Genomic DNA, 45,483 nt, shown 5'->3' with positions numbered 1-45,483 from the left:
GCTTTGCCCTCAGCCATTGCGGTGTTGCGATCACCCCAATGACAAACGAGGCCGGAGCATCATAACAGACGCTCCGGCCTCTCAATGTATAAGGCCGGCACTGAGGCCGGCCAGGGCGGAGATCGACTTGGGGGAGCAGCCATGCCTCCGAAATGAGCTCTCTTACTGAAAATCAGAAGCAATGCGGCAAGCGAAAAGCAATGATCTGAAACATGTAGGTCATGACGGTCACGCAAGGGATGGGTGCGGCGGGGAAGCGGGACCGTTGCTTGCCTGACCGGGACAATGCTGCAGGAACGTCACGGGAAAATGACAGTCTCGGCAAGCGCCGCTTCCGATGGCCACTGTCTTTGCCGGCGATCGTGGGTCCGGCCGATTGGTCAAGAAAAGCGAACGCAATATTCGTTCAGGGAGGGATGGTTTCAAGGAAAGGGCTGCCTATATTGGCGGCACTTCTCGCAAATCCAATCCGCAAAGACCCGTTCGCATGGCTCCCGTTGTTTCCATCCAGAATCTGACCAAAACCTACGGCAACGGTTTTGAAGCGCTGAAAGGCATCGACCTCGAGATCGAGGAGGGCGAGATTCTTGCGCTGCTCGGGCCGAACGGCGCCGGCAAGACGACACTGATCTCGATCGTCTGCGGGCTGGTCAATCCATCGGGCGGCAAGGTGCTGGTCGGCGGCTATGACGTGGTACGGGATTTCCGCCAGACCCGGGCGATGATCGGACTGGTGCCGCAGGAACTGACGACCGATATGTTCGAGACGGTGTGGAACACCGTCAGTTTTTCCCGCGGGGTGCACGGCAAGAAGCCGAACCCTGAATTGGTCGAAAGCGTCCTCAAGGACCTGTCGCTCTGGGACAAGAAGGACAATATGCTGCGCGAACTTTCCGGCGGCATGAAGCGGCGCGTCCTGATCGCCAAGGCGTTGGCGCATGAACCGAAGATATTGTTCCTCGACGAGCCGACCGCTGGCGTCGACGTCAACCTGCGCCGCGAAATGTGGCAGGTGGTCGAAAGGCTCAGGGAAAATGGCGTCACCATCATCCTCACCACCCATTACATCGAAGAGGCGGAGGAGATCGCCGACCGGGTCGGCGTCATCAACGGCGGCAAGCTGCTGCTGATCGAGGAGAAAACGGCGCTGATGAAGAAGCTCGGACGCAAGCAGCTCCGGCTGGAGCTTGCCGAACCGCTGAAGAACCTGCCGGTCAGCCTTTCACCTTACAATCTGACGCTCTCGGAAGACGGTGCGGCACTGCTTCACGAATACCAGGGCGAGGAGGGGGACGGCAGTATCGCCTCGCTGCTCTCCATGTTGCAGGCAGAAAACATTCATTTCCGCGATCTTTCGACGCGGCAGAGTTCGCTGGAGGACATTTTTGTCGCACTGGTGGGAGAACAGGCATGAACGTCGAGGCAATCAAGTCGATCTATTTCTTCGAGATGGCCCGGATGCGGCGGACTCTGCTGCAGAGCGTCATATCGCCGGTCATCACCACCTCCCTCTATTTCATCGTCTTCGGCACGGCGATCGGCTCCCGCATGCAGGCGATCGAGGGCGTTTCCTACGGTTCCTTCATCACGCCCGGGCTGATCATGCTGACGCTGCTCACGCAATGTATCGGCAACGGCTCGATCGGCATCTATTTCCCGAAATTCACCGGCACGATCTATGAAATCCTGTCGGCGCCCGTCGCCATGACGGAGATCCTGATCGGTTACGTGGGGGCGGCGGCGAGCAAGGGGCTGATCATCGGCCTGATCATTCTGGCGACGGCGTCCTTCTTCGTCGACATCTCGATCGCCCACCCCTTCGTGATGCTGACCTTCCTGGTGCTGACGGCGGTGACCTTCAGCCTGTTCGGCTTCATCATCGGCATCTGGGCCAAGAATTTCGAGCAGCTCAACATCGTGCCGATGCTGGTCGTGCCGCCGTTAACCTTCCTCGGGGGCAGCTTCTATTCGATCGACATGCTGCCGCCCTTCTGGCAGGCGGTCAGCCATTTCAATCCGGTGCTCTATCTGGTCAGCGGCTTCCGCTGGAGCTTTTACGAAATCGCCGACGTCAATCCGCTACTCAGCCTCGGCATGGTCGGCCTGTTCCTGGCCATTTGCCTTTCCATTCTCGGCTGGATCTTCCACACCGGGTACCGGCTGCGGAGCTGACCGCAGCCGGTAGTTCGATCCGGTTCAGCCCTCGCTGAGCTGGAGCTGGCGCCCGCCGCGCAGGACCATCACCGACGCGCCCAGGATGGATGCGATGCCGAGGAAGGTCATGACGCCGAGCGGGCCCTCTGCATCGACCAGCAGCCCGCCGAGCACGGCGCCGCTGGAAATGGCGATCTGGAAGGTCGTCAGCAGCAGGGCGCCGGCACTTTCCGCCTCGTCGGATGCCGCCCGCGTGATGTAGCTCTGGATGCTGACCGGCAGCGCCCCGAAGGCAAAGCCCCACAAAGTGACCGCGACGGCGGAAGCCGCGAAGGAAACCCCGGTTGAAATGAGGATGACGGCGGTGAGCGCGAGAAGCCCGGCGCCGAAGATAACGCCGAGGGTAGCGCTGCGTTCGGTGATCATGCCCCCGACGATATTGCCGAAGAAGCCGCTGATGCCGAAGGCGAGCAGGACGAGCGAGATCATCTCGACGTCAAGCCGCGGAATCTCCTCGAGATACGGACGGATGTAGGTGAAGCCCGCGAAATGCCCGGCGACGATGAGAAGCGTCGCAAGAAGCCCGATGCGGATCTTCGGCCGCTTCAGGACGCTCACAAGCGTGCCGAGTCCGGCATGTCCGGCAGGCGGCAGCGAGGGCATGGTGATGGCCTGGGCAAGCAGCGCCAGCACGCCGACCGCGCCGGCCAGCATGAAAGCCGCCCGCCAGCCGAGAGTGGAGCCGATATAGGCGCCGAGCGGTGCGGCGGCGACCGTCGCCACCGAGACGCCGGTGAAGATCATCGCCATGGCCCGCGGCAGATGGTCCAGCGGCACGAGCCGCATGGCAAGCGCCCCCGACATGGCCCAGAAACCGCCAAGCCCGATGCCGAGCAGCACGCGCGAGACGAGAAGCAGGGGCAGGCCGTTGGCAACAGCGGCCAATGCGCAGGAGAGGATAAGCAGGGCGGTCAGACCGAACAGCGTCCAGCGCCGGTCGAGGCTGCGGGTGCCGATGACGACGCCGGGGCCGGCGAATGCTGCGACGACGGCCGTCACGGTCACCGTCTGGCCGGCGGTGCCGGAACTGATGCCGAGATCGGCGGAGATGGGGGTGAGCAGGCTCGCCGGCAGGAATTCCGCCGTCACGAGACCGAATACGCCGAGCGTCAGAGAGACGACCGCGTCCCACCGGGCCTTGCTGCCGGAAACGGACGTATCGCGCAGGCGACCGTCCTCTTCGAAAGTGCTGTCTGTCATGGTTCATGTTCCTGTGTTGGGAGGTGGCACAGTTTCCCTATCGGGGTTGACCAGACGTAGGCGTGACAGCCTGTAGTTTCCATGCTAGAAAATCCGACATGCTTGACCGTTCGTCCAAAATTGAACCCGCTGATGTGGCCGATCCTTTGACCGAGATGTTGCGCGGGCTGCGGCTCGACGGCGTCGAATACGGCCGCTGCAGATTGGCCGAACCCTGGGCGACCTCCTTTCCCGCGCAGGAAGCGGCACGGCTCCATTTCATCTCCTCGGGTTCCGCCTGGCTGCAGACGCCGTGCGGGGAATGGCTGGCTTTGCGGCCGGGCGATGCGGCACTTCTGCCGCGCGGCGATGCGCATGTGCTGGCGAGCGCACCCGGTATTCCGGCGCTGCCGTTCGATCATTTCGGCCGCAAGGAAGTCTGCCAGGGGGTGTTCGACGTAAAATGTGCCGAAGTCTGCGGCGGTACGGTGGCGCTCACGGCTTCGATGCGTTTCAATATCGACAAGCTTCATCCGCTTTTGCAGCTCATGCCGCAGGTGATGCTGACCAGCGATCTGGCGAAGAACGAGCCGTCGATCCCGCATCTTCTCGATGCCATGGCGCGGGAGGTGGAATTGGACCGGGTGGGCGCCGGGGGAATTCTGGCGCGCCTTGCCGACGTTCTGACGGCCACCCTCATCCGCACCTGGGTAGAGCACGGTTGCGGCGACACGACGGGCTGGATCGCGGCCGTCCGCAATCCCGAAGTCGGCCGGGTGCTGGCAGCCATCCATCTGCAGCCGGAACGGGACTGGAGCGTGGCGGCCTTGGCGCGGATCATGGGCGTGTCCCGCTCCGGATTTGCAGAGCGGTTTCTTCGGGTGGTGGGCGAAACGCCGGCGCGGTATGTAGCGCGGGTGCGCATGCACCAGGCGCGCCAATGGTTGGGCAACGGCATGCGCGTGTCGGTCGTCGCGCAGCGTCTGGGCTACGATGCGGAAGCCTCGTTCAGCCGCGCCTTCAAGCGCATCATCGGAGCACCCCCGAGCCAATTCAGGAAAAAGGGCGACGGCGATGAAGCGGTTCGAGGTTTGGTTGACATTGGCCCGATGAGCAGACCGAACTGAACTGTCTACCGCAGTCCGACCTCCTTCAGAACGGCGCAGGCGTCCCCGAACCATTGCGCGGCGCGGTCCAGATGATTGCCGTGGCTGCGCAGGTGCCAGGCATTGGCGTCGGTTTCATACAGTCCGCCGGCGTTGAAGGCAGCCGCAACGAGAATCGGATCCGTGCCCGTCAAGCCGAACCGCTGCTTGATCTCGGCGATGCCGATCTCGATATTGGTCGTCGCATCGTAGAGGGGATGGATCGCCGGCGGAGGCGAAGGCCGCAAAGGATAGACGGGCGCCACCTGAAACTTGTGGTAGGGAAGCGACTGCGCGTCGATCACCCATCGCGCCGTGGTGGCGAGTGTCTGCATCGGGCCGGCGCTGTAGTCTCCCTGCACCGGTGGGTTGACGTCCTTGTTCCAGACATGCGCCTCCCAGCGGAATGTCGAAGGGCCGGTGAAACCCTGCGCGCGATAGGCAGCAGCTTCGGCAGCAATCGTCGTGATGATGATTTCAGGGGGTATGGCGAAGCGGCGGGCCATCAGATCGATCTGCACGCTGAAAGCATCCCAGATGGCGCGACAGGTCAACGGAGCGCCCGAACTGCGCAACGGTTTCTGGCCTCCGGCATAGCTGCGAATATAGATGCCATCCTCGTCAAAGCGCCATTCGATGCCGTTGAACTTGCGATGCCAGCTTTGCTGGCCGACTGCAGGCAGCGGATTGGACTGCGTAAAGGTTTCGGTCGCGACGAGGGCTTCCATCGGCAAAGGAGGGCGGGTCGGTATCTCTTCCGGTACCGGTGGTGCGGCGGGCGTGCCGGACCAGCCGGCAATCGCGGCTTCCAGATTTTCGGCCCAGCTCTCATCGCCACCGGAGGGGTATTTGCCGTTCGCAAGATCGCCGCTGTCCAGTCCGGCCATCTGCAGATGCGGCAGCTCCCAGGACAATGCTTCGAGCCCGTGGCTCTCGCCGATCTGGTGCACCCTTTTCCACGCGTCACGATATTCGCCGCTGGTCTTCTAGCTCCACTGCCCATTCACGAACAGGACCAGATCGATCGCCAGTCCATACTGGTGGTAGGACCTCCACGGTCTCGCCTTCGTCACGATCGGACCCGGACGCGTCCGACCCTGCGCATATAGAAATTCCTGCCGCTGGGGAGAGCGAAAAGCCTCGAATATCCGGAAGGGAAAGCCTTCGGTGTTGAGCTCTTCGACGATCAACCGCGCCGCCTTCCGAACGGCTGGATGAAGATGAGCAGTATCCACGTCTCGCTGGTGCGGCGACGACATAGGTTGTCCTCCCACTTTTAAAGGAACGATGAGAAAATACAGGTGATGGATTCAGTGATGCTTGCGGAATGCTTGCGCGCGAGAAGGTGAACTATAATTGCCGCGAGTGGAGCGGCAGTCAACCGACAGATAGTATTATATACTAACAACACGTTTTGATTGCGTTTGGGGCAAAAGCGTCCATCGAGCCGTCCACGACCCGCCGGGTAGCTGTCAGTCTCTCAACCGGAGCTCGTCGGTCTGCATCTGCAGCGAACCGAGCGTGGAGAGGAAGCTCATGCCGAGAAGGCTTTCGTCAAGCCGTCCTTCCTCTGCCACCAGGGCGCGGATGTTTTTTCGGACGATAGGTCCTATGGCGATCTCGTCGAGACGCACGGGTGCGGCCATGGCGCGGCCGTTGGCCGTCATGACGCTGACTGAAAAGTCGAGAGCTCCAGGATCGAGGCCGATCGCCCGCGCATGTTCATAGGAAAGCACCACGGTGCTGGCGCCGGTATCGACGAGCATCGGCAGCACCTTGCCGTCGACACGGACATTGGTCTGGAAATGGTTGCCGCGCGTCTTGTGGATGATCACCTCGTTGCCACCCTCGCTGGTCGTCACGGACACCGCGGTGCCGGGCAGCAAGCCCGCGGTCATACGGGCGCCGAAACTGCGGGCGTCGTCCCGGTAGAGATAGGCGGCGACCAGCCCAAGCACGATCAGTAGCCAGATGGCGATGTTCCTCAGCACTTCGCCGGATCTGCCGCGGCGGCCGGAGAGGATGCCGACCGACAACAGGCCGGCGATCGGAAGCAGATAGATGATCTGCCCGAAATCGTCATTGGCGATGCCGAAGGTCTGGCCTGCGTCGTGATTGAATATCAGCAGCGCAAGTCCCGCGCCGAGGACGAGGAGAATGAGCGTTAGGGCGTTCATGCGTCGTAGCGCTCCCTGGCCAAACGCTGCCGTTTCGTTTCCCGGCGAGGCTTCCGCTCGACGGTCTCGAGCCGTGCGGGCAGTGTTTCCATCAGTGCGAGCCGTTCGGCATCCGTGTAGTCTATCCAGGCGGCGATTTCCTCGCGCGTGCGCCCGCAGCCGAAGCAGTAGCCGGTCTTGGTGTCGATGGAGCAGACGAGAATGCAGGGCGAAATCATGCAACCTATATCGTGGGTTCAGATGGCGAGAGCAAGAGTGGCAAGCATGCCGATCTCTGAGAGTTGTTGGCTGGCGCCGATCGTATCGCCCGTATGGCCTTCGATCTTGCCGCGCACATAACGGGTAAAACCGAAGCAGAGCGCGCCTGCGACAATCAGCGACAGCAGCACTTTGGGCAACCCAAGAACGAGGACCAGGAGGACCAGGGCCAAAGCGACGCCCATGAAGAGGGCGACATTGCGTGCCGTAGTTTCAGGCAGGCCGGCGCTGGCCGCCACCCCGGTTTCCCTTGCGGATGGCAGTGCGTGCCAGTGCCAGACCATCAGGGCACGGCTTACAGCTGCAGCGCCAAGGAGCGCGAGCGCGGCTGCCGCCGGCTCGTGGCGCGCAAGAGCGGCAAGCGCGCTCGCGCGCAATCCGAACGAAAGGATAAGCGCGATCACGCCGTAGCTGCCGATGCGGCTATCCTTCATGATGACAAGCGCATGTTCCCTGTCGCGCCCGCCGCCGAGACCATCGGCCGCATCCGCAAGACCGTCTTCGTGGAGCGCTCCCGTCAGAAGCGCCAGAAGCGTGAGCGCGATCAGACCTGCGGTCAGGGCATCGCCAGGTGCAAGGAGAAAAAGGGCGATGGCAGGAAGGGTCGCGATCACGAGCCCGGCCGCCGGAAAGGCTTGGACGGCGCGCGAGATCGAGCCGGACTGGCCCTTGAAAAAACGGTCCGGCACCGGCAGACGGCTCAGGAAACCGATCGAGCGTGCAAGGTCTGCGACGAATTCGCTTGTGTTTGGCAGTTGTCCCACCGTGAGTCCCCGACTATGAGAAACGCAAAGAAGCGCGATTTGCCGGGAAAAGACAAGCCGACCCCCGGACGACCAGAGCAAGAGAGATCTCCATGAGCGTGAGTGGCCTGCCTTTCGACGATTTCCGCACCCTGCTTGCCAATCTTCCGGGACCGGATTCTCGCGCGCTTGTCGCGGCGCGCGAACGGGACTCCCAGCTCACCAAGCCGCCGGGCGCGCTCGGCCGGCTGGAAGAGATCGCCTTCTGGCTTGCCGCCTGGACCGGCAGGGCTCCGGCAGTCAACCGCCCTCTGGTGGCGATCTTCGCCGGCAACCACGGGGTCACGAAGCACGGCATCACGCCCTATCCCTCCTCGGTGACACAGCAGATGGTCGAGAATTTCGCGGCCGGCGGTGCCGCGATCAACCAGATCTGCGTGACCCACGATCTCGGCCTCAAGATTTTCGATCTCGCACTTGATTACCCGACCGGTGACATCGCGACCGAAGCCGCGCTTTCCGAGCGAGATTGCGCCGCGACCATGGCCTTCGGCATGGAAGCGATTGCAGGCGGCACCGACCTCCTGTGCATCGGCGAAATGGGGATCGGCAATACGACGGTCGCCGCGGCGATCAATCTGGCGCTTTACGGCGGCACGGCCGATGACTGGGTTGGCCCCGGCACCGGCTCGCATGGCGAACTGCTGGAGCGCAAGATCGCGGTGGTGAAGCAGGCGGTGGAATTCCACAAGGATCATCTCTCCGATCCGCTGGAAGTGCTGCGCCGGTTGGGCGGACGTGAGATCGCGGCAATCGCCGGCGCCATCCTGGCTGCCCGCGTCGAGAAAATTCCCGTGCTGCTCGACGGTTATGTGGTGACGGCCGCGGCGTCCATCCTGAAGGCCGCCAACCCGTCCGCGCTCGACCACTGCCTGGTCGGCCATGTCTCCGGGGAACCTGGCCATCTGCGCGCCATCGAGAAGCTCGGCAAGACGCCTTTGCTGGCGCTCGGCATGCGCCTCGGCGAGGGGACGGGTGCTGCACTCGCGGCCGGCATCGTCAAGGCCGCCGCCGCCTGCCATTCCGGCATGGCGACGTTCGACCAGGCAGGTGTCAGCAACAAGAGCAACTGATCCGGATGGAAAAGACGCCGCTCGACAGCAATATCGCAAAGGCGAGCGGCATCCGCCGGGTCATCGCTGCGACGCGCTATTCCATGCAGGGATTGGTCCGGCTCTGGAAAGAGGAGGCGTTTCGCCACGAGGTCGTCGCCTTTGCCGCTGGCCTCGTGCTCTTCGCGCTGGTCGGTGCGTCGGCGCTCGATTATTTCGTCTTTCTCATCCTGATGCTGGTGCTGTTCTCGGTCGAATCGCTGAATACGGCAATCGAGGAGCTGGTGGATCGCATTTCCCCGGAAATCTCGACAGTCGGCCGGCATGCCAAAGATCTCGGCTCGTTTGCGGTGTTTTTGCCTGCTCTGCGCCAACGGGCTCTTCGTGCTTTACGTGGTGGTCAAGAATCTAGCCTTCTAAGGCGGGCATAGAACCATGCTTGGTCAGGATGGCCAGAACTTCCTGCCTCTCCGGTTCAGGCAGGGTTTTGTAAAAATCTCATTTCCCGAAGGCACGAGACCGGCTAATTCGTGCTGATATCGGGTGATAGCGACCGCTAACCGATCCTGTTTATGGTCGGGCAGGCCTTTTGCAACTTCGCTTGCGTAGTCGAGAAGCGCGGCCATACTGTCAGTCTGCACTGGAACCTGTCATTGTAAAAGAGCCTGCATTACGCAAAGCTCTTGCGGCGGCGTTCGATGGCTGGCGCGTCGGCCACGGCGGGGACGCTCTGCAGCACGCGGGTTGCGGGCAGGATGGCGATCGCCTCGGTGCCTTCGCGCAGCTTGGAGCGCAGGATGAACTGGCCGTCGTGCTTGGCAAGGATCGCCTGTACGATCGGCAGGCCGAGGCCGGTACCCTGTTCGGCGCTCTTGATCGCGATCGATCCCTGGCCGAAGGCCGAGAGGACGACGGGTATTTCCTCTTCCGGAATGCCGGGGCCGTTGTCCTTGATGGCCACATACTGGCCGCCGCCGGCCGTCCACCCGACCTTGACCATGACCTCGCCGCCTTGGGGGGTGAATTTCACCGCATTCGACAGGAGGTTCAGCAATACCTGCCGCATGGCCTTTTCATCGGCCCAGACCTGCGGCAGATCTGGCTCGAACTGCTCGCGGATCGAGATGTTCTTGGCTCGGGCCCGCAGCTGGACCATGCCGATGCAATCCTCGGCGATTTCGAGGAGCGAAAGCGCCTCTTCGCTGAGATCGTAGCGGCCCGCCTCGATGCGCGACAGGTCGAGGATTTCGTTGATGAGGTTGAGGAGGTGATGGCCCGAACGGTGGATATCCCCTGCATATTCCCGATAGGTGGGATTGGCGAGCGGGCCGAGGACCTCCGAACTCATCACCTCGGAAAAGCCGAGGATGGCGTTGAGCGGTGTGCGCAATTCGTGCGACATGGAGGCGAGAAAGCGCGATTTCGCCAGATTGGCTTCCTCGGCTCGCCGGCGGGCCTCGTCCGACATGGATTTGGCCACTTCCAGTTCCGCAATCAGGTCGTCCTTTTCCGACTGGTAGGACATCAAGGTGAGATTGGAGCGGTAGAGCCGGTCGGCGATATAGTGGAAAAAGACGACCGCGATGGCGCACATCGCCGTCATGCCGATATCGAGCACCTGCCGCGAGAAGAACGACATCGCGAGCAAGACTGCGACCGCCGGCAGGAAGCCGAAAAGCACTCCGAGCCTCAGCATGAAGGTGCTCATTGCCATGATGGAGATAGCAAAGAGCAGAACCGCGCCCTTATAGAAATAGTAGCCCTCGCCGGAGCAGGCGCTGCAGTCCTGGAGCGCGAAGAGAGCCCAACCGACGCCGAGCAACACCTGTGCCGCGAGCAGCCTGTTTCGCCATTTGCGGGTCTCGATCGCGGCGATTTCCTTCCGGCTTGCCCGCCGTGCGAGCAGCACGTTGATAGCATGCAGGCTGAGCATCAAAAGAGCCCAGCCGAACAGATTGGCGCTCGGGTTGATATAGATGCCGATCGCCGTCACAACGATCACGAACAGCGGCATGATCGACGCGCCCTGCAGCACGGCGCTCGCATGCATGGACAGCATGTCGCGGTCGAAGACCTGATTGCCCTTGGAGCTGGATTGCAGCCGTTCGCGGGTGGCCCGGACAGCCTTCGATACAGCCTTGTTGCGGTGGCTGCGCGATCGATCCACGATGATCTTGTCGGTCGAAGTGCTGACGCCGTTACTCATGACCACTGAACTGCTTACCCGGGTGGTTGAGAGACTAGGGTCAAAACCTTAAGAGAGTCCTGCCGGGAAAGGTTTTGTTTGCCATTTCTCTGAAGCTTCCGTTTTCCAATAAGGCGCGATTGTGGCGATAGGGCTCATGAAATTTAGGGATGGCGTGGTTCTGGTGGCCATGCTCATCCTTCTGGCGCTTATCGTCACCAAGTTGAACGACGGGTCCGACAGCGCGATCCGCGGACCCTTTCACGCGGTCGACGGCGATACGCTTTCAGCGGGCGGCGAAAGGCTGCGGCTGGAGGGCATCGATGCGCCGGAACTCGATCAGACTTGCGAGGACGGCGGCGGACGGAGATGGGCCTGCGGTGCGGAGGCCAGACGATATCTGGCGCATCTGGTGTCGACGGACGAAACAGAGTGCTTGGGGCACGAGCGCGACCGCTACGAGCGGCTCGTGGTGCGCTGCCATGCGGGTGCGGTGAGTGTCAACGGCACGATGGTCCGTGAGGGTCTGGCGGTCGCTTACGGGCTCTACATGCAGGAGGAACGTACGGCGCGGCGCGAGCGGTTGCGGCTCTGGGCAGGGCGGTTTGAAAATCCGCGCGACTGGCGCGCCAGCCGGGGCATGATGGATGGATCGGGCTTACTGGAGGCGGTTCTGGAATGGCTCGAACGATTGATCGGTTCGAATGGGAATGAGGCATATGGCCAATCGTGAGGCGGAGATCGAGGCGCTGCGGCGGGCGATATCCGTCTGCCGCGTCTGCCGGGACGCGCCGGCGAAGAGAGAGGGCGACCGCCTGCCTCACGAACCGCGGCCGGTTGCCGTGTTGTCGAGGACGGCCCGCGTCTTGATCGCCGGACAGGCGCCAGGCCTGCGCGTGCATGAAAGCGGGCTGCCCTTCAACGATGCCTCCGGTAACCGGTTGCGCGACTGGATGGGGGTAAACCGAGAGGAGTTCTACGATCGGGAGCGCTTTGCGATCGTGCCGATGGGTTTCTGTTTTCCGGGTTACGATGCAAAGGGGAGCGACCTTCCGCCAAGGCGCGAATGCGCGCCGCTCTGGCGCTCCCGGGCGATATCGGCAATGCCGCAGATCGAGCTCATCTTGGCCGTCGGCGGTTATGCCCACGCCTGGCATCTCGGCGCGCGGCGCAGGAAGGGCATGACGGAAACGGTTGCGAACTGGCGCGAGTATTTCTTCGCCAACGAAGGGCCGCGCATCCTGCCGCTGCCGCATCCGAGCTGGCGCAATACCAGCTGGCTGAGGAAAAATCCCTGGTTCGAGGCCGAGATACTGCCTGTCCTGCGACAGAATGTGGATAGCCTCATCCGTTGAAACAAAATTCGGTTAACTGCTATGATTTAGGTGTATAACGAAAAATGATTTCGAAAGGGAACTGAATGGACCGCCTCGACCGCAAGATCCTGCGCATTCTGCAGGAAGATTCAACTCTGGCCGTCGCAGATCTTGCGAAGAAGGTAGGGCTTTCGACCACGCCGTGCTGGCGGCGCATCCAGAAGATGGAAGAAGACGGCGTCATTCGCCGCCGCGTGGCGCTCCTCGATCCCGTTAAGGTCAATACCAAGGTCACCGTCTTCGTGTCGATCCGCACCGCCAGCCACTCGATCGAGTGGTTGAAACGGTTTTCGGAGGTGGTCGTGGATTTCCCCGAAGTGGTCGAATTTTATCGCATGAGCGGCGATGTCGACTATCTCCTGCGGGTCGTGGTGCCGGATATCGGCGCCTACGACGCCTTCTACAAGCGGCTGATCGCCAAGATCGAAATCCGCGACGTCTCCTCCGTCTTCGCCATGGAGCAGATCAAATATACGACCGAACTGCCGCTCGATTACATGACGCTCGACAACCAGAAATCGGGCGAGGAATAATTCGCCAATCGGCGGATCGGGATTATTTTCTGGCAGGACGGGCCAAGTAGTAACGGCCCGCTTTCGTGTATCCGTGTTCCGCACAACAAGCTGGAGCGCGAGATGCAGAACCAAGCCGATGCCAACAAGGCGATCGTCCACCGGTACGTAGACGAGATCTGGAACCGGGGAGAGGTCGGGAGGTTCGCCGATTTCTTCGCGGCCGACTATGAAGAGGCCAGCTATTCGCCAGCCAATGCCGATGGGCACTGCGCCATGGTGGCAGTGCAGAAGCGGATCATGCCGGATGCCGTTTGGTCGATCGAGCGGTTGACTGCCGAGGATGATCGCGTCGTCTGCGAATTGGTCCTGCGCGGCACCCATCAGGGGGCGTTTAAAGGTATCGAGCCATCCGGCAATCCGGTTTGCGTGCGCGCCTATCGAACCTTCGTTTTGCAGGACCAGAAGATCGTCCGCCATTCCGCATTGCTCGACACTGCCGAACTGCTAAAGCAGATGCGGGGACAGCAGGTGGCGTAGAGCAAATCCGGCAGGGCGATGGCGACAATCTCTCATGCGTATCATCGGGTTATTGACGAACCATTCGAGATCGAACGGGCCTTCGATGCCGATTACCTGCTCTACGCGTCGGCCGGTACTTTCATTCTCGACATCGGCCAGCGCCGCTGGATGCTGCCGCCACAAAGGGCGGCGCTGATTGCGCGGGGAACGGTGATTGCGGTACGAAGCAAGGGCCCGGCCACGGCATCCTCGGTCCTCTTCGGCGATGGCGAGTTTAAAGCGCCGCTGCCGGGCTGCCGGGTCTTTGGCCTTTCCGAGCTGGTGCGGCAGATGCTCCTGTATGTCATGCGCTGGGATTTCGGGCGCAACGCAGGTGACGGAGCTGCGAATGCCTTTTTCAAGGCGCTTGCGTCCGCAGCAGGCGAATTGGCCGCGGCAGAAGATGACACCTGGTTACCGAAACCGCAGTCGCCGTGCATGGCAGTCGCCATCGACCGGTTGCTGGAACAGCTGGACAGCGATGTCGATTTCTCCACCCTGGCGGAGGCAGCGCGTCTTTCGGAACGGACGTTGGCGCGGCGGTTCGACGCGGAGCTCGGCATGAGCTTTCGCGATTTCCGGCACCGGGCGCGGATGGTGAAAGCCAAGGAGATGCTGCTGGCCGGAGGGGAGCCGGTCACGGAAATCGGGCTTGCATGCGGGTTCGAAAGCACGAGTTCCTTCATCAAGGCGTTTCGGACATTTGCCGGCGCGACGCCGCGGCAATACCGGGTGGGAAGACCGACTAAGGCTTTAGCCGAGCCAGAAGCTTTTCGCTTGCGAGTTCCTTGACGGCATCCTTGCCGATCCAGCGCGCGGTCTTGTCGGTAGAGGCGGCGAGCCTTTCGGCCAGCGCAAGGGCGGGAGGGTGGCAGGTTCGATTGCGCTTGCCGATATTGCGCAGCGCCCAGTTAACGGCTTTCCTGACGAAATTGCGCGGATCTTCTGCATGGCGTTCGATCAGCGGAAGGTAGCTGATGAACGTCGCATCCGGTTCCTGCTTGTTGTGGACAACCGCGCCTGCGATCATCGCAAAAGCGGTGCGGCGCACGAATTCCTGCTCCTCCTCGGCGAATTCAGCGATCAGTTCCTTCCAGAACGGCGTTTGGGTGAAGAGATCGGCGGCGGTGTCGACGATCTCCCACGAATTGAAGTCGCCCGCCCAGCGCCTCGCCTCCGTCTTGGTCAGCGTTTTAGGATCGGCTGTGAGGATGGCGGCCATGCGGGCGTCGCGAAGCCCGGTATTCCAGAGCCTCAGGGCGCGGGCGTGATCTTTCCCGACCTGACGGACGATCGTCTTCATCTGCGGCGTGGTGATGCCGAGCGCTGTGGCGGTGTCGATGCCGAAGCGGCCCATGCCCGCGATATTGGCCTCGTTGCGCAGCGTCTGAAGATGCGCAACGATATCTTCGGCGGACGAAGAGGGGACGAGTTTCATTTCTTTTCGAGCCGGGCGAGTAGCGACGACGTATCCCAGCGCTTGCCTCCCATCGCCTGGACGTCGCCATAAAATTGATCGACAAGGGCGGTCACCGGGAGCTTCGCGCCGTTGCGGCGGGCTTCGGTCAACACGATGTCGAGATCCTTGCGCATCCAGTCGACCGCGAAGCCGAAATCATATTTGCCGGCATTCATCGTCTTGTAGCGGTTTTCCATCTGCCATGAGCCTGCCGCACCCTTGGAGATGACCTCGATGACCTTTTCGATGTCGAGGCCGGCCTGTTTGCCGAAGTGGATCGATTCGGCGAGCCCCTGGACGAGGCCCGCGATGCAGATCTGGTTCATCATCTTCGTGAGCTGGCCGGCGCCTGCCGGACCCATCAGGCCGACCATGCGGGCATAGGCGTCGATCACCGGTTTTGCCTTGTCGAACGTCGCCTCGTTGCCGCCGCACATGACGGTCAGCACACCGTTTTCGGCTCCCGCCTGGCCCCCGGAGACAGGCGCGTCGATGAAACCGACGCCTTTTGCCTTCGCGGCGGCCTCCAGCTCACGGGCGACCTCGGCGCTGGCGGTCGTGTTGTCGATCAGGACCGCACCCGGTTTCATGCCGGCGAGTACGCCCGTATCGCCCAATGTCACCGAGCGGAGATCGTCGTCATTGCCGACGCAGGTAAAGACGAAATCGGCATCCCTGGCGGCCTCTGCGGGGGTAGATGCGGTCTTGCCGCCGTACTTCCCGGCCCAGTCGGAGGCTTTCGAGGCCGTGCGGTTGTAGACGGTAACCTCATGGCCACCCTTTTCCTTCAGATGCCCCGCCATCGGAAAACCCATCACTCCGAGACCGATGAATGCCACCTTCGCCATGCTCACCTCCTGCATTTTCTTTCCTGAGGATTAGAGCAAAGCAGGCATCGGGAAAAGGCGCTTCCTGCGAAAAGCGACGATTTCGCTGCAGAGGGCAAAAGTCGAGATGGTGGAGTTTGTCGTTTCGATTACGCGCCAATCGGGGAATAAATTCTCCCGATGGTCGGATAATTCGAACGAATTTAATGTCGACCACATCGATAGACTATGGAACGATCCTGAACGTCGAAGGGCAAAGCGGCGGGCACGCCGCAATGGACCGGATACCAGAGGGAAAGGCTAGGACCATGGTAACACGCAGACAGACACTCGGGCTAATTGGGGCCGCGGCCGCGGCGGCGGTTCTGCCGGTCGCGGGAGGGGCGAGGGCAGCAGCGAAAGAGCTTCGGATCGGTTGGCAGAAGAACGGCGTTCTGGCGCTGGCAAAAAGCCAGGGGGCGCTCGAAAAGCGTTTCGCGGATCGCGGGATCTCCGTCGCCTGGTCGGAATTTACCTCCGGTCCGCCGCTGCTCGAAGCGCTCGGAGCCGGTGCGCTCGACTTCGGGCCGACAGGCGACGTGCCGCCGCTTTTTGCCCAGGCGGCCCGCGGCAACCTGCTCTATGTCGGCACCTACAGGGGCAGTTCGGCGGGTTCTGCCATCCTCGTCCACAAGGACTCGCCGATCCGGACGCTCGCCGACCTTAAGGGCAAGAAGCTCGCCTTCAAGCGCGGATCGAGTGCTCACAACATCACCGTCAAAGTGCTCCGCAAGGGTGGGCTCACTCTTGATGACGTGACACAGCTCGATCTCGCGCCACCGGATGCGGCAGCCGCCTTCAAGAATGGTTCAATCGACGCATGGTCGATCTGGGATCCCTATACCGCAATCGCCCAGAACGATCCGCAGACGCGGGTGCTGACGACTGCCGAGGGTATCGTCGATTCCTGGAGCTACTTCCTAGCGAATACCGACTTCACGGAAGCGAATGGAGACTTGGTCCCGGAAATCCTTGACGAGTTGAGGAAGGTCGGCAATGCCGCCCAGGCCAATTTCGAGGAGACGGTCAAGGCGCTGGCGACGATCACGGGCGTACCGCAAGAGGTGACGCGGGTTGTCCTTTCCCGCCGCGGCGCAAATCTGGGCGCCGTGTCGACGCTGACGGACGAAGTGGTCGCCTACCAGCAGTCGCTCGCCGACGAGTTCTACGATCTCAAGATCATCCCGCGAAAGCTCTCCGTCAGCGACATCGTCTGGCGCCCGAAACAGAGCTGACCATCCGACCTCTTTCCCCGACAAGGATCTGACCGATGACCGATACATCCAAACCCATCGATTTTCTCTGGTTCATCCCGACCGCCGGCGATGGCACCTATCTCGGCGGCAGCGAGCTCAACCGCGCACCGGATCCCCGTTATCTGCGGGAGATCGCTTCCGCCGTCGACCGGCTTGGCTATTCCGGCGTTCTGCTGCCGACCGGGGTGTCCTGCGAGGAATCCTTCGTGACGGCGGCTTCCCTGGCGCCGTTTACCGAGAAGCTGAAATTTCTCGTGGCTATTCGTCCCGGCACGGCATCGCCCGCCTATTACGCGCGGCTTGCCGCAGCTCTCGACCGGGTTTCGAACGGTCGCCTGCTTCTCAATATCGTCGTCGGGGGAAGCCCGGCGGAACTGGCCGGGGACGGCATTTTTCTGGAGCACGACGAACGCTACAGCCACGCGGAAGAATTCTTCCAGGTATGGGAGGATCTCGTCACCAAGGGACAAGCCGATCTCGACGGCAAGCACATCAAGGCAAAGGGTGCCAGGCTCGGTTTCCCGACCATCCAGCAGCCGCGTCCACCTCTCTATTTCGGCGGATCCTCGGATGCGGGCATCGAGTTCTTTTCCGGCCGTGCGGACAAATACCTCACCTGGGGCGAACCGCCGGCGCAGGTGGAGGAGAAGATCAAGGCCGTGCGGGCGGCCGCAGCCAGGAAGGGCAGGGACGTGACCTTCGGCATCCGCCTCCATTTCATTGTCCGGGAAACGGACGAGGAGGCCTGGGCCGCCGCCGACCGTTTGATCTCCAAACTGGACGACGAAACGATCGCTAAGGCGCAGGCCCATTTTGCCAACGGTTCAGATTCTGTCGGCCAGAAGCGCATGGCCGCTCTGCACGGGGGACGGCGCGACCAGCTGGAGGTATCGCCGAACCTCTGGGCAGGCATCGGGCTTGTGCGTTCCGGCGCCGGCACGGCGCTCGTCGGATCACCTAAAACGGTGGCGGAACGGCTGCGTGAATATCAGCAGCTCGGAATCGATACGGTCATCGGCTCGGGCTACCCGCATCTGGAAGAGGCCTATCGCGTCGCGGAACTGCTGTTCCCGGAACTCGGCATTGGCCGGGAGGAGCAGCCGACCGTCTTCGGCAGCGAGTTCGGCGGTAAGCGCATCTTCGCCGGCGGCGGTCACGCGACCGTCCGCGCCGTCGCGGCTTCGTAGCCGAAGGTTTGAGAGGATCAGACCATGACCATAGCCGAAGCGTTCGCAGGGAGCCGCGAGGCTCGAAAACCGGAGGGTAGGCGAATTCGCCTGCCGTCCCTCTCGAAAGACGCATTTCTGCCCTATCTGGTGCCGGTGCTGATCGTTGCCGCTTGGCAGGCGGCCTCCTCGGCAGGCTGGATCTCGGACCGCATCATGCCCGCTCCGGTCGCGGTGGTGAGAGCCTTCTGGGACGTGGCTCTTTCCGGGCAGCTGGCGCATGACGTCGCCGTCAGTGGTGCGAGGGCGCTGACTGGGCTGCTGATCGGCGGCTCGATCGGATTTCTGCTCGGTATTGCCAATGGCGTGTCTAGGCTGTCCGAGCAGCTCACCGATACCACCTTGCAGATGCTGCGCACCATCCCGCATCTGGCGATGATCCCGCTGGTTATCCTTTGGTTCGGCATCGGCGAGGAGGCCAAACTTTTTCTGACCTCGCTGGGCGTGCTGTTTCCGATCTACCTCAACACCTATCACGGCGTGCGCAATGTCGACCGCGACTTGATCGAGATGGGGCGGATCTACGGCATGAGCGGCTGGTCGCTGTTCCGCAAGGTGATCTTTCCGGGCGCTCTTCCGTCGATCTTCGTCGGCCTGCGCTACGCGCTTGGTATCATGTGGCTGACGCTGATCGTCTCGGAATCCATCGCCGCCTCATCCGGCATCGGGCACATGGCCAATACGGCGCGTGAGTTCATGATGACCGACGTCGTGGTGCTGGCGCTCGTCATCTATGCCGCGCTCGGCAAACTGGCGGATGTGATCGCTAGGATGCTGGAGCGCTGGACGCTGTCGTGGAACGTGGCTTACCAACGTCAAGGAGCCTGAAAATGCCGATCAGACCTTATCAGCGGCCGCTCGCCTTCGTCGGCGGTGAGCCTTTGGAATATGAACCGCCCATTCCGGCGAGGGCGAACCGGCCGCAGGCCGCCGCCGTGAAGCTGTCGGGAATCCAGAAACAGTTCGGCGACAACCGCGTGCTGCGGGGCGTCGACCTCCAAGTACCTGCCGGACAATTCCTGGCGATCGTCGGTAAAAGCGGTTGCGGCAAGAGCACGCTCCTGCGGCTGCTCGTCGGGCTCGACAGCCAGACGTCGGGCGAGATCTCGTTTAAGAACGGGGCGGGGGCCGAGATCGTCCCCAACGCCCGCATCGTCTTCCAAGAGCCCAGGCTTCTGCCCTGGTTCACCGTGTCGGAAAATGTCGAAGTCGGCCTTGGAGACGGGGTGCCGAAAAATCTCGCGCGACGTCAGGCCGAGGCGGTGCTGGCCGAGGTGCAGCTCCGGGAGAAGGCCGGCGAATGGCCTGCCAGACTTTCCGGCGGACAGAGGCAGCGCGTGGTGCTCGCCAGGGCTCTTGTCAGCCGGCCGGGGCTGCTCGCCCTCGACGAACCGCTCGGCGCGCTCGACGCCCTGACGCGCATCAGCATGCAGCAATTGTTGACCCGCGTCTGGCGCGAGCTTGGCTTCACGGCCGTTCTGGTGACCCATGACGTCACGGAAGCCGTGCATCTGGCGGACCGGGTTATCGTGCTGGACGAGGGACGCATCAAGCTCGACCTCGCCATTCCCCAGGCTCATCCGCGCCGGCATGGGGATCCGGATCTCGCTGCGCTCGAAGGAAAATTGCTCTCCGCCATTCTCGGAGAAAGTTGAGCGTCAGCGAAGGGGCGAGGTCGAGCTGCCTTTTTGGCAGACACCCAGGCCGCAGCCTTCCACTTCCATGAAAACGACGCCGCCATCCTCGAAGGCGCGTCGGATCTGGGCAGCCGTCGCGCGGTGAACGTCGTGGCGGCTGCCTTCGTAGTCGCGGATCGTGCTGCGGGAAATTTCGGAACGCTCCGCGAGTTCGCTTTGCGTCCAATCGAGAAGCCCCCGTGCTGCGCGACAGAGCGCCGGCGTCAAAATGATCTGTTTTGCGTCTTGACCCATTTCACCAGGCTGCCCATATTGGTCAACATACGCCATATATGGCAGATTTTCAGGAGATTTCCAGAGGGAGCGCGGATGCCGCACGATACCCCATTGATTTCGACCATCGTCGGCGGTCTCGTGCTTGCATTCATATTCGGCGCTATCGCCAATCGGTTCCGTCTGCCGCCGCTGGTCGGCTATCTTTTCGCCGGCATCCTCGTCGGCCCTCATACCCCGGGTTATGTGGCCGACCAGAACCTTGCGCCGGAGCTTGCCGAGATCGGAGTCATCCTGCTGATGTTCGGCGTCGGCCTGCATTTTTCACTGAAGGATCTTCTGTCCGTACGCGGCGTCGCCGTACCGGGCGCCATCGTCCAGATCGGCTTTGCCACCTTGCTCGGCTGGGGCATGGGCGCGCTGATGGGCTGGCCGCTTGGAGGCAGCCTCGTTTTTGGCCTGGCGCTGTCGGTTGCCTCCACCGTCGTGCTGCTCAAGGCGCTGCAGGAAAGGCGTCTTGTCGAGACGGTGCGCGGCAAGATCGCGGTCGGCTGGCTGATCGTCGAAGACCTCGCCATGGTGCTGGCGCTGGTGTTGATCCCGGCACTCGCGAGCATCGGCGGCGAGGCGGCACATCCCGATCCGGTGGCGATCGCGGTTGCGGACCTTTTCGACATCGAACTCGGCGTTGCCGGTGTCATCGGCATTACTCTGTTGAAGGTCATGGCCTTTCTCGGGGTCATGCTGGTGATCGGCCGGCGCGTCATCCCCTGGATACTGCACCGCATCGCCCATAGCGGCTCACGCGAACTTTTCAGGCTCGGGGTCCTTGCGATCGCGCTCGGGGTCGCCTTCGGTGCCGCCAAGCTCTTCGGCGTATCGCTGGCGCTGGGTGCCTTTTTCGCCGGCATGATCCTTTCGGAAAGCGAGCTGTCGCACAGGGCGGCTCAGGAAACCCTGCCGCTGCGCGATGCTTTCGCCGTACTGTTCTTCGTCTCGGTCGGCATGCTCTTTGATCCGAACATCATCCTGTCGAACCCGCTGCCGGTGCTTGCGACCGTCTTCATCATCCTGATCGGCAAATCGATGGCTGCCTTCCTGATCGTGCTTGCATTCCGAATGACGGTACCGACGGCGCTGACCATTTCAGCCAGTCTGGCACAGATCGGCGAATTCTCCTTCATTCTCGCCGAACTCGGTGTGGGGTTGAACCTGCTCCCGCAAGAGGGCCGCGACCTGATCCTCGCCGGCGCGATCATTTCGATCATGCTCAATCCCGTGATGTTTTATCTCGGCGACAAGCTGATCCCGCGGCTGGAGGCGCGGCTGATCCGTGCGCCGGAAGGCGAGGGCGAGGCGGCGATTGCCACGCAGACCGGCGCCCATAGCGACGATGCCGTGCCCGGCCAGGAAACTCCGACGCCGAAGGAGACCGAGCCGGTGCTGACTACTGCCGGTGAGGAGGGCGAGGTGGCCGTGAGCCGGCTCATGGATCATGCGGTCGTGGTGGGCTACGGCCGGGTCGGCAGCATCGTGGTGGCCAACCTGAAATCCTCCGGCACACCGTTTCTGGTGATCGAGGATTCGGAAAACCGGGTTCAGGATCTCTTGAAGCAGGGGATCGAAGTCATCGTCGGCAATGCGGCTTCGCCCAAGGTGCTGGAGCTTGCCAATCTGGGAACGGCAAAGAGCCTCGTCGTGGCGATCCCGAACGCTTTCGAGGCCGGCAATGTGGTCATGCAGGCACGTGAGGTGAACCCTGCGCTTCTGATCCTGTGCCGCGCCAATTCCGACGCCGAGATCGAGCATCTGACCAAACTGGGCGCCGACAAGACGATTATGGGCGAGCGCGAAATCGCCTATGGCATGCTCGACGGCCTCGATCAGGTGCATTACCGCGCGGATGTGCTGGAAGAGGCGGAAGAAGCGCCGAAGCCGCAAGCGCCTGAGCCAACCGGGCTGACGGAGGTCGCGTCGGAGAGGCCACATGACGAGCCCGCGGCCCCCTCCGATGTCGAGCCGCCTGCGGAGCCGACTAAAGCCTGATCAGAATGGCTTGATCACGGCGAGCAACACGACCAGAACGACGGAAACCAGGATGATCGGCATGCCGACGCGCACGAACGCCGGCGGATCGAGTTTCGGGTCGGCCCGCATGCGGCGCATCCAGCCCTGCTGCATGCCGTGCAGGGCGGAAAGCATGACCACCAGGACCAGCTTGGCGTGCAGCCAGCCGTCGGAAAAGCCGACGTAACCGAAGATGAGCCAGAGGCCGAAGAGCCAGGCGCCCCCGAGGGCCGCCGTCGTCACTGTCCGGTCATATTTCCAGAGCGCTGCAATGACGCCGACGCGGATCGCGGGAGGCACCATGCCGATGACGAAGGCATTGATCAACATGCCGCCGATCAGAAGAAAGTCGGAGAGAATGTGCAATGCCTTGATGACGAAATACAGCATGGGGGGTCAACTCCAGATCATGGCTTCGGTAAAATTGAGTTCGGCGAAATCCTGCTTGCGCAACTTTTCCTCGTCGGCTGCGAAAAACTCGTCAAGCTGCGGGGGTGGGACGGAGGTTCCGGACAGCATCGCGTGAACCTGGCCGCGGTGATGGATCTGGTGCTGGAAGAGGTGCAGCAGCACCCGATCGGCGGTTTCCACCTGTACATGGTCGGCACGGGGAATGCGGACCTCCTGCATGACGGTTTCGGCAACCATCTCACGACAGTGGTCGATCAGCCGCCGATCGGCGGCATGCTGTTCGCGGTTAAGATCAGCAAAGTGCACGAAGGGTATCTCCGGCTCGAATGCTGCCGCGCCGATGCAATTGCCCTCCAGCGCACTGATGTAGAGCCAGTCGACCGTCAGGATGTGGTTGAGCGTATGGATGATCGACGGAAAGAAATTGGTGCGGGGTGCGGCCAGTTCCTCCGCCGAAAGCTTGCCGCATGCCCTTAGAAGCCGATGATTGGCCCAGGCATTGTTATAGGCCTGGGCAAGAAGATAGCGCTGTGGGGTCATCGAATCCTCCGTTGCGGAGGCGAAACTAGCCTTTCAGCCGCGCAATGACCAGATGGCCCGGCGACGGCTGTCCATCCTGCATGCGCACATTGATTTCGGAGATTTCCAGCACCTCAAACCCGGTGTCGGCAAGCCGCGATCGGACGTATGCTTCGCTATGGAGAAAACGCTGGTGCGGGCCGACTGCATAGGTACGGCCGTCGGCATCGGACAGGCTCTCCGACGAGAAGGCGAAAATGCCGCCTTTCAGCATATTTTCCGCCACGCCGAAGAACAGCGGCTCGAGCGCGCCGAGATAGGGAAGCACGTCCGTTGCGGTGACAAGGTCGAAAGGCTCGTCGTCATTGTCTTCCAGGAAATCTTCGACTTCCGCTACGTAAAGCGTTTCGTAAAGATCCTTTTCGTGGGCGATTTCAACCATGTTCTCGGAGATGTCGATACCGGTAATATCGTCAACCATGTCGCGCAGCGTGCCCCCCGTCAGCCCGGTGCCACAGCCAAGGTCGAGCATACGCTTGAAGTGCCCGAGCTTCAGCTCCTGGAACCGCTGGCGCACCATCACCGGCACGGCGTAGCCCAGTTGCTCTACAAGGATGTCCTCGAAACTTTCGGCATGTTGATCGAAGAGTGTTTCGACATAGGCATCCGGCGCCTTCGGTGGCGTCTCGCCGCGGCCCATTGCGGCGATCCGCACCGCGGCGCCGCCGTGATCCTCGGGATCGAGCGCCAGCACATCCTCGTATGCCTTGACCGCCGCATCGATCTCGCCGGCTTTCTCCAGCGCCAGAGCGCGATTATAGGCTTCCGCCAATGCTTCCTCGTCGATCTTCTTCATCACTCTGTCCTTTGTTTTGAGGCGCTTTAAGCCGGTGGCGCCCGTTTGTCCATCGCCGCGGAACGTGTCGGGCGCTGGCCCGTTGAGCAAAGGAGCAGAAATTTTTGCCTGGAGAAAGGATCATGGCCGGCGATCAGGGGCCGAACGTGCTGGAGCAGAATATCGAGCGACGGGCACCGTCGCTGCCGATCACATCCGCCGAAAAGGCCAATATGATCATCCACTATTACCGCGGCGAGATGGGGCGGATGGCCGGTTGGCGCGACCGCATCGACCGCACGTCCAACTGGGCCATCACCATGGTCGCGGGTCTTCTCTCCGTATCGCTCTCGACGCCGACCTCGCACCATGGCGTCGTGCTGTTTGCCATGCTTCTCATCTCGCTGATGCTCTTGATCGAGGCGCGACGCTATCGCTTCTTCGATGTCTATCGCGCCAGAGTGCGCAAGCTGGAGCGGCATTATTTCGCCCAGGCGCTGGATCCGCAGGCCGATCTCAAGCCCGACTGGGCGGTCGGCATTGCCCGTAGCCTGCGCAATCCGAGCTTCCTCATCACCTATCGGGAGGCGCTGTTCAGGCGCATCCGGCGAAACTATGTCTGGATGTATGTCATCCTGCTGTTCGCCTGGCTGCTGAAGATCTCAACGCCGAAACTGCTTCCCAACGAGCCCAAGACGGATGTCGTCTTTTCGGTCGGCGAGGCCGTCAACAATGCGGCGCTCGGGCCGGCGCCGGGGTGGAGCGTGATAGCGGTGGTCGCGTTCTTTTATGCCGCAATCCTGTATGCCGCCATCCATCGAGAGCCAGATGACGGCGAATTCGCTCACGGCGAAGTGCATGTATGAGGCCGCCGGGTTCTCGCTAGTGGATGATGATCTCTCCCTTGACTGCGCGCCACTCGCTTGCCGATATCAGCTTCCGATGCACATAGCGGACGGAATGCAGAGGCCCGTCCAATTTTTCCTGCCAGAATTTCAGGAAACCCTTCATCTCCGGAAAATCCGGAGCAAGGTCGTAGTTCTGCCAGATATAGCTCTGCAACAGGGCCGGGTGATCGGGCAGGCGATAGAAGATCTGGGCCGTTGTCAGGCCGTATCCTTTCAGCATCATTTCCATCTCAGACATAGAGCAGTTCCCACTTATTCTTTTTCAGGAGGACGCTTTTCGCGTCACCCCGATATGGGAGCATGCCACGGTTAATCGAGGCTTTACAATTGAGCTATAAAGGTGCTTTCGTGAATTTTTTCAGTATGTTAGCAGCGAGATTCGTTGAGTGCTGCTACCGCTTCAGATGCCGGGTCAGGCGGGCTTCCAGGAAGGCCCATACGTGCCTGAGAGTTTCGACCATGGCGAGGTAGAAGATCGCCGCCCAGAGGTAGGCCTGATAGTCGAAGGTGCGGGAAAAGGCGTAGCGGGTCTCGCCCATCAGATCGTAGACCGTCACGATGGCGACGACTGCGGAGCCCTTCATCATCAGCACAAGTTCGTTGCCATAGGGCCGGAGCGCTACGATCAGTGCCTGCGGCAGGATGATCTTTGCGAAGGCAACCTGCTTGGAAAGGCCGAGTGCCGCGGCGCCCTCACGCTGACCGCGGGGAACGCTTTCGATCGCGCCGCGCAGGATTTCCGCCTGATAGGCGGCGGTGTTGAGCACGAAGGACAGGAGGCCGCAATACCAGGCATCCCTGAAGAACCACCAGAGGCCGGCGCTTTCCAACTGCGGCTTGAAGCTGCCGAGGCCGTAATAGATCAGGAAAAGCTGAGCAAGCAGCGGCGTGCTGCGGAACACATAGACATAGGCGTAGGCGATGCCGTTGAGCACGCGGTTTTTCGACATGCGTGCGAACGCGATCGGCACCGACAGCAGCGCCCCGAAGACGACGGCAAGACCGACGAGAGAGATCGTCGTCCAAAGGCCGTTTAGGTAGCGGGGGCCATAACGCAGGAATTTGTCCTGATCCCAGCCGTTGACAACCATGGCAACGAGCCCGGCGGCGAGCATTGCCCAGAGGATGAGGATGCCGATCGCGGCGATCCTGGCGCCGGTGATGGGACGAGCGGGCGCAAGCGGGGCCGGTTGCGGCGGGATGAGTTCCCTCACATAGCTCATCGGGCCGTCTCCGCCCGCTTTGCCCAGCGCTCGACGAAGCCGAGTCCGAAGGACGAGATCATCGCAAGGATCAGGTAAAGAAGACAGGCGATGAAATAGAAGAAGAAGGCTTCCTTGCTGACTCTCGCGGCGATGCCCGTCTGCCGCACGATGTCGGCAAGCCCGATGACCGAGACATAAGAGGTATCCTTCAGGAGGATCAGCCAGAGATTGGTGAGGCCGGGCAGGGCGATTCGGATGAGCTGCGGCAGGACGATCAGCCGCATGGTGCGTCCGCGATGCAGGCCGAGCGCATCGCCGGCCTCATATTGCCCGCGCGGGATTGCCCGGAAGGCCGAAAGCAACACTTCGGAGGAATAGGAGGAAAAGACCACCGCAAGCGCCACCATGCCGGCGAGGAAGGCGTTGATTTCGACGCGCCCCTCGTAGCCGAGCCAGGCGAGCACGGACTGGATCAGGATCTGCAGCCCGTAATAGACGATGAAGAGCGTCAGGAGTTCCGGCAGGCCGCGGAAGATCGTCGTGTAGATGCCGGTGGCGAGCCTCAGCAGCTTGTCCTCCGATTGCGCGGCGAGCGCGATCAGGAAGCCGAGAAAAAGCCCGACGGGTACCGTGGCGAGCGCCAGCGAAATGGTGACTTTGACGCCGAAGGCGATTTCGTCGCCCCAGCCCGCTTCGCCGCAGGCGACGAGGGTGCCGGAGCCGAACAGCGAGAAGATGCCGACAGGACCGCAAAGCGGATCGAGCGCGCCGAAGAGGGCGGAAAAGAATCCGCTCATAAAATCGTTTTCCCCTGCGGCTTCTGTCGTGCCGCTTGTTGTCTGAGCACCGGAGATGCTTCTGTTTCATTAAAAAGAAAAACGGCGGAAGGGCAAGCCTTCCGCCGGGTTCTGACGGACGATCCGGCGATTAGTTGCCGCCGTAGACGTCGAAGTCGAAATATTTGTCCTGGATCTGCTTGTATTTGCCGTTGGCGCGGATTGCAGCGATAGCGGCGGTGAACTTGTCGGCCAGTGCCTGTTCGCCCTTGCGCACGGCGACGCCGGCGCCTTCGCCGTTGATTTCCACGTCGACCGGAAGCGGCGCGAGAATCTTGCAGCACTTGCCGGCATCCGACTTCAGCCATTCCGAAAGCACGACGATATCGTCCACCACGCCATCGATGCGGCCGTTGGAAATGTCGAGCTTGTATTCGTCGGCGGTCGGATAAAGCTTCAGCTCGGAATCCGGCATGTGCTTTTCGGCATAGTTGGAGTGGGTCGTCGAGCCCTGGGCGCCGAGCGTCTTGCCCTTCAGCGACGCCGCCGAGGCGTCCTTGATCGGCGAATCCTTCGGCACGGCGATGGCCGGAGGCGTATTGTAATACTTCTTCGAGAAGGTGACCTGTTCCTTGCGTTCCGGCGTGATCGACATGGAGGCGACGATCGCGTCGAACTTCTTCGACTGCAGCGCCGGAATGATGCCGTCCCAGTCATTGGTGACGAAGGTGCAGGTGACTTTCATCTCCTCGCACAACGCCTTGGCGATATCGATATCGAAGCCGGTGAGCTGGCCGTTGGCTTCGAGGTTGTTGAAGGGCGGATAGGCGCCTTCCGTGCCGATCACGAGCTTTTCCTGGGCCATGGCCGAGCCGGCAAAAAGCGACAGCGCGGCGATCGAGGCGGCGGCGAAGAATCGGGTGGAGATATTCATGTGATCCTCTCTGTTGGCGGCCCGACGGCGTGTTCATCTTTTCTCGCCGCCAGGAAGCAGGGTGCAAGCCCTGTCTCAGCTTTTTAGATACCGGCTCGCGGGAAATTGCAACGGCATATTGCGTGCCTGCCACAGGCCGTTTGCGTGCGAGTCACGGGTGGTCCCCGCGGATGAACGGCATATTCACGCGACGTTCAGGCAGGCGGCGACACCCTCGGGGAACCATTTCGGCTGGAGAACATTCAGTCGCCGCGTAAGTCCGCCCAAGCCGGCAATAAAGGACGCGCATGAAAGGGATGATACCCGAGAAGAGGAAATGTCCATGTCACAGAAATTCAGACTGTTCGCCAGTGTTGCGGTGCCGTTCGTGTCGCTGCCGCTGATGATCCAGCCGGTCGCGGCCTTGCCGCTCAAGCCCTCGGCGGACGCGAGCCCGATGTCTGGTGTGATCCAGGTCCAGCAAGAGGATCCGTTGATACTGAAGAAGCGGAAGGCGCAGGACGAAGAGGGCGGTGCAGAACAGCAGAAGCCGCGCCGCGAGCAGAGCGGCGGTGCAGAACAGGGCGGCGGAGAACGTCGACAGGCTCCGCAGGCTCAGCAGGAAGAGCCGCCGCGGCGCCAGCGTCAGGCCGAACCGGAAGCTGCGCCCCGCGAAGCTCCGGCTGCCGAGGCGCCAGCCCGCGAACGGCCGCAGCGCCGCCAACAGCAGGCTGATGAAGGGCAGGGTGAAGGTGCGCGCCCGCCGCAGCGTCGCCAACAGCAACAGGCGGCTCCTGAGAGCGAGCAGCCTGCTGCGCGCGAGACCCAGCAGTTGCGTCCCCCGGTAGCGCCCGAAGGTAATGAACGTCCGCAGCGCCGCGACGCTCAAGACAAGAAGGCTGCTCCCGCGGAGAATCAGGCGGAAACGCCGAAGCCGCCGCGCGCCAAAGATCGCGCTGTGACCCCGCAAGCTCAGCCCGAGCGTCCGCCGCGTGGCGATGCGAAAGGCCAGACGCCCGCACCGGACAGCGGCACGGCACAGGATGCCCGCCCGCGCCAGCCGGCCACCGAAAGCCCGGCTGTCGGAACCCGGCAGACCCAGGATCCGCAGCTTCCCAGGCCGCCGGCGGAGGGTCAGGCAGCTCCTGCTCAACAGCAGCCGACCCAGGAGCAGCCCGCTCAATTAAGGGCTCAGCCACAGCCGGCGCAAACACCGGAGCAGGTCGATCGGGCTCGCCAGATTGCCCGAGATCCGGCTTCGGCCCGCGAAGGCGAACAGGTCACTCTGCCGGTCGAGAACGGCGCTGCAGTGCTCGACAGCGCCAAGGAGCGGCCGGCGCGTCCCCGCCGCGATGGCGACCGTCCGCGCCGCGATGCCACCCAACAAGCCGAACAGCAGCAGCTTGCCCCACCGAAGTCGGATGCCGAGGCGCAGGCCGGTGCGACGTTTACTCCTGAGCAGGAGGAGCAGGTCCGCGCGATAATCGAAGAACGCGGCGAACGGCTCGACGGTCGTCCCGAATTCGAGCGGCCGCAGGGATGGCGGTTCGGCGAAGAGGTCTCGCGCAGCAGGGATCGCGAACGGGATCGCGACGGTGCCCGCGTGATCATCTCGATCGACGACCAGAACTATGTCCGCCACGACGACAGCCGCCGTTTCTACGACCGGGACGGACGCCAGCCGGAATACGAACGGCTTCGTGACGGCCAGGTGCGCGAGGTCATCATACGCGATGACGGAACCAGGATCGTCACCATCCGCAACCGCTACGGCGAGATCGTCCGTCGGACCCGCGTTGTCCGGGGCGGCGACGAATACGTGCTGTACTACGCGCCGGAACTGGTGGAAGCGCGCCGTGGTCCCGACTATGTCTGGCGTGACCCGGGCGAGGATCTCCCGCCGATGCGGTTGACGGTGCCGATCGACAACTACATCATCGACACGTCGAGCGAACCGGACCGCGACTACTACGAGTTCCTGGAGCAGCCGCCGGTCGAACGTGTGGAACGCGTCTATACGCTGGACGAGGTCCGCTATTCCGCCCGCATTCGTGACAAGGTGCCGCGTATTGATCTCGATACCATCACCTTCGCCACGGGCAGCGCCGAAATCCCGATGAACCAGGCCAGCTCACTTCGCAAGGTTGCCGAGGCGATCAACAAGGTACTCGAGAAGGATCCGTCCGAAACCTTCCTGATCGAAGGCCATACGGATGCGGTCGGCGGCGACCAGGATAACCTCATCCTGTCCGACGAACGTGCCGAAAGCGTTGCCCGTGTGCTGACCGATGCCTTCGGTATCCCCCCGGAAAACCTGACGACGCAGGGCTACGGGGAACAGTATCTGAAGGTGAACACGGATGGACCGAACCAGGAAAATCGCCGGGTCACCGTCCGCCGCATCACCCCTCTGGTGAAGCCGGTCGCCTCGAACCGGTAACCGATGGTCCGAAACGAATGGAGCCGCCGGAGCGATCCGGCGGCTTTTTTTATTTGGCGGCAAGTCCGGTTATGCGCAGAATGAAGTCGGCGATGGCTGCCGTAGCGCCGAGATCGAAGACTGGCAGCGTCGTGTCGGCCACCGGATGGTCGGCGGCAATTGCGACGATGTGCGGATCGCCGGGAGAAAGCGGTTCCCGGCTTTTCGCCTCGAGACGCCGCAATTCGATCTTCGGCACGGGCTCACGCTTGTAACCCTCGATCAGCACGAGGTCGCAAGGCGCAAGACGACCCAGTATCTCCTCAAGGCTCGGCTCGCTCCCCTCGCGGAGTTCGTGCATGATCGCAAAGCGCTTGCCGGAGACGATCGCCACTTCGAGCGCGCCCGCCTCCCGATGACGGAAGGAATCGGCGCCCGGCTTGTCTATGTCGAAGTCGTGATGGGCATGCTTGATCGTTGAAATCCTGTAGCCGCGAGCGGTCAGTTCGCGAACCAGCCGCTCGGTCAGGCCCGTCTTGCCGGAATTCTTCCAGCCGGAAATACCGAAGACGCGGTGAGGGGTCATGCGAGCATTTCCGCAAAGCGTCGGGCCTCTTCGAGATCCTGCGGCGTGTTGATGTTGAAAAACGGGTCGAGCGGGCCGAAGTCCGTCTCGACCATCGGAAAATCGACCGTCACCAGCCGATGACGCTGGAGGAAAGCCTTGATCCGACGGTTCTCCGGGTTCGAAAGCCAATCTTCCAGATCGTCGGCGATGGCCAGCGGCCAGAGCCCGAATACCGGATGATCGCGCCCGCCGGAAGCCGTGATGACGATCGTCATCGCATCATCGGCTCCCGCCTGAAGGCGGGCGGCGAGGTCAGCCGGAAAGAAGGGGCTATCGGAGGGCACCGTCAGGAGATGCGTCGCGGGCAAACCGTGGTCGACGACATCGCGGAGTCCGGAGAGGACGCCGGCAAGCGGGCCGGCTTGGCTGCCCGTCAGGTCAGGCACGAGGCGCAGACCAAGCGGGTTGGGAAACCCCTTCGGGGCGTTAAGGATAAGCTCGCAAACCTGGGACTTGAGGCGCCGGACCGTGTGACCGAGGATGCTGTCGCCTCCGATCTTGAGAAATGCTTTGTCAGTTCCCATGCGGCTCGACTTGCCGCCTGCGAGGATCAGGCCGGGAGGTGCGCCGACGTGGCTCATCAGTCACCACCTCCGCTGACCAGGGCCCCTTCGCGGCGATCGACCTGCCGGACGTATTCCGTGGCGGCGACCGCCAAGAGCGTGGAGATCCCCATCACGGCAAGCACCGGCATGGCGCCGTCGGAGTCTTTCAGGACGGCTGCTGCAAGTGTCGACATCGCAGCCCCGCCGCCGACCGTGATCGCGCCGCCGAGGCCGGAGGCGGAGCCGGCCAGCCGCGGACGCACGCTCACCACCCCCGCATTGGAACTCGGCAGCGTCAGGCCGTTGCCGACGCCGGTGAGCGCCAGTGGAGCGAAGAAGGCCGTGGCGGATGCCACGCCGCCCAGCTGCAGGGCCGCGGCAATGCCGATGCCGATCATGCTGACGACGCTGCCGGAGAACATCATGGTCATGGTGCCGAAACGGCGCGTGTAGCGGCCGGAGATGAAGTTGCCGACCATGTAGCCGGCAGCGATCAGGAAGAACTGCACGCCGAGCATCGTGGGCGTCAGGTGATAGATCGCAGTGCCGATAAACGGTGCGCCGCCGAGAAAGGCGAAGAAAACGCCGGAGGAAAAGGTCGAGGTCAGCGTATAACCCCAGAAGCGGCGGGATCGCAGGAGGTCCGGCCAGCTGCGGAACTGCGCGGTAAAGCTCTCGGCAGGCGTCATGTTCGTTTCCCCGAGATCGGCGGAAACCAGCATGAGCGTCAGCAGCCCGAGCCCCAGCATCAATATGAAATTGGATTCCCAGCCGAACAGGTCGTTGAGCGTGCCACCGACGGTAGGGGCGACCATGGGTATCAGCGACATGCCCATGGTCACGTAGGCGATCATCGACGCGGCGCCTTCCATCGGCACCGTGTCGCGGATGATGGCGCGTGGCAGCACGAAGCCGGCGACGACCGCCGTCTGCAAGAGCCGGCCGATCATGAAGACCGTGACGGTCTGTGCAAAAAGACAGATCAGCGTACCGATCAGCAGGATGACGATGCTGCCGATCATCACTCGCCGACGGCCGAAGATGTCGGAAAGCGGGCCGAGCACCAGCTGCAGCAGCGCCGTTCCGGCGATGTAGCCGGAGACGGCGAACTGCATGACCGCGTAATCGGTGCCGAAATACGCTGCCATGGCGGAAAGCGAAGGAAGAATGATGTTGAGCGACAGGGCGCCGAGCCCCGCGCAGACGACCAGAGTCGTGATGTGCGGCGGGGTCCGTCTGTCCAGAAACCGGGTTTCCTGCACGTCGTCTCCTCTTCGAGCGGTCCGTTCCCGTCAGGGCGGCGGCGCGGCGGTTGCTTTTTCGGCCACAGAAACCTGCCGCTTTCGTTCGCGATAGAATGTATAGAGGCCGGAGCCGATGACGACGACCGCCCCGGTGAGCATGTAAATATTGGGCCGCTCTCCGAAAAAGAAGATCCCGATGGCAAGCGCCCAGAGCAGGCCGGTGTAGCGGAAGGGGGCGACGAATGAAATCTCGCCGCTGCGCATGGATTTGATGACCGTCTGGTAACCGGCAAAGACGAGAACCGAGGCAAGAGCCAGATAGGTGAATGCGCCGGCGCTGACTGGTTGCCACCCGCCCATGGGCACGATCAGCAGAGCCCCGATGACGGTATTGGCGAAAGAGGTGAAGAGCGTCACGCTGATGGTCGGTATGTCGGCTTTGAGCCGCCTCGTCGTCAGATCGCGACTGGCGGTGAAGAAGACGGCTGCGACGGCAAGCAGCGCCGCCGGCGTAAAACCTTCAGGACCCGGTCGGATGATGATGAGGACGCCGACAAAACCGACGGCAATCGCCGTCCAGCGCCTCCAGCCCACGGGCTCGCCGAGGAAAAGCGCCGCACCTAACGTTACGGCAAGCGGCAGCGACTGCATGATCGATGATGCGGCCGCAAATTCGATATGGGCGAGTGCCGAGAGGAAGGTGAGGGTGGCGCCCAGTTCGAAGAGCGTGCGCAGCAGCACGAGCGGGTGCGCGATGGCCTTGAACGACATCGTTACGCCGAGATAACGGGCAATTCCGTAGACGAGCAGCGTCGTCATGACCCCGCGCACGGTCATGATCTGGGGTATGCTGAGTTCCGAGGTAACGGCTTTGACCAGGGCGTCGTTGAAGGTGAAAGCGGCCATTGCGAGCGACATGAAGAGCGCGCCTCGCGAATTTTCCGACGATGCCATTGCCGATTCCTTCCGTAACCACGGTGTCTTAAAGCAATGGCTTACCCCTCGCCAGCCCGATCGCGTCCCGGGCGGTACTGTTTTGGCCGGTGCAGGAAAGCTTGCCCCGATAGGTGGGCGGATGTGGCAAAAGAGAGATATCGGGTTGTGAGTTAACCCTTGTTCAACTGAAAAGTCCGACTGTAGCGGCAATCATTCCCGCATGAGGCTGGAATCGTGCCGTTGCCGTTTCGCGAATGCCATGAACCGCGAACCCGGTACCTGATTGCAGTTGGGGAACACATGTCTTTCATCGATCGCCTTCTTCAGAGCCGCAGGATCGTCACCAAGGTTCTTCTGTTCGTCATACCGCTGATTCTGTTGATCGCCGGCGTCGGGCTTGCCGGTTATTACACAGCCAACATGCTCAACGGCCATATGACGGTCACGCGGGCGACGATCGAAAACATCGGCGATTTTGAGCATCTGCAGGCATCCCTGCAGGCCTTTACCGAGGCCCCGGACGAGGCGTCGCTGACAGCCTTGCGTGGAGGCATCGACCGGCAGAGCAAGGGCGTCGCCAATCTCGAGGCGCTCCTGGCGAACGAAGGCGACCGAAGCCGCGTCGCCGTGGTTGCCGCACTTGCCGGCAAGCTTTCCGCCAACACCGACACGCTCTGGGCCGTGGAGCAGAAGCGCAAGCAGAACGTGGCCGCCATCAACGAGATCCTGAATGGCGTGCGCGGCGCCGCAACGGGCGTCGACAAACAGGTCGAGGTGATCCAGAAACAGTTCGACGGCAAGGAGCGCTTCGCCAAGAAGCTGCTTTTCGAGGCTTTCGCCTACCGGTCGATCGCCCGCCGGCTGGAAAACCTGCGCACCGCCGTCAGGGCGGCCGACAGCGATGAGGGCACGGTCAAGGCCGGCTCTCTCTATGGCGAGACCTTGAAGAACGAGTTCGCCAAGATCGAGAGCATGTTGTCGTCCAACGGGCGCACGGCGATGCAGCCTATCCAGCAGGCGACCGACAGCTTCCTCGCAATCGTCAACGGAAGCCAGACCGCAACGGAAAAGGCTCAAGCCATGCGGGTCGCCGCAAGCGCCTTCATGAAACCGCAGGGCGACCTCAACGCGGATGTCACCAAGAAATCCGGCGACGCATCCGAGCGATTTGTCGAGCTTGAAGGCGAGATCGCCGCTCTAAAGAGCGTTCTCGAACAGATCGATCTGTCGCTCCAGCTGGCCAACGCCTTGCAGCTCCACACGGAGCGTTTCGTCACAAATCCCGGCAAGGAATCCCGCGCTCTCATCGCGTCCGATATCGAAGGCCTGCGCTCGACCAGCGCCAAGGTTTCCGACCTCAATCCGCGCAACGCGGCCACGCGGGATTTCGGCGCCACACTGGACAAGCTGCTGGGAACGCTGGGGCAGCGCGCCGACGAGATGCTTACGATCACGCAGGAATGGGCCGGCGCACGAGCCGCCGCGACCGAAACGCTGACCGCGGGCATGGCGGGCCTGAAGAATTTCGTCGCCCAGGCCCAGGAAGTCGGCAAGGAAGATAGCGAACGCTCCGCCCAGCTTTCCGTCATCGCCATGGTGGTCGGCACGGTGCTGGCGATCGCTGGCGGGCTGATGCTCGTGGAGACCCTGCGCGGGCCGCTGCGGCGCGTCACCGACATCATGAAGCGGCTGGCCGACGGGGACCTCGAAGTGAAGATCGAAGGCCGGGAGCGGGGCGACGAGATCGGCGACATGGTCCGCTCGGTCACCGTCTTCCGCGATGCCGCGCTTGAAAACGTCCGCCTCGAACAGGAAGCGGCTGCGGCCCGCGATCTTTCGACCGCGGAAGCCGAACGCCGCGCTTCCGATCGGGCCCGCATCGCGGCTGAGCAGCGGCAGGCCCTGAGTGCGCTTTCGGAGGCTTTGGGCCAGCTCGCCGAGGGCGACTTGGAACGCAGCATGGAAGAGAACCTGCCCGAAGATTTCGTGGAAATGGCGCGGACCTACAATCAGGCCGTCGAAGCGCTTCGGGCAACGCTTGCCGATGTCCGTTCCACCGCCGAGGATATCAACGGCGGCACGGGCAATCTTGCGGCCTCGGCGGATGATCTTGCCCGCCGCACCGAACAGCAGGCCGCGGCGTTGGAACAGAGTTCGCGTGCGCTGCGCCAGCTGAGCGACATCGTCAGGACAACGGCTGAAAGCGCCCGTCAGACCTCCGTTTCCGTCAACGAGACAGAGGAGTTCGCGGTGCGCTCCGGCGAGGTCGTGGCCCGCGCAGTCGACGCCATGGGCGAGATCAGCCGCTCGTCTGAAAAGATCGCCACGATCATCGGCGTGATCGACGAAATCGCCTTCCAGACCAATCTTCTGGCACTCAACGCAGGCGTCGAGGCCGCGCGGGCGGGCGAGGCGGGGCGTGGTTTTGCGGTGGTGGCTCAGGAAGTGCGCGAACTGGCGCAGCGTTGCGCCGGGGCCGCCCGCGAGATCAAGGGCCTGATCTCGGCAAGTTCCACGCAGGTCCAGAGCGGCGTGCATCTGGTTGAGGAAACCGGCACGGCGCTCACCGAGATCATCGGCCACATTACCGACGTCCGCAAGCTCGTGGCTCAGATTTCTGCAGCCACCGGCGAACAGTCGACCGGTATCAGCGAAGTGACAAGCGCCGTGCATGAAGTGGAACTGATCACCCAGCAAAATGCCGCCATGGTCGAGGAGAACAATGCCGAAATCCATGGCCTGCGCCAGCGCGTCGAGACGCTGTCGGAGAAGATCGAGCGCTTCAGGACCGGAGATGCAGGCCCGAAGTTTCATGCTGGCAACCATCACCACCGGGCAGACAATCGCCGCCGCGGTGCTGCCTGAACGCCTTTCGGTCGCTTAACCAAAAAAAGCCGGGGTCTCGAAGCCCCGGCTTTTTGCTGTCCTATAACGGGCAGAGAACGCGAGCTCAGCCCCCGGTAACGCTCATATGGCGGGCGACGGCGGGCCGGTTGTGCTGGCGGTCGATAATGAAGTCGTGGCCCTTGGGCTTGCGGGTGATGGCTTCGTCGATCGCCGCGGACAGATAGTCGTCGCTGTCGGAGGCGCGCAGCGCCGTGCGCAGGTCCGCCGCATCGTTCTGGCCGAGGCACATGTAGAGCGTGCCGGTGCAGGTCAGCCGCACGCGATTGCAGCTCTCGCAGAAATTATGCGTCATCGGCGTGATGAAGCCGAGCCGCCCGCCGGTCTCCTTGACCTCGACATATCGTGCAGGCCCGCCCGTCTTGTAGGGAATCTCGGTCAGCGTGAACTGTTCTTCGAGATCAGCGCGCAGCTTAGACAGCGGCAGATACCGGTCGGTCCGGTCTTCGTCGATCTCGCCCATCGGCATGGTTTCGATCACTGTGAGGTCCATGCCGCGGCCGTGGGCGAAGCGCAGCATGTCGGCGATTTCGAACTCGTTGAAATCCTTGAGTGCAACCGCATTGAGTTTGATCTTCAGGCCGGCCTTCTGGGCAGCTTCGATGCCCTCCATCACCTTGCTGAACTCGCCCCAGCGGGTGACCGCCTTGAATTTGACGGGATCGAGCGTGTCGAGAGAAACATTGATGCGCCGAACGCCGCAGTCGTACAATTCCTCCGCATGTCGGGCAAGCTGGGAGCCGTTGGTGGTGATCGTCAGCTCGTCCAGTTTGCCCGCATGGACTTGTGCGCCGAGCTCGCGGACGAGGAACATGATGTTCTTGCGCACCAGCGGCTCGCCGCCCGTCAGCCTGATCTTGCGCACGCCCTTGGCGATGAAGGCGGAACAGAGCCTGTTCAGCTCCTCGAGCGTCAGGAGGTCCTTCTTCGGCAGGAAGGTCATGTGCTCCGCCATGCAATAGGTGCAGCGGAAGTCGCAGCGGTCTGTGACGGAGACGCGCAGATAGGTGACCGCGCGCCCGAACGGATCGATCATCGGTGCCTTGTCGGCGACAACTGGCGCTGCGCCTCCGATCGGACCTGTGAAGCTGTTCACGCGATATCTCCCTTATCCCGGAAAGTGGGGACATCATGACATTTCGTCAAGTGTATGACACCAGGGCCGTCAAGAACAGATGGGCGGCGGAAAATCGCTTGCGGCCATCCGGCGAAGCTCATAATCCTCGGCGATCGTGACGATGCGGAGGTTTCACTATGAGCGATATCTGGCCGACCGAACTGAGGGTCTCCAAGGACCGCCGCACGCTCAATGTTACGTTCAGCGACGGTGCGGCCTTTGCGCTGGCTGCCGAAACCATGCGGGTTCTCTCGCCCTCCGCCGAGGTGCAGGGCCATGGTCCCGGCCAGAAGGTGACGGTGCCGGGCAAACGGTATGTCGGGATAAGGTCGATCACGCCGACCGGCAACTATGCAGTGCGAATCGGCTTCGACGACGGCCACGACAGCGGCATCTTCACCTGGACCTACCTGCGCGAGCTCGGGGAACGCGGCGCAGAACTCTTTGCCGACTACGAGCGGGAGCTTGCCGAAAAGGGCCTGAGCCGTGACCCGGGACATCGCTCGCGCTGAACCAGGCTCAGGCTGATTCGGTCTCGTCGACGACTTCTGCGTGCAAGGCGACAATGATCTTTTCCATCGATTCGGCCATCGCATGGCATTGCTCGATCGGCGTCGAGGATAGGGTGCGTTCGATCAGGCTCGTTTGAATGGCCATGGCTTCCTCTGCGACCGCCCGGCCTTCCTCCGTGAGGAAAAGCCGCAGAACGCGCTTGTCCCTGGTATCGCCGCGCCGCTCGATCAGCCCGCGCTTTTCCATCTGCGGCAGCGTCATGCTCATGTTCGAACGACCGACAAGCAGCTTTCGAGCCAGTTCCTGCTGCGAAATCCCCTCGAAACGATAGAGATTGACCAGAATGTCGAGATGCGGCGGCTTGATGTCGAGGTCCGCCAGTTCACGCGTCAGCACGGTTTGCATCAGCTGGCAGGCGCGCGCCACGGCGATCCAACTTCGAAAACGCGGATGATCCCAGAGCAGGGCTTGATTTTTGTTCATTGTTGTACTTTATTGTTCAATGTTGAACATTATTGGATTTTCCCACTATGCCATCCTTTGCACTTCAGGTCATCCGTTTCGCCTTCGCAGCTGGAGGAAGTGTCTTTCCTCGCCCCGCTGCCAAACTCGCATTTGGGTTGTTCTGCCGAACGCCGTCGCGACGCCCGAAGGGGGAAAAGGCCCGGGCCGCGCATGCGGAGGGGCGGCAACGGTTGGCGGCAGCGCAGACTGCGCCATTTGCGGTGGGGAAATCCAGAGTCATGGCCTATCGCTTCGGCGGTGCCGGGAGACCGGCCGCACGTCGGTACCTCGTCGTGCACGGCTGGGGTTCCAGTGCGGCCTATATCTCGGCCCTGCCGGCAGGGCTCGCCGAAACGGGTGCCGAAGTTGTGGTGCTGGACTTTCCCGGCCATGGACTGTCGGATGGCCGCAGTCTCAACATGCGTCAGGCTGTCGATGCGATCGTTGAGGCGGAGCGGCGCTTCGGTCGTTTCGATGCTGCAATCGGCCACTCGTTCGGGGGTGCGGCATTGATGCTGGCCGCAGGCGGAGTGATGAAGGAGGCGGGATCGATTTCCCCCGAAAAGCTCGCCGTCATCGGCTCGCCGAGCCATATCCACTGGCTGTTCGAGGAGTTCTCGCAGATGGTCGGGCTGCCGCCGCGCGTCAAGGCGCTGCTGGTCAGTCATGCCGAGCAGGTGGCAGGCACCTCCCTCGATGATTTCGACACGGTGGCAAGTGCGCGAAAGCTCGCAAAGCCGCTTCTGGTCGTTCATGCCGAAGAGGACAAGGAAGTTGCGGCCGATCATGCCCGCCGTTTCGAAGGCGTTGCGACGGCGCGGCTTCACTGGGCAAACGGACTGGGACACCGCCGGATCGTCAGCGACCCTGCGGTCATCGAGACGATCAAGTCCTTCCTCGCCGAAGATCATCGACCGGCGCAGGCCAGCTCCGGCAAGGACGCAGCCGCTTGATCGGATAAATCTGTCATCCTACTGTCGCCCTTGTCGGTTAAGAGCCGGCGCTGCATCGGGGACGGGACATGAGCATCATCACATCGGTCGAAGAACTGAAGGCCATCTACGAGGGCGTCTCGGAGGCTTCCATCGCCAAGGTCACGAAGGTTCTGACGCCGGAATACAGGCGGATGATCGAAACGTCTCCCTTCATGGCGCTTGCCACTGTCGGTCCGGAAGGTCTCGACTGTTCGCCGCGCGGCGACCTTGGGGGAGTGGTGCGGATAAGCGACGATGCGACGCTGTTATTGCCCGACTGGCGCGGCAACAATCGTATCGATTCGCTCCTCAACATCGTGCGCGATCCGCGCGTGGCGCTGATGTTCCTGGTGCCCGGATCGAATACCGCCATGCGCATCAACGGCCGTGCGGTCATTTCCGCTGAGCCGGAATTGCTCAAGAGTTTCGAAATGGATGGCAGGCATCCCCGCAGCGTCACGGTGATCACCATACATGAGGTCTATTTCCAGTGCGCCCGGGCGCTGATGCGGGCGGAATTGTGGAATCCGGAACGGTTTGTGGATCCAAAGAGCCTTCCGACGCCCGGGAACCTCCTGAAGGCTGCAAAGGCGGATTTCGACCAGGAAACCTACGATCGCGAATGGTCGGCACGCGCCGCCAGGACAATGTGGTAGGAAGCCCAATTCAGGCCCGAGGCCCGGCCTATTTCTTGTAGATCAGCCAGTTCTTGCCGGTGTAGTCCTTGTTCATGCCGTCTTCGAAGAAAACGGTGCGGTTACGCCCGCCGTTCTTGGCATGATAAAGGGCCGTATCCGAATTGGCGTAGAGCTCGCCCGGGTCATTTGCCTGCGAGGCCATGGCAAAACCGACGGAGATCGTGACGGGTCCGTAATCCACTCCGGAGCGTGAATTGCGGAAGGTGCGGGTTTCCAGGGCCCGCCGAACCCGCTCGCAGATGATCATCACCTCTTCCGCCGTATTCCCTTCGACGATCATGGCGAATTCCTCGCCGCCGGAACGGGCGACGAAGATGTCCTTGCGGACATTCGACCGGATGACGGAGGCGACGGTGGCAAGGATCTTGTCGCCCACCGGATGGCCGTAGCTGTCGTTGATCTTCTTGAAGTTGTCGATGTCGGCAAGCACCAGCGCCGTGACGGGGAGCACCGCGGAATTGTCGTAGGCCGACGCCAGGCGTTCGTCGAAGGCGCGGCGATTGGCGATGCGCGTCAGCGAATCCGTATTGGCGATGCGCTTGTATTCGTCGAGCTCCCGACGGACTTGCTCCATTTCCTGCGACCGTTGGGCGACGCCGCCGGCCGTCTTTTCTCCATGGGCGAGGGTCGTCCCGGTCGCTTCAGTGAGCAATGCAATCGCGCTCGTCAGGATTTCGGACGAAAGATTGTTTTTCGAGTTGATCCGCTGGGCGGTTTCGCCGAGCAGCTTGCTGTAGCTCTCCAGCGAATGCTGCTCCTGGCGCAGCAGACGCAACAGCGATTCCAGCTCCCCGAGGATCCTGTCATGAGCGTTTTCAACAACCGTGGTCTGGTCGGTTCCCAGATAACGCCGGGAGAGTTCATCCAGCTCTTCCTGGCTCGCGCGGCTTCCCAGCGCCGCCAGTTGCAAGGTCAGTTCGGGGTTCGAGCCGATATAGGCTTCATAGAAGAGCTGGTAGTTACGCGGAATCGGCGCCGCGCCCATGGAGCGCACCGCATAGATGATCTGGCTGACCAAATCGTTAGATTGCGCCTTCGGCGCCGTTGCCGTCGTCATCGACGATCCCCATACCCGCCCGGATTCGATAGATGAATAAGTATGCGAAAAATATTGGAAAAGAATTAAGGGGTCGTTTCGAAAGATTTATTCTCAAATACGGGTTCTGACCTTAAAACCGTTGATTTTCTTCAAGGATAACGCCGGTTTACTCCATTGCGCCCCCTGTTGAATTCTTTTTGAGAAATATGACTCATGGTCAGATATTAACATTTTCAACCCATTTAAAATATGACCCCGCCTTGTTCAGGGGCGGGGCCTTTGCCGGATCGTGAGAAAACAGGGGTTATTTCGGTCCGATCATGTTCTCCGGCCGGACATACTGGTCGAATTCTTCGTTGGTCAGGTATCCGCCGCCAACTGCTTCTTCGCGAAGAGTTGTACCGTTCTTGTGAGCGGTCTTGGCAATCTTGGCGCAGATATCATAGCCGAGCTTGGTATTGAGCGCGGTGACCAGCATCAACGAATTTTCGACGCCGCGCTTGATATTGTCCTCGCGGGCCTCGATGCCAACGACGCAATTGTCTGTGAACGAAACCGCGGCATCGCCGAGAAGCTGGACGGACTGCAAGAAGTTGTAGGCCATCATCGGGTTGAAGACGTTCAGCTCGAAATGGCCCTGGCTGCCGGCAAAAGTGATTGCCGCATGATTGCCGAAGATGTGGGCGCAGACCTGGGTCAGGGCCTCCGATTGCGTGGGATTGACCTTGCCGGGCATGATCGACGAACCGGGTTCGTTTTCGGGAAGGGCAAGTTCGCCGAGACCCGCACGGGGACCGGAGCCCAGGAACCGGATGTCGTTGGCGATCTTGAACAGCGCCGCCGCGGCGGCATTCACCGCGCCGTGGGCAAAAACCATAGCGTCATGCGCTGCGAGCGCCTCGAACTTGTTCGGCGCGGTGACGAAGGGCAGGCCGGTGATCTTGGCGATCTCGTCGGCGACCTTTTCGGCAAAGCCGACCGGGGCGTTGAGGCCGGTGCCGACAGCCGTTCCGCCCTGCGCCAGTTCGTAAAGGCCCGGAAGAGAAATCTCGATGCGCTTGATGGCCGACGCCACCTGCGCCGCATAGCCGGAGAATTCCTGTCCAAGGGTCAGCGGCGTGGCGTCCTGAGTATGTGTGCGGCCGATCTTGATGATATGCGCAAAGGCTTTGACCTTCGCTTCCAGGGCGGCATGCAAATGCTTCAGTGACGGAATGAGATGGCGGACGATCTGCTCGGCGCAGGCGATATGCATGGCCGTCGGATAGGTGTCGTTGGACGACTGGCTCATATTGACGTGGTCGTTCGGGTGCACCGGCTTTTTAGAACCCATGACGCCGCCGAGCATTTCGATCGCCCGATTGGAAATCACCTCATTGGCATTCATGTTGGACTGCGTGCCCGAGCCCGTCTGCCAGACGACCAGCGGGAAATGCTCGTTGAGCTTTCCGTCGATGACTTCCTGCGCGGCTTCGACGATCACCTGGCCGATCGCGGCATCGAGCCCGCCGAGTTGCATGTTGGCGCGAGCTGCCGCCTGCTTGACGATTCCGAGCGCGCGCACGACGGCAAGCGGCTGCTTTTCCCAGCCGATCTTGAAATTGCCCAGCGAGCGTTGCGCCTGAGCGCCCCAATAACGGTCGCTTGCCACTTCGATCGGGCCAAACGTGTCGGTTTCGGTGCGTGTCGCTGCCATCTTCGCTGCCTCTGTTATTCGTGGTCCATGCCGGCTCCGGCTGATCAACAACGCGTTATAGCGCGCATAGGCCGGACGGCCGGCATTACTATACGATTGCGGCGGGTCCGCAAGCGGGCGGACCGGGCTTTTTGCTAGACTTTCGGCGTGCCTTTTATGACACGGGAGACGGAATTGTGATACCGATATAGTCTGTAACGCGCTGGGAAACGGAAAGACGTCAGTAAAAAATTAACCAATAGTTTCTTAACCTTCTGCAGGTGCGCCGGCACTTTGTCCGGCGCCGGGGATCCGGCCGGACCGGCCGGGCGTTTCTTTCCATCCCTTACGCGATCGGCTAGATGGCGTGGTATATATTCAAGGCCCGCAAACGCAGGCGCGGGATGCACGTGACGGGGACGACATTGCAGCACAGACATAAAAAAATTTCGATCGCACTGGCCCTCACGTCAGGCATTTCGATCTTCGCAGGGATGACCGTTCCCGCTCAGGCCCTGACGCTCATGGACATCCTGCGTGGCGGCCCAGGTGCGAACAGGGCAGGCCAGGCGGACAACGGGTTGCCCGGCGTGGCCGGCGGGCGCTCGGCGATGCCGAGCGAGAGATCGCTTGCCGATCCGGAGCCGCTGCCGAAGGTGTCCGGACCCCGCTACTACACCTACAAACCCGATGCCGAACGCCCCGTGAAGACCGCAGGTTTTGCGGCCGCCTCCGCGGCTGACGCTTCGCACCTGCTGATCGAGGCAAAAATCTCCGCGCCAGCGGATATCGCCGCTGCCTTGGAGGCGTTCTATGGCAAGACCGCCCAGCCTATCTGGATATCCGACGGCGACATCAACGAGAAGGCGAAGAGCGTTCTGGCTCTTTTCGAACGGGCAGCCGACTACGGTTTGGAGCCCGCCGACTATCTTCTGTCTGCACCTGCCCTGACGACGGCAAGCGTTGTCGAGCCGACGGCTTCCGGTTCGCCGGTCGTGGCTTCCGATGCTGCACCCGCTTCGCCTGCCGATGGCCATGACCGCGCGCTGATGCAATTCGAGCTGGCGCTGTCCGAAAAGGTGCTGATCTTTGCCCAGGATATGCTGCGCGGCCGCATCGATCCCAACCGGGTTTCCGGCTATCACGACTTCAAGCGCAAGGACGTCAACCTGGCGCTCGTGCTGCCCTTTGCGGAGAAGGGATCGGACGCCGCTGCTTACCTGGAAGGGCTGGCGCCGCAGAGCGCGCATTTCCAGGCGCTGAAGGCCGAGCTTGCGAAATTGCGTGCAGAAGCGACCGACAACGGGCCGCAGGTCTCGCTGCCCGACAATCTTCTGCTGAAGCCGGGCAAGAGCAGCCCGGATATGGCCGGCATCATCGCCGCAATCCAGCATACGGGCTCGGACGCCCTGAAGACCAAACACGCCGCGACGCTTGCTTCCTATCAGCAGACGCCTGAATACACGCCGGAACTCGTCGAGGTTGTGAAGACCTTCCAGGCGGAGGCGGGGCTGAAGCCGGACGGCGTCATCGGTGCCGCCACCATCCGCAAGATGGTCGGCCATACGTCCAAGGACCGGATCGGCAAGGTTGTCATCGCCATGGAACAGGCGCGCTGGCTGCCGAACGATCTCGGGCAGCGCTATGTCTTCATCAACCAGCCTGCCTTCCAGGTCTATTATCATGACCATGGCGTGGAGCAGTTCTCCATGCGCGTGGTCGTCGGCTCCAGGTCCAACCAGACCTATTTCTTCCAGGACCAGATCGAGACGGTCGAATTCAATCCCTATTGGGGCGTGCCGCAGTCGATCATCATCAACGAAATGCTGCCGCATCTGCGCCAGGATCCGAGCTATCTCGACCGGCTCGGCTACGAGGTCTCGGTCAACGGCCGGGCGGTCTCTTCGAGCAACGTCGATTGGTACGGCTCCACCCAGAATGTCTCCGTGCGTCAGCCGCCGTCCGGCGATAATGCGCTCGGCGACCTGAAGATCCTCTTCCCGAACAGCCATGCGATCTACATGCATGACACGCCCTCGAAGAGCTTCTTCCAGCGGGATATGCGCGCCCTCAGCCATGGCTGCGTCCGCCTTGCGGAGCCACGCAAGATGGCCGCTGCCGTGATGGGCACCACGATCGAGGACATCAACGGGCGGATCGCGGCCGGCGAGAATGTTGCCGCCAAGGTCCCGGCCAAGATCCCGGTCTACGTCTCCTATTTCACCGCCTGGCCGAACAAGGACGGCAAGGTGGAGTTCTTCGACGACGTCTATGGTCGCGACGAGGCCATGCTGAAGGCGTTTGCGGCGACCACCAGGGTTCGCGCGGCGCAAATCTGACCCAAGGCCTTTAAAAGGATTAAAAAGGGGCGGCGGCGAGCCGCCCTTATACATTGAGAGGCCGGAGCGTCTGTTATGATGCTCCGGCCTCGTTTGTCATTGGGGTGATCGCAACACCGCAATGGCTGAGGGCAA

The 45,483-nt window shown here is 61.9% G+C and carries 46 protein-coding genes and 1 pseudogene; 22 read left to right on the top strand and 25 right to left on the bottom strand.

What is annotated here, in order from left to right; genetic code table 11:
- Positions 1 to 487 precede the first annotated feature (487 nt).
- Together EDE05_RS24335 and EDE05_RS24330 are read left to right on the top strand one after the other, a co-directional pair.
- A complete protein-coding gene (locus tag EDE05_RS24335) occupies positions 488 to 1,414 on the top strand; it encodes an ABC transporter ATP-binding protein (RefSeq protein WP_105372619.1) in 927 nt (308 codons plus the stop codon).
- The gene (locus EDE05_RS24330; protein ID WP_105372568.1) at positions 1,411 to 2,172 is read left to right on the top strand and encodes an ABC transporter permease; all 762 of its coding nucleotides are present in this window, start codon (positions 1,411 to 1,413) and stop codon (positions 2,170 to 2,172) included. The genes EDE05_RS24335 and EDE05_RS24330 overlap by 4 nt, the downstream gene beginning before the upstream one ends.
- A gap of 24 nt (positions 2,173 to 2,196) precedes the next feature.
- Here the strand turns inward: EDE05_RS24330 and EDE05_RS24325 are convergent, their stop codons facing one another.
- Entirely contained in the window at positions 2,197 to 3,414 is a 1,218-nt protein-coding gene (locus tag EDE05_RS24325) for an MFS transporter (RefSeq protein ID WP_112798213.1), read from the bottom strand.
- A 134-nt stretch (positions 3,415 to 3,548) separates the two neighbouring features.
- On the opposite strand from EDE05_RS24325, the gene EDE05_RS24320 reads away from it, so the two are divergent.
- Complete coding sequence (locus tag EDE05_RS24320; RefSeq protein ID WP_105372620.1) at positions 3,549 to 4,520, top strand: AraC family transcriptional regulator; 972 nt, start codon at positions 3,549 to 3,551, stop codon at positions 4,518 to 4,520.
- A gap of 5 nt (positions 4,521 to 4,525) precedes the next feature.
- Here the strand turns inward: EDE05_RS24320 and EDE05_RS24315 are convergent, their stop codons facing one another.
- From EDE05_RS24315 to EDE05_RS24295, 5 genes are all read right to left on the bottom strand, one after another.
- Positions 4,526 to 5,488, bottom strand: coding sequence for a hypothetical protein (locus tag EDE05_RS24315; protein ID WP_132413424.1), 963 nt, complete (start codon positions 5,486 to 5,488; stop codon positions 4,526 to 4,528).
- A gap of 36 nt (positions 5,489 to 5,524) precedes the next feature.
- The gene (locus EDE05_RS24310; RefSeq protein WP_132413422.1) at positions 5,525 to 5,797 is read right to left on the bottom strand and encodes a M15 family metallopeptidase; all 273 of its coding nucleotides are present in this window, start codon (positions 5,795 to 5,797) and stop codon (positions 5,525 to 5,527) included.
- Positions 5,798 to 6,010: 213 nt separating this feature from the next.
- Positions 6,011 to 6,715 carry a TIGR02281 family clan AA aspartic protease gene (locus tag EDE05_RS24305; RefSeq protein ID WP_112798212.1) on the bottom strand — a complete coding sequence of 235 codons (705 nt, stop codon included), beginning with the start codon at positions 6,713 to 6,715 and terminating at the stop codon, positions 6,011 to 6,013.
- Positions 6,712 to 6,933 (bottom strand): DUF1289 domain-containing protein, encoded by a 222-nt coding sequence (locus tag EDE05_RS24300; RefSeq protein WP_132413420.1) that lies wholly within the window; start codon positions 6,931 to 6,933, stop codon positions 6,712 to 6,714. Before EDE05_RS24300 ends, EDE05_RS24305 begins: the two co-directional genes overlap by 4 nt.
- Before the next feature lie 18 nt (positions 6,934 to 6,951).
- A complete protein-coding gene (locus EDE05_RS24295; protein ID WP_132413428.1) occupies positions 6,952 to 7,728 on the bottom strand; it encodes an adenosylcobinamide-GDP ribazoletransferase in 777 nt (258 codons plus the stop codon).
- Between the two features lie 101 nt (positions 7,729 to 7,829).
- On the opposite strand from EDE05_RS24295, the gene cobT reads away from it, so the two are divergent.
- Entirely contained in the window at positions 7,830 to 8,849 is a 1,020-nt protein-coding gene (gene cobT, locus EDE05_RS24290) for a nicotinate-nucleotide--dimethylbenzimidazole phosphoribosyltransferase (protein ID WP_132413418.1), read from the top strand.
- Between the two features lie 5 nt (positions 8,850 to 8,854).
- Positions 8,855 to 9,248 (top strand): annotated as a pseudogene (locus EDE05_RS24285) (diacylglycerol kinase).
- Between the two features lie 250 nt (positions 9,249 to 9,498).
- Here EDE05_RS24285 and EDE05_RS24280 read toward each other — a convergent pair.
- The gene (locus EDE05_RS24280; protein WP_105372577.1) at positions 9,499 to 11,034 is read right to left on the bottom strand and encodes a HAMP domain-containing sensor histidine kinase; all 1,536 of its coding nucleotides are present in this window, start codon (positions 11,032 to 11,034) and stop codon (positions 9,499 to 9,501) included.
- A 136-nt stretch (positions 11,035 to 11,170) separates the two neighbouring features.
- Between EDE05_RS24280 and EDE05_RS24275 the strand changes: the two genes are divergently transcribed.
- From EDE05_RS24275 to EDE05_RS24255, 5 genes are all read left to right on the top strand, one after another.
- The gene (locus tag EDE05_RS24275) at positions 11,171 to 11,746 is read left to right on the top strand and encodes a thermonuclease family protein (RefSeq protein ID WP_132413414.1); all 576 of its coding nucleotides are present in this window, start codon (positions 11,171 to 11,173) and stop codon (positions 11,744 to 11,746) included.
- Complete coding sequence (locus tag EDE05_RS24270) at positions 11,724 to 12,368, top strand: uracil-DNA glycosylase family protein (RefSeq protein WP_166675503.1); 645 nt, start codon at positions 11,724 to 11,726, stop codon at positions 12,366 to 12,368. The genes EDE05_RS24275 and EDE05_RS24270 overlap by 23 nt, the downstream gene beginning before the upstream one ends.
- A gap of 65 nt (positions 12,369 to 12,433) precedes the next feature.
- Positions 12,434 to 12,922 carry an Lrp/AsnC family transcriptional regulator gene (locus EDE05_RS24265; RefSeq protein WP_046637655.1) on the top strand — a complete coding sequence of 163 codons (489 nt, stop codon included), beginning with the start codon at positions 12,434 to 12,436 and terminating at the stop codon, positions 12,920 to 12,922.
- Between the two features lie 102 nt (positions 12,923 to 13,024).
- Complete coding sequence (locus EDE05_RS24260) at positions 13,025 to 13,441, top strand: ester cyclase (protein ID WP_112798202.1); 417 nt, start codon at positions 13,025 to 13,027, stop codon at positions 13,439 to 13,441.
- A gap of 18 nt (positions 13,442 to 13,459) precedes the next feature.
- Entirely contained in the window at positions 13,460 to 14,254 is a 795-nt protein-coding gene (locus EDE05_RS24255; protein WP_132413410.1) for an AraC family transcriptional regulator, read from the top strand.
- Here EDE05_RS24255 and EDE05_RS24250 read toward each other — a convergent pair.
- The gene (locus tag EDE05_RS24250) at positions 14,208 to 14,900 is read right to left on the bottom strand and encodes a DNA alkylation repair protein (protein ID WP_132413408.1); all 693 of its coding nucleotides are present in this window, start codon (positions 14,898 to 14,900) and stop codon (positions 14,208 to 14,210) included. The genes EDE05_RS24255 and EDE05_RS24250 overlap by 47 nt on opposite strands.
- Positions 14,897 to 15,784 (bottom strand): NAD(P)-dependent oxidoreductase, encoded by an 888-nt coding sequence (locus EDE05_RS24245; RefSeq protein WP_132413406.1) that lies wholly within the window; start codon positions 15,782 to 15,784, stop codon positions 14,897 to 14,899. The genes EDE05_RS24250 and EDE05_RS24245 overlap by 4 nt, the downstream gene beginning before the upstream one ends.
- A gap of 272 nt (positions 15,785 to 16,056) precedes the next feature.
- Between EDE05_RS24245 and EDE05_RS24240 the strand changes: the two genes are divergently transcribed.
- The 4 genes from EDE05_RS24240 to EDE05_RS24225 are packed head-to-tail and all read left to right on the top strand — an operon-like array spanning position 16,057 to position 19,924.
- Positions 16,057 to 17,022 (top strand): aliphatic sulfonate ABC transporter substrate-binding protein, encoded by a 966-nt coding sequence (locus EDE05_RS24240; protein ID WP_105372584.1) that lies wholly within the window; start codon positions 16,057 to 16,059, stop codon positions 17,020 to 17,022.
- Positions 17,023 to 17,057: 35 nt separating this feature from the next.
- On the top strand, positions 17,058 to 18,230 hold the full coding sequence (ssuD, locus tag EDE05_RS24235; protein ID WP_132413404.1) for an FMNH2-dependent alkanesulfonate monooxygenase: 1,173 nt from the start codon (positions 17,058 to 17,060) through the stop codon (positions 18,228 to 18,230).
- Positions 18,231 to 18,254: 24 nt separating this feature from the next.
- A complete protein-coding gene (gene ssuC, locus EDE05_RS24230) occupies positions 18,255 to 19,097 on the top strand; it encodes an aliphatic sulfonate ABC transporter permease SsuC (protein ID WP_132413402.1) in 843 nt (280 codons plus the stop codon).
- 2 nt (positions 19,098 to 19,099) lie between these two features.
- Positions 19,100 to 19,924: an ATP-binding cassette domain-containing protein gene (locus EDE05_RS24225; RefSeq protein ID WP_134103115.1), complete on the top strand. Its 825-nt coding sequence runs from the start codon at positions 19,100 to 19,102 to the stop codon at positions 19,922 to 19,924.
- A 3-nt stretch (positions 19,925 to 19,927) separates the two neighbouring features.
- Here the strand turns inward: EDE05_RS24225 and EDE05_RS24220 are convergent, their stop codons facing one another.
- Positions 19,928 to 20,245: a helix-turn-helix transcriptional regulator gene (locus EDE05_RS24220; RefSeq protein WP_132413426.1), complete on the bottom strand. Its 318-nt coding sequence runs from the start codon at positions 20,243 to 20,245 to the stop codon at positions 19,928 to 19,930.
- A gap of 30 nt (positions 20,246 to 20,275) precedes the next feature.
- Between EDE05_RS24220 and EDE05_RS24215 the strand changes: the two genes are divergently transcribed.
- Entirely contained in the window at positions 20,276 to 22,225 is a 1,950-nt protein-coding gene (locus EDE05_RS24215; RefSeq protein ID WP_132413398.1) for a cation:proton antiporter, read from the top strand.
- Here EDE05_RS24215 and EDE05_RS24210 read toward each other — a convergent pair whose 3' ends face one another.
- From EDE05_RS24210 to EDE05_RS24200, 3 genes are read right to left on the bottom strand one after another with little or no spacing between them, the layout of a single operon-like run.
- Complete coding sequence (locus tag EDE05_RS24210; protein ID WP_105372588.1) at positions 22,226 to 22,636, bottom strand: CopD family protein; 411 nt, start codon at positions 22,634 to 22,636, stop codon at positions 22,226 to 22,228.
- A gap of 6 nt (positions 22,637 to 22,642) precedes the next feature.
- A complete protein-coding gene (locus EDE05_RS24205) occupies positions 22,643 to 23,197 on the bottom strand; it encodes a DinB family protein (protein ID WP_132413396.1) in 555 nt (184 codons plus the stop codon).
- A 25-nt stretch (positions 23,198 to 23,222) separates the two neighbouring features.
- Entirely contained in the window at positions 23,223 to 24,032 is an 810-nt protein-coding gene (locus EDE05_RS24200) for a methyltransferase domain-containing protein (RefSeq protein WP_105372624.1), read from the bottom strand.
- A gap of 122 nt (positions 24,033 to 24,154) precedes the next feature.
- Here EDE05_RS24200 and EDE05_RS24195 point away from each other — a divergent pair, with 122 nt between their 5' ends.
- Entirely contained in the window at positions 24,155 to 24,877 is a 723-nt protein-coding gene (locus EDE05_RS24195; RefSeq protein ID WP_105372590.1) for a DUF2270 domain-containing protein, read from the top strand.
- A 16-nt stretch (positions 24,878 to 24,893) separates the two neighbouring features.
- Here the strand turns inward: EDE05_RS24195 and EDE05_RS24190 are convergent, their stop codons facing one another.
- The 4 genes from EDE05_RS24190 to EDE05_RS24175 form a co-directional block, all read right to left on the bottom strand.
- Positions 24,894 to 25,157 (bottom strand): usg protein, encoded by a 264-nt coding sequence (locus EDE05_RS24190; RefSeq protein WP_105372591.1) that lies wholly within the window; start codon positions 25,155 to 25,157, stop codon positions 24,894 to 24,896.
- 154 nt (positions 25,158 to 25,311) lie between these two features.
- Complete coding sequence (locus EDE05_RS24185) at positions 25,312 to 26,142, bottom strand: ABC transporter permease (RefSeq protein WP_105372592.1); 831 nt, start codon at positions 26,140 to 26,142, stop codon at positions 25,312 to 25,314.
- Positions 26,139 to 26,921 (bottom strand): ABC transporter permease, encoded by a 783-nt coding sequence (locus tag EDE05_RS24180; RefSeq protein ID WP_105372593.1) that lies wholly within the window; start codon positions 26,919 to 26,921, stop codon positions 26,139 to 26,141. Before EDE05_RS24180 ends, EDE05_RS24185 begins: the two co-directional genes overlap by 4 nt.
- Positions 26,922 to 27,051: 130 nt before the next feature.
- On the bottom strand, positions 27,052 to 27,834 hold the full coding sequence (locus EDE05_RS24175) for an ABC transporter substrate-binding protein (RefSeq protein WP_105372594.1): 783 nt from the start codon (positions 27,832 to 27,834) through the stop codon (positions 27,052 to 27,054).
- Between the two features lie 322 nt (positions 27,835 to 28,156).
- Here EDE05_RS24175 and EDE05_RS24170 point away from each other — a divergent pair, with 322 nt between their 5' ends.
- Complete coding sequence (locus EDE05_RS24170; protein WP_132413394.1) at positions 28,157 to 30,253, top strand: OmpA family protein; 2,097 nt, start codon at positions 28,157 to 28,159, stop codon at positions 30,251 to 30,253.
- 49 nt (positions 30,254 to 30,302) lie between these two features.
- Here EDE05_RS24170 and mobB read toward each other — a convergent pair whose 3' ends face one another.
- The 4 genes from mobB to EDE05_RS24150 are packed head-to-tail and all read right to left on the bottom strand — an operon-like array spanning position 30,303 to position 33,603.
- Complete coding sequence (gene mobB / locus EDE05_RS24165) at positions 30,303 to 30,818, bottom strand: molybdopterin-guanine dinucleotide biosynthesis protein B (RefSeq protein WP_112798183.1); 516 nt, start codon at positions 30,816 to 30,818, stop codon at positions 30,303 to 30,305.
- The gene (gene mobA, locus EDE05_RS24160) at positions 30,815 to 31,441 is read right to left on the bottom strand and encodes a molybdenum cofactor guanylyltransferase MobA (RefSeq protein WP_112798181.1); all 627 of its coding nucleotides are present in this window, start codon (positions 31,439 to 31,441) and stop codon (positions 30,815 to 30,817) included. Before mobA ends, mobB begins: the two co-directional genes overlap by 4 nt.
- Positions 31,441 to 32,667 carry a multidrug effflux MFS transporter gene (locus tag EDE05_RS24155; protein WP_112798179.1) on the bottom strand — a complete coding sequence of 409 codons (1,227 nt, stop codon included), beginning with the start codon at positions 32,665 to 32,667 and terminating at the stop codon, positions 31,441 to 31,443. Before EDE05_RS24155 ends, mobA begins: the two co-directional genes overlap by 1 nt.
- A 30-nt stretch (positions 32,668 to 32,697) precedes the next feature.
- On the bottom strand, positions 32,698 to 33,603 hold the full coding sequence (locus EDE05_RS24150; protein WP_105372598.1) for a DMT family transporter: 906 nt from the start codon (positions 33,601 to 33,603) through the stop codon (positions 32,698 to 32,700).
- A gap of 282 nt (positions 33,604 to 33,885) precedes the next feature.
- On the opposite strand from EDE05_RS24150, the gene EDE05_RS24145 reads away from it, so the two are divergent.
- Positions 33,886 to 36,450, top strand: a complete 2,565-nt coding sequence (locus EDE05_RS24145) for a methyl-accepting chemotaxis protein (protein ID WP_112798177.1) — start codon at positions 33,886 to 33,888, stop codon at positions 36,448 to 36,450.
- Positions 36,451 to 36,535: 85 nt separating this feature from the next.
- Here EDE05_RS24145 and moaA read toward each other — a convergent pair whose 3' ends face one another.
- A complete protein-coding gene (gene moaA, locus EDE05_RS24140; protein WP_112798175.1) occupies positions 36,536 to 37,585 on the bottom strand; it encodes a GTP 3',8-cyclase MoaA in 1,050 nt (349 codons plus the stop codon).
- Positions 37,586 to 37,743: 158 nt separating this feature from the next.
- Between moaA and EDE05_RS24135 the strand changes: the two genes are divergently transcribed.
- Entirely contained in the window at positions 37,744 to 38,118 is a 375-nt protein-coding gene (locus EDE05_RS24135) for a DUF971 domain-containing protein (protein ID WP_112798173.1), read from the top strand.
- Positions 38,119 to 38,125: 7 nt separating this feature from the next.
- Here EDE05_RS24135 and EDE05_RS24130 read toward each other — a convergent pair whose 3' ends face one another.
- Positions 38,126 to 38,602, bottom strand: coding sequence for a MarR family transcriptional regulator (locus EDE05_RS24130; protein ID WP_112798171.1), 477 nt, complete (start codon positions 38,600 to 38,602; stop codon positions 38,126 to 38,128).
- 260 nt (positions 38,603 to 38,862) lie between these two features.
- On the opposite strand from EDE05_RS24130, the gene EDE05_RS24125 reads away from it, so the two are divergent.
- A complete protein-coding gene (locus tag EDE05_RS24125; RefSeq protein ID WP_245422892.1) occupies positions 38,863 to 39,576 on the top strand; it encodes an alpha/beta hydrolase in 714 nt (237 codons plus the stop codon).
- Positions 39,577 to 39,644: 68 nt separating this feature from the next.
- Entirely contained in the window at positions 39,645 to 40,253 is a 609-nt protein-coding gene (locus EDE05_RS24120; protein ID WP_112798167.1) for a pyridoxamine 5'-phosphate oxidase family protein, read from the top strand.
- A gap of 28 nt (positions 40,254 to 40,281) precedes the next feature.
- Here the strand turns inward: EDE05_RS24120 and EDE05_RS24115 are convergent, their stop codons facing one another.
- Positions 40,282 to 41,352, bottom strand: a complete 1,071-nt coding sequence (locus EDE05_RS24115; RefSeq protein ID WP_105372605.1) for a GGDEF domain-containing protein — start codon at positions 41,350 to 41,352, stop codon at positions 40,282 to 40,284.
- 286 nt (positions 41,353 to 41,638) lie between these two features.
- Positions 41,639 to 43,030 (bottom strand): class II fumarate hydratase, encoded by a 1,392-nt coding sequence (gene fumC, locus EDE05_RS24110; RefSeq protein WP_112798165.1) that lies wholly within the window; start codon positions 43,028 to 43,030, stop codon positions 41,639 to 41,641.
- Positions 43,031 to 43,503: 473 nt separating this feature from the next.
- Between fumC and EDE05_RS24105 the strand changes: the two genes are divergently transcribed.
- Positions 43,504 to 45,348 carry a L,D-transpeptidase family protein gene (locus EDE05_RS24105; RefSeq protein ID WP_245505250.1) on the top strand — a complete coding sequence of 615 codons (1,845 nt, stop codon included), beginning with the start codon at positions 43,504 to 43,506 and terminating at the stop codon, positions 45,346 to 45,348.
- Positions 45,349 to 45,483: the final 135 nt, after the last annotated feature.

Source organism: Neorhizobium sp. R1-B (genome assembly GCF_004368875.1).
Taxonomy (GTDB): domain Bacteria; phylum Pseudomonadota; class Alphaproteobacteria; order Rhizobiales; family Rhizobiaceae; genus Neorhizobium; species Neorhizobium huautlense.
Note: the sequence above shows the minus strand (reverse complement) of the source record. Positions and strands in the feature narration are given on the sequence as shown.

What these genes read in the sequence shown, in the direction of transcription:
- EDE05_RS24335 (WP_105372619.1), top strand. Translation starts at nt 488, where the DNA reads ATGGCTCCCGTTGTTTCCATCCAGAATCTGACCAAAACCTACGGCAAC.
- EDE05_RS24330 (WP_105372568.1), top strand. Translation starts at nt 1,411, where the DNA reads ATGAACGTCGAGGCAATCAAGTCGATCTATTTCTTCGAGATGGCCCGG.
- EDE05_RS24325 (WP_112798213.1), bottom strand. Translation starts at nt 3,414, where the DNA reads ATGACAGACAGCACTTTCGAAGAGGACGGTCGCCTGCGCGATACGTCC.
- EDE05_RS24310 (WP_132413422.1), bottom strand. Translation starts at nt 5,797, where the DNA reads ATGTCGTCGCCGCACCAGCGAGACGTGGATACTGCTCATCTTCATCCA.
- EDE05_RS24305 (WP_112798212.1), bottom strand. Translation starts at nt 6,715, where the DNA reads ATGAACGCCCTAACGCTCATTCTCCTCGTCCTCGGCGCGGGACTTGCG.
- EDE05_RS24300 (WP_132413420.1), bottom strand. Translation starts at nt 6,933, where the DNA reads ATGATTTCGCCCTGCATTCTCGTCTGCTCCATCGACACCAAGACCGGC.
- cobT (WP_132413418.1), top strand. Translation starts at nt 7,830, where the DNA reads ATGAGCGTGAGTGGCCTGCCTTTCGACGATTTCCGCACCCTGCTTGCC.
- EDE05_RS24280 (WP_105372577.1), bottom strand. Translation starts at nt 11,034, where the DNA reads ATGAGTAACGGCGTCAGCACTTCGACCGACAAGATCATCGTGGATCGA.
- EDE05_RS24275 (WP_132413414.1), top strand. Translation starts at nt 11,171, where the DNA reads ATGAAATTTAGGGATGGCGTGGTTCTGGTGGCCATGCTCATCCTTCTG.
- EDE05_RS24270 (WP_166675503.1), top strand. Translation starts at nt 11,724, where the DNA reads ATGAGGCATATGGCCAATCGTGAGGCGGAGATCGAGGCGCTGCGGCGG.
- EDE05_RS24265 (WP_046637655.1), top strand. Translation starts at nt 12,434, where the DNA reads ATGGACCGCCTCGACCGCAAGATCCTGCGCATTCTGCAGGAAGATTCA.
- EDE05_RS24260 (WP_112798202.1), top strand. Translation starts at nt 13,025, where the DNA reads ATGCAGAACCAAGCCGATGCCAACAAGGCGATCGTCCACCGGTACGTA.
- EDE05_RS24255 (WP_132413410.1), top strand. Translation starts at nt 13,460, where the DNA reads ATGGCGACAATCTCTCATGCGTATCATCGGGTTATTGACGAACCATTC.
- EDE05_RS24250 (WP_132413408.1), bottom strand. Translation starts at nt 14,900, where the DNA reads ATGAAACTCGTCCCCTCTTCGTCCGCCGAAGATATCGTTGCGCATCTT.
- EDE05_RS24245 (WP_132413406.1), bottom strand. Translation starts at nt 15,784, where the DNA reads ATGCAGGAGGTGAGCATGGCGAAGGTGGCATTCATCGGTCTCGGAGTG.
- EDE05_RS24240 (WP_105372584.1), top strand. Translation starts at nt 16,057, where the DNA reads ATGGTAACACGCAGACAGACACTCGGGCTAATTGGGGCCGCGGCCGCG.
- ssuD (WP_132413404.1), top strand. Translation starts at nt 17,058, where the DNA reads ATGACCGATACATCCAAACCCATCGATTTTCTCTGGTTCATCCCGACC.
- ssuC (WP_132413402.1), top strand. Translation starts at nt 18,255, where the DNA reads ATGACCATAGCCGAAGCGTTCGCAGGGAGCCGCGAGGCTCGAAAACCG.
- EDE05_RS24225 (WP_134103115.1), top strand. Translation starts at nt 19,100, where the DNA reads ATGCCGATCAGACCTTATCAGCGGCCGCTCGCCTTCGTCGGCGGTGAG.
- EDE05_RS24215 (WP_132413398.1), top strand. Translation starts at nt 20,276, where the DNA reads ATGCCGCACGATACCCCATTGATTTCGACCATCGTCGGCGGTCTCGTG.
- EDE05_RS24210 (WP_105372588.1), bottom strand. Translation starts at nt 22,636, where the DNA reads ATGCTGTATTTCGTCATCAAGGCATTGCACATTCTCTCCGACTTTCTT.
- EDE05_RS24205 (WP_132413396.1), bottom strand. Translation starts at nt 23,197, where the DNA reads ATGACCCCACAGCGCTATCTTCTTGCCCAGGCCTATAACAATGCCTGG.
- EDE05_RS24200 (WP_105372624.1), bottom strand. Translation starts at nt 24,032, where the DNA reads ATGAAGAAGATCGACGAGGAAGCATTGGCGGAAGCCTATAATCGCGCT.
- EDE05_RS24195 (WP_105372590.1), top strand. Translation starts at nt 24,155, where the DNA reads ATGGCCGGCGATCAGGGGCCGAACGTGCTGGAGCAGAATATCGAGCGA.
- EDE05_RS24190 (WP_105372591.1), bottom strand. Translation starts at nt 25,157, where the DNA reads ATGTCTGAGATGGAAATGATGCTGAAAGGATACGGCCTGACAACGGCC.
- EDE05_RS24185 (WP_105372592.1), bottom strand. Translation starts at nt 26,142, where the DNA reads ATGAGCTATGTGAGGGAACTCATCCCGCCGCAACCGGCCCCGCTTGCG.
- EDE05_RS24180 (WP_105372593.1), bottom strand. Translation starts at nt 26,921, where the DNA reads ATGAGCGGATTCTTTTCCGCCCTCTTCGGCGCGCTCGATCCGCTTTGC.
- EDE05_RS24175 (WP_105372594.1), bottom strand. Translation starts at nt 27,834, where the DNA reads ATGAATATCTCCACCCGATTCTTCGCCGCCGCCTCGATCGCCGCGCTG.
- EDE05_RS24170 (WP_132413394.1), top strand. Translation starts at nt 28,157, where the DNA reads ATGTCACAGAAATTCAGACTGTTCGCCAGTGTTGCGGTGCCGTTCGTG.
- mobB (WP_112798183.1), bottom strand. Translation starts at nt 30,818, where the DNA reads ATGACCCCTCACCGCGTCTTCGGTATTTCCGGCTGGAAGAATTCCGGC.
- mobA (WP_112798181.1), bottom strand. Translation starts at nt 31,441, where the DNA reads ATGAGCCACGTCGGCGCACCTCCCGGCCTGATCCTCGCAGGCGGCAAG.
- EDE05_RS24150 (WP_105372598.1), bottom strand. Translation starts at nt 33,603, where the DNA reads ATGGCATCGTCGGAAAATTCGCGAGGCGCGCTCTTCATGTCGCTCGCA.
- EDE05_RS24145 (WP_112798177.1), top strand. Translation starts at nt 33,886, where the DNA reads ATGTCTTTCATCGATCGCCTTCTTCAGAGCCGCAGGATCGTCACCAAG.
- EDE05_RS24135 (WP_112798173.1), top strand. Translation starts at nt 37,744, where the DNA reads ATGAGCGATATCTGGCCGACCGAACTGAGGGTCTCCAAGGACCGCCGC.
- EDE05_RS24130 (WP_112798171.1), bottom strand. Translation starts at nt 38,602, where the DNA reads ATGAACAAAAATCAAGCCCTGCTCTGGGATCATCCGCGTTTTCGAAGT.
- EDE05_RS24125 (WP_245422892.1), top strand. Translation starts at nt 38,863, where the DNA reads ATGGCCTATCGCTTCGGCGGTGCCGGGAGACCGGCCGCACGTCGGTAC.
- EDE05_RS24120 (WP_112798167.1), top strand. Translation starts at nt 39,645, where the DNA reads ATGAGCATCATCACATCGGTCGAAGAACTGAAGGCCATCTACGAGGGC.
- EDE05_RS24115 (WP_105372605.1), bottom strand. Translation starts at nt 41,352, where the DNA reads ATGACGACGGCAACGGCGCCGAAGGCGCAATCTAACGATTTGGTCAGC.
- fumC (WP_112798165.1), bottom strand. Translation starts at nt 43,030, where the DNA reads ATGGCAGCGACACGCACCGAAACCGACACGTTTGGCCCGATCGAAGTG.
- EDE05_RS24105 (WP_245505250.1), top strand. Translation starts at nt 43,504, where the DNA reads ATGACCGTTCCCGCTCAGGCCCTGACGCTCATGGACATCCTGCGTGGC.